The sequence below is a fragment of the Pseudorhizobium banfieldiae genome (genome assembly GCF_000967425.1).
Classification (GTDB): Bacteria; Pseudomonadota; Alphaproteobacteria; order Rhizobiales; family Rhizobiaceae; genus Neorhizobium; species Neorhizobium banfieldiae.
The window spans coordinates 1193809-1250338 of sequence record NZ_FO082820.1 but is presented as its reverse complement, the minus strand read 5'-3'; the positions used below and the strand labels follow the sequence as shown (position 1 = coordinate 1250338).

General features: G+C 62.5%; 57 protein-coding genes, 1 tRNA gene and 2 pseudogenes (1 of these 60 cut by a window edge). 24 read left to right on the top strand and 36 right to left on the bottom strand.

Annotation, left to right across the window (positions count from 1 at the left end; genetic code table 11):
- The 5 genes and pseudogenes from NT26_RS06040 to clpP all read right to left on the bottom strand — a co-directional run.
- Positions 1-560: pseudogene (locus NT26_RS06040) on the bottom strand (esterase-like activity of phytase family protein); it reaches 1620 nt to the left of the window's first position.
- Between the two features lie 157 nt (positions 561-717).
- Positions 718-996, bottom strand: coding sequence for a DNA-binding protein HupB (gene hupB / locus NT26_RS06035; RefSeq protein ID WP_052637900.1), 279 nt, complete (start codon positions 994-996; stop codon positions 718-720).
- A gap of 187 nt (positions 997-1183) precedes the next feature.
- On the bottom strand, positions 1184-3604 hold the full coding sequence (gene lon / locus NT26_RS06030; protein ID WP_052637899.1) for an endopeptidase La: 2421 nt from the start codon (positions 3602-3604) through the stop codon (positions 1184-1186).
- 355 nt (positions 3605-3959) lie between these two features.
- Positions 3960-5237 (bottom strand): ATP-dependent Clp protease ATP-binding subunit ClpX, encoded by a 1278-nt coding sequence (clpX, locus tag NT26_RS06025; protein ID WP_052637898.1) that lies wholly within the window; start codon positions 5235-5237, stop codon positions 3960-3962.
- Between the two features lie 273 nt (positions 5238-5510).
- Positions 5511-6143 carry an ATP-dependent Clp endopeptidase proteolytic subunit ClpP gene (gene clpP, locus NT26_RS06020; RefSeq protein WP_052637897.1) on the bottom strand — a complete coding sequence of 211 codons (633 nt, stop codon included), beginning with the start codon at positions 6141-6143 and terminating at the stop codon, positions 5511-5513.
- Positions 6144-6463: 320 nt separating this feature from the next.
- On the opposite strand from clpP, the gene NT26_RS06015 reads away from it, so the two are divergent.
- The 3 genes from NT26_RS06015 to NT26_RS06005 all read left to right on the top strand — a co-directional run bounded on the left by NT26_RS06015 (position 6464) and on the right by NT26_RS06005 (position 10870).
- Positions 6464-7717: a GGDEF domain-containing protein gene (locus NT26_RS06015; RefSeq protein WP_052637896.1), complete on the top strand. Its 1254-nt coding sequence runs from the start codon at positions 6464-6466 to the stop codon at positions 7715-7717.
- Between the two features lie 101 nt (positions 7718-7818).
- Positions 7819-9576 carry a gamma-glutamyltransferase gene (gene ggt / locus NT26_RS06010; protein WP_052637895.1) on the top strand — a complete coding sequence of 586 codons (1758 nt, stop codon included), beginning with the start codon at positions 7819-7821 and terminating at the stop codon, positions 9574-9576.
- A gap of 46 nt (positions 9577-9622) precedes the next feature.
- Positions 9623-10870: a cytochrome P450 gene (locus NT26_RS06005; protein WP_052637894.1), complete on the top strand. Its 1248-nt coding sequence runs from the start codon at positions 9623-9625 to the stop codon at positions 10868-10870.
- Here the strand turns inward: NT26_RS06005 and NT26_RS06000 are convergent, their stop codons facing one another.
- Together NT26_RS06000 and NT26_RS05995 are read right to left on the bottom strand one after the other, a co-directional pair.
- Positions 10871-11215: a cupin domain-containing protein gene (locus tag NT26_RS06000; RefSeq protein WP_052637893.1), complete on the bottom strand. Its 345-nt coding sequence runs from the start codon at positions 11213-11215 to the stop codon at positions 10871-10873.
- A 5-nt stretch (positions 11216-11220) separates the two neighbouring features.
- Positions 11221-12504 carry an O-acetylhomoserine aminocarboxypropyltransferase gene (locus NT26_RS05995; RefSeq protein WP_052637892.1) on the bottom strand — a complete coding sequence of 428 codons (1284 nt, stop codon included), beginning with the start codon at positions 12502-12504 and terminating at the stop codon, positions 11221-11223.
- A gap of 114 nt (positions 12505-12618) precedes the next feature.
- On the opposite strand from NT26_RS05995, the gene NT26_RS05990 reads away from it, so the two are divergent.
- Positions 12619-13044, top strand: a complete 426-nt coding sequence (locus tag NT26_RS05990; RefSeq protein WP_052637891.1) for a DUF6455 family protein — start codon at positions 12619-12621, stop codon at positions 13042-13044.
- A 4-nt stretch (positions 13045-13048) separates the two neighbouring features.
- On the opposite strand, the gene NT26_RS05985 is transcribed toward NT26_RS05990, so the two are convergent.
- On the bottom strand, positions 13049-13477 hold the full coding sequence (locus tag NT26_RS05985; RefSeq protein ID WP_052637890.1) for a CoA-binding protein: 429 nt from the start codon (positions 13475-13477) through the stop codon (positions 13049-13051).
- Between the two features lie 157 nt (positions 13478-13634).
- Here NT26_RS05985 and NT26_RS05980 point away from each other — a divergent pair, with 157 nt between their 5' ends.
- From NT26_RS05980 to argC, 5 genes are all read left to right on the top strand, one after another.
- Complete coding sequence (locus NT26_RS05980; RefSeq protein WP_052637889.1) at positions 13635-14060, top strand: PaaI family thioesterase; 426 nt, start codon at positions 13635-13637, stop codon at positions 14058-14060.
- 223 nt (positions 14061-14283) lie between these two features.
- Entirely contained in the window at positions 14284-14748 is a 465-nt protein-coding gene (rplM, locus tag NT26_RS05975; protein ID WP_052637888.1) for a 50S ribosomal protein L13, read from the top strand.
- A gap of 2 nt (positions 14749-14750) precedes the next feature.
- Positions 14751-15218: a 30S ribosomal protein S9 gene (gene rpsI, locus NT26_RS05970; RefSeq protein ID WP_052637887.1), complete on the top strand. Its 468-nt coding sequence runs from the start codon at positions 14751-14753 to the stop codon at positions 15216-15218.
- A gap of 109 nt (positions 15219-15327) precedes the next feature.
- The gene (speB, locus tag NT26_RS05965; protein ID WP_052637886.1) at positions 15328-16281 is read left to right on the top strand and encodes an agmatinase; all 954 of its coding nucleotides are present in this window, start codon (positions 15328-15330) and stop codon (positions 16279-16281) included.
- Positions 16282-16345: 64 nt separating this feature from the next.
- Positions 16346-17275, top strand: a complete 930-nt coding sequence (gene argC / locus NT26_RS05960; protein ID WP_052637885.1) for an N-acetyl-gamma-glutamyl-phosphate reductase — start codon at positions 16346-16348, stop codon at positions 17273-17275.
- Between the two features lie 49 nt (positions 17276-17324).
- Here the strand turns inward: argC and NT26_RS05955 are convergent, their stop codons facing one another.
- Entirely contained in the window at positions 17325-18425 is a 1101-nt protein-coding gene (locus NT26_RS05955) for a COX15/CtaA family protein (protein WP_052637884.1), read from the bottom strand.
- Positions 18426-18566: 141 nt separating this feature from the next.
- On the opposite strand from NT26_RS05955, the gene NT26_RS05950 reads away from it, so the two are divergent.
- A complete protein-coding gene (locus NT26_RS05950; RefSeq protein WP_052637883.1) occupies positions 18567-18782 on the top strand; it encodes a DUF2842 domain-containing protein in 216 nt (71 codons plus the stop codon).
- Between the two features lie 200 nt (positions 18783-18982).
- Positions 18983-20107 carry a GNAT family N-acetyltransferase gene (locus NT26_RS05945; protein WP_162197781.1) on the top strand — a complete coding sequence of 375 codons (1125 nt, stop codon included), beginning with the start codon at positions 18983-18985 and terminating at the stop codon, positions 20105-20107.
- 11 nt (positions 20108-20118) lie between these two features.
- On the opposite strand, the gene NT26_RS05940 is transcribed toward NT26_RS05945, so the two are convergent.
- Positions 20119-22290: a GumC family protein gene (locus NT26_RS05940; protein WP_052637881.1), complete on the bottom strand. Its 2172-nt coding sequence runs from the start codon at positions 22288-22290 to the stop codon at positions 20119-20121.
- Positions 22291-22452: 162 nt separating this feature from the next.
- Between NT26_RS05940 and NT26_RS05935 the strand changes: the two genes are divergently transcribed.
- The 11 genes from NT26_RS05935 to phnE (NT26_RS05885) all read left to right on the top strand — a co-directional run bounded on the left by NT26_RS05935 (position 22453) and on the right by phnE (NT26_RS05885) (position 32721).
- Entirely contained in the window at positions 22453-23028 is a 576-nt protein-coding gene (locus tag NT26_RS05935; protein WP_052637880.1) for a polysaccharide biosynthesis/export family protein, read from the top strand.
- Between the two features lie 6 nt (positions 23029-23034).
- Positions 23035-24195 carry a glycosyltransferase family 4 protein gene (locus NT26_RS05930; RefSeq protein ID WP_052637879.1) on the top strand — a complete coding sequence of 387 codons (1161 nt, stop codon included), beginning with the start codon at positions 23035-23037 and terminating at the stop codon, positions 24193-24195.
- A gap of 90 nt (positions 24196-24285) precedes the next feature.
- A complete protein-coding gene (locus tag NT26_RS05925; protein ID WP_052637878.1) occupies positions 24286-25839 on the top strand; it encodes an undecaprenyl-phosphate glucose phosphotransferase in 1554 nt (517 codons plus the stop codon).
- A complete protein-coding gene (locus NT26_RS05920; RefSeq protein WP_052637877.1) occupies positions 25836-27086 on the top strand; it encodes an O-antigen ligase family protein in 1251 nt (416 codons plus the stop codon). Before NT26_RS05925 ends, NT26_RS05920 begins: the two co-directional genes overlap by 4 nt.
- Positions 27087-27117: 31 nt before the next feature.
- Entirely contained in the window at positions 27118-27408 is a 291-nt protein-coding gene (locus NT26_RS05915; RefSeq protein WP_052637876.1) for a helix-turn-helix domain-containing protein, read from the top strand.
- Positions 27409-27503: 95 nt separating this feature from the next.
- Positions 27504-27692 carry a hypothetical protein gene (locus NT26_RS05910; protein ID WP_052637875.1) on the top strand — a complete coding sequence of 63 codons (189 nt, stop codon included), beginning with the start codon at positions 27504-27506 and terminating at the stop codon, positions 27690-27692.
- Positions 27693-27825: 133 nt separating this feature from the next.
- The gene (locus NT26_RS05905) at positions 27826-28167 is read left to right on the top strand and encodes a hypothetical protein (protein ID WP_052637874.1); all 342 of its coding nucleotides are present in this window, start codon (positions 27826-27828) and stop codon (positions 28165-28167) included.
- A gap of 167 nt (positions 28168-28334) precedes the next feature.
- Entirely contained in the window at positions 28335-29183 is an 849-nt protein-coding gene (gene phnC, locus NT26_RS05900; protein ID WP_052637873.1) for a phosphonate ABC transporter ATP-binding protein, read from the top strand.
- An 81-nt stretch (positions 29184-29264) separates the two neighbouring features.
- Complete coding sequence (gene phnD, locus NT26_RS05895; RefSeq protein ID WP_052637872.1) at positions 29265-30173, top strand: phosphonate ABC transporter substrate-binding protein; 909 nt, start codon at positions 29265-29267, stop codon at positions 30171-30173.
- Between the two features lie 77 nt (positions 30174-30250).
- Positions 30251-31210, top strand: a complete 960-nt coding sequence (phnE, locus tag NT26_RS05890; RefSeq protein WP_052637871.1) for a phosphonate ABC transporter, permease protein PhnE — start codon at positions 30251-30253, stop codon at positions 31208-31210.
- Between the two features lie 11 nt (positions 31211-31221).
- Positions 31222-32721 (top strand): phosphonate ABC transporter, permease protein PhnE, encoded by a 1500-nt coding sequence (gene phnE, locus NT26_RS05885; RefSeq protein ID WP_052637870.1) that lies wholly within the window; start codon positions 31222-31224, stop codon positions 32719-32721.
- A gap of 218 nt (positions 32722-32939) precedes the next feature.
- On the opposite strand, the gene phoB is transcribed toward phnE (NT26_RS05885), so the two are convergent.
- The 6 genes from phoB to NT26_RS05855 all read right to left on the bottom strand — a co-directional run bounded on the left by phoB (position 32940) and on the right by NT26_RS05855 (position 39123).
- A complete protein-coding gene (gene phoB, locus NT26_RS05880; RefSeq protein ID WP_052637869.1) occupies positions 32940-33623 on the bottom strand; it encodes a phosphate regulon transcriptional regulator PhoB in 684 nt (227 codons plus the stop codon).
- 17 nt (positions 33624-33640) lie between these two features.
- The gene (phoU, locus tag NT26_RS05875; RefSeq protein ID WP_052637868.1) at positions 33641-34360 is read right to left on the bottom strand and encodes a phosphate signaling complex protein PhoU; all 720 of its coding nucleotides are present in this window, start codon (positions 34358-34360) and stop codon (positions 33641-33643) included.
- 44 nt (positions 34361-34404) lie between these two features.
- Entirely contained in the window at positions 34405-35220 is an 816-nt protein-coding gene (pstB, locus tag NT26_RS05870; RefSeq protein WP_052637867.1) for a phosphate ABC transporter ATP-binding protein PstB, read from the bottom strand.
- Positions 35221-35234: 14 nt separating this feature from the next.
- On the bottom strand, positions 35235-36569 hold the full coding sequence (gene pstA, locus NT26_RS05865; RefSeq protein ID WP_052637866.1) for a phosphate ABC transporter permease PstA: 1335 nt from the start codon (positions 36567-36569) through the stop codon (positions 35235-35237).
- Entirely contained in the window at positions 36566-38026 is a 1461-nt protein-coding gene (gene pstC / locus NT26_RS05860) for a phosphate ABC transporter permease subunit PstC (RefSeq protein WP_052637865.1), read from the bottom strand. Before pstC ends, pstA begins: the two co-directional genes overlap by 4 nt.
- Before the next feature lie 65 nt (positions 38027-38091).
- Positions 38092-39123, bottom strand: coding sequence for a substrate-binding domain-containing protein (locus tag NT26_RS05855; protein ID WP_052637864.1), 1032 nt, complete (start codon positions 39121-39123; stop codon positions 38092-38094).
- Between the two features lie 259 nt (positions 39124-39382).
- Here NT26_RS05855 and NT26_RS05850 point away from each other — a divergent pair, with 259 nt between their 5' ends.
- Positions 39383-39877, top strand: a complete 495-nt coding sequence (locus NT26_RS05850; protein WP_052637863.1) for an ElaB/YgaM/YqjD family protein — start codon at positions 39383-39385, stop codon at positions 39875-39877.
- Between the two features lie 24 nt (positions 39878-39901).
- Here NT26_RS05850 and nadE read toward each other — a convergent pair whose 3' ends face one another.
- The 11 genes from nadE to NT26_RS05795 all read right to left on the bottom strand — a co-directional run bounded on the left by nadE (position 39902) and on the right by NT26_RS05795 (position 47618).
- The gene (nadE, locus tag NT26_RS05845; RefSeq protein WP_244467671.1) at positions 39902-40750 is read right to left on the bottom strand and encodes an ammonia-dependent NAD(+) synthetase; all 849 of its coding nucleotides are present in this window, start codon (positions 40748-40750) and stop codon (positions 39902-39904) included.
- Between the two features lie 108 nt (positions 40751-40858).
- Complete coding sequence (locus tag NT26_RS05840) at positions 40859-41953, bottom strand: YeeE/YedE family protein (protein ID WP_052637862.1); 1095 nt, start codon at positions 41951-41953, stop codon at positions 40859-40861.
- Between the two features lie 228 nt (positions 41954-42181).
- Positions 42182-42255: transfer RNA gene (locus tag NT26_RS05835), tRNA-Pro, on the bottom strand.
- A gap of 93 nt (positions 42256-42348) precedes the next feature.
- Positions 42349-42543, bottom strand: a complete 195-nt coding sequence (locus NT26_RS05830; RefSeq protein ID WP_052637861.1) for a hypothetical protein — start codon at positions 42541-42543, stop codon at positions 42349-42351.
- Between the two features lie 150 nt (positions 42544-42693).
- Positions 42694-43107 carry a BA14K family protein gene (locus NT26_RS05825; RefSeq protein WP_052637860.1) on the bottom strand — a complete coding sequence of 138 codons (414 nt, stop codon included), beginning with the start codon at positions 43105-43107 and terminating at the stop codon, positions 42694-42696.
- A 121-nt stretch (positions 43108-43228) separates the two neighbouring features.
- Complete coding sequence (locus tag NT26_RS05820) at positions 43229-43765, bottom strand: MerR family transcriptional regulator (RefSeq protein WP_052637859.1); 537 nt, start codon at positions 43763-43765, stop codon at positions 43229-43231.
- A 141-nt stretch (positions 43766-43906) separates the two neighbouring features.
- Positions 43907-44245, bottom strand: coding sequence for an integration host factor subunit alpha (locus NT26_RS05815; protein ID WP_052637858.1), 339 nt, complete (start codon positions 44243-44245; stop codon positions 43907-43909).
- Positions 44246-44373: 128 nt separating this feature from the next.
- On the bottom strand, positions 44374-45345 hold the full coding sequence (locus NT26_RS05810) for a beta-ketoacyl-ACP synthase III (protein ID WP_052637857.1): 972 nt from the start codon (positions 45343-45345) through the stop codon (positions 44374-44376).
- An 18-nt stretch (positions 45346-45363) separates the two neighbouring features.
- Complete coding sequence (gene plsX / locus NT26_RS05805; RefSeq protein ID WP_052637856.1) at positions 45364-46410, bottom strand: phosphate acyltransferase PlsX; 1047 nt, start codon at positions 46408-46410, stop codon at positions 45364-45366.
- A 94-nt stretch (positions 46411-46504) separates the two neighbouring features.
- The gene (locus NT26_RS05800) at positions 46505-47074 is read right to left on the bottom strand and encodes a YceD family protein (RefSeq protein WP_052637855.1); all 570 of its coding nucleotides are present in this window, start codon (positions 47072-47074) and stop codon (positions 46505-46507) included.
- Between the two features lie 7 nt (positions 47075-47081).
- Complete coding sequence (locus NT26_RS05795; protein WP_052637854.1) at positions 47082-47618, bottom strand: ubiquinol-cytochrome C chaperone family protein; 537 nt, start codon at positions 47616-47618, stop codon at positions 47082-47084.
- A 262-nt stretch (positions 47619-47880) separates the two neighbouring features.
- On the opposite strand from NT26_RS05795, the gene NT26_RS05790 reads away from it, so the two are divergent.
- Positions 47881-48342, top strand: a complete 462-nt coding sequence (locus NT26_RS05790) for an outer membrane protein assembly factor BamE (RefSeq protein WP_235864212.1) — start codon at positions 47881-47883, stop codon at positions 48340-48342.
- Between the two features lie 79 nt (positions 48343-48421).
- Here the strand turns inward: NT26_RS05790 and NT26_RS05785 are convergent, their stop codons facing one another.
- From NT26_RS05785 to NT26_RS05745, 9 genes and pseudogenes are all read right to left on the bottom strand, one after another.
- A complete protein-coding gene (locus NT26_RS05785) occupies positions 48422-50560 on the bottom strand; it encodes a sodium-translocating pyrophosphatase (protein WP_052637852.1) in 2139 nt (712 codons plus the stop codon).
- A 147-nt stretch (positions 50561-50707) separates the two neighbouring features.
- Positions 50708-51931, bottom strand: coding sequence for an MFS transporter (locus tag NT26_RS05780; protein ID WP_052637851.1), 1224 nt, complete (start codon positions 51929-51931; stop codon positions 50708-50710).
- 22 nt (positions 51932-51953) lie between these two features.
- Positions 51954-52433, bottom strand: coding sequence for a transcription antitermination factor NusB (nusB, locus tag NT26_RS05775; RefSeq protein ID WP_052641908.1), 480 nt, complete (start codon positions 52431-52433; stop codon positions 51954-51956).
- A gap of 4 nt (positions 52434-52437) precedes the next feature.
- Complete coding sequence (gene ribH / locus NT26_RS05770) at positions 52438-52893, bottom strand: 6,7-dimethyl-8-ribityllumazine synthase (protein WP_052637850.1); 456 nt, start codon at positions 52891-52893, stop codon at positions 52438-52440.
- 170 nt (positions 52894-53063) lie between these two features.
- Positions 53064-53413: pseudogene (locus NT26_RS05765) on the bottom strand (DUF2200 domain-containing protein).
- Positions 53414-53604: 191 nt separating this feature from the next.
- A complete protein-coding gene (locus NT26_RS05760) occupies positions 53605-54501 on the bottom strand; it encodes a DMT family transporter (RefSeq protein ID WP_052637849.1) in 897 nt (298 codons plus the stop codon).
- A 67-nt stretch (positions 54502-54568) separates the two neighbouring features.
- Positions 54569-55108 carry a GreA/GreB family elongation factor gene (locus NT26_RS05755; RefSeq protein WP_052637848.1) on the bottom strand — a complete coding sequence of 180 codons (540 nt, stop codon included), beginning with the start codon at positions 55106-55108 and terminating at the stop codon, positions 54569-54571.
- Positions 55109-55257: 149 nt separating this feature from the next.
- Positions 55258-55710 (bottom strand): nucleoside diphosphate kinase regulator, encoded by a 453-nt coding sequence (gene rnk, locus NT26_RS05750; protein WP_052637847.1) that lies wholly within the window; start codon positions 55708-55710, stop codon positions 55258-55260.
- 291 nt (positions 55711-56001) lie between these two features.
- Entirely contained in the window at positions 56002-56469 is a 468-nt protein-coding gene (locus NT26_RS05745) for a group III truncated hemoglobin (RefSeq protein WP_052637846.1), read from the bottom strand.
- Positions 56470-56530: the final 61 nt, after the last annotated feature.

The window sequence follows — 56530 nt, the reverse complement described above, 5'->3', positions numbered from 1 at the left end:
GCAGGCGGGGGTGCCATCGTTCAGCGAGAGGATCAGCAACTCGCCAGCCGGCAGCTGCGGAATTGCTCCGTCGTTCAATTCCTCGTCGCGCTGGTTTTCGATCGCGATTGCGGCGAACGTTCCATCTGGAGAAAGTCGGGCTGGCCGCCAAGATCGCAGACGTTCTCCAGCTTTCTCGAAGCGACATCGACAACGCCAAGGTCGCCAGCTGGCTTCGTCATGTCCTCGGTGCGATCGATGGTGACCAGTACCTTCTCGCCAACCGCCGCCACCGAATTCGGCTCGCTGTCGATCGCGATGGAGCCGCCGGCCTTCGGCGACCTGGGATCGGTGATGTCGATGAACCCGATCGTGCCGCCCGGCGCGTCGGAGTAAATGAGCGTGTTGCCGTCCGGTGTGGCGGTGATGATCTCCGAGGACGTCGTCTTGTCTTCACCCTCGTCGAGATTGCTGGCGACAGGGAAGGTTGCGATGCGATTGAAGAACAGCTCGGCCGCTGCTGGGAACGCAGCGGAGGCGAGCAAGGCCGCTGCAAGCGCGGCGGTCACAGTAGTTTTCATAGGAAAGCCCTCCTGTCCATAATCGAACAGGGCGCTTTTGCGGCACCTGCGTGACACACAGATGACATGCGGAGCACCTTAGAGGTTTCTAAGAGAGCCTCGACAAACGAAAAAGGCCCGGCAAGCCGGGCCTCGAAAATCCATGTGACGCAGCAGCTTACTTGCCGTTGACGGCGTCCTTCAGACCCTTACCGGCCGAGAACTTCGGCACGTTGCGGGCCGGGATGTCCACTTCGGCGCCCGTCGACGGGTTACGGCCCTTCGAGGCTTCGCGACGAGAAACGGAGAAGCTGCCGAAACCGGCCAGACGGATATCGCCGCCGTTCTTCAGTTCGGCCTGAACGGTGTCAAATACAGCGTCAACTGCCGAAGCTGCGTCAGCCTTGGAGAGGCCAGCCTTTTCGGCAACAGCCGTAACGAGCTCAGTCTTGTTCATGTTTCCACCCCTTTCAAATGGTATTGAAACGACTCAAGTTATCCGGCCCGACATTAAATACCCGTCAGGCCTTCGCAAGCCACAAGCCTCGCTATAGCCTGAAAAACAAGGGGCAACGCTTCATTTTCACCAAAAAAGCCGGCTGGGAGCCGGCTTTTTTCAGTAAGCGTGCCAATTTGGCATAAGCCTAGTGGGCAATCGAGGTGCCGGTGTCGTCGACACCCTCTACGGTAGCGATCACCGGCGTCTCGATGGAACCATCCCATTCGATCGGCTCGGGCTTGCGAAGGAGCGCGTGCTCGATCACCTCGCCCATCCTGGAAACCGGGATGATCTCCATGTTGTTCTTCACGTTGTCCGGAATGTCAGCCAGGTCCTTGGCGTTCTCTTCCGGGATCAGAACCTTCTTGATGCCGCCACGAAGAGCTGCGAGCAGCTTCTCCTTGAGCCCGCCGATCGGCAGGACGCGTCCGCGCAGGGTAATCTCACCCGTCATGGCCACGTTCTTGTCGACCGGGATTCCCGTCATGATCGAGACGATCGCCGTCGCCATGGCAACACCGGCAGAAGGACCATCCTTGGGCGTTGCGCCTTCCGGCACGTGCACGTGGATGTCCGACTTGTCGAAGCGCGGCGGCTCGATGCCGAAATCGACAGCGCGGGAGCGGACATAGGATGCCGCGGCCGAGATCGATTCCTTCATCACGTCACGCAGGTTGCCGGTCACCGTCATGCGGCCCTTGCCGGGCATCATGACGCCTTCGATCGTCAGCAACTCGCCGCCGACCTCGGTCCAGGCCAAGCCTGTCACGACACCAACCTGATCCTCCCGTTCGGCTTCACCGTGACGGAAGCGCGGCACACCCAGGAAGTCGTGGATGTTGGCAGCGGTGACGTCGACGGTCTTCGTCTTGCCCTTGATGATCTCGGTCACCGCCTTGCGGGCGAGTTTCATCAGTTCGCGTTCGAAGTTACGTACGCCTGCTTCACGGGTGTACTGCTGGATCACAGCCATTAGCGCATCGTCGCTTACCGAGAACTCGTTCGGCTGCAACGCATGCTCCTTGATCGCCTTCGGCAGTAGGTGACGCTTGGCGATCTCCAGCTTTTCCTCTTCGGTATAGCCGGCGATGCGGATGATCTCCATGCGGTCCATAAGCGGCGCCGGGATGTTCAGCGTGTTCGCAGTCGTGATGAACATCACGTCCGAAAGGTCGTACTCGACTTCCAGATAGTGGTCCATGAACGTCGAGTTCTGCGCCGGATCCAGCACCTCGAGCAGCGCCGACGACGGATCGCCGCGGTAGTCCTGGCCGAGCTTGTCGATCTCGTCGAGCAGGAATAGCGGGTTCGACTTCTTCGCCTTCTTCATCGACTGGATGACCTTGCCGGGCATGGAGCCGATATAGGTGCGGCGGTGACCGCGGATCTCGGCTTCGTCACGGACGCCGCCGAGCGCCATGCGCACGTATTCACGGCCGGTCGCCTTGGCAATCGACTGGGCAAGCGAGGTCTTGCCCACGCCGGGAGGGCCGACGAGGCAGAGGATCGGACCCTTGATCTTCGTGGCCCGGGCCTGCACCGCCAGATATTCGACGATACGCTCCTTGACCTTCTCCAGACCGAAGTGATCCTGCTCAAGGATCTTTTCGGCATTGTTCAGGTCGGTCTTGATCTTCGACTTCTTGCTCCACGGGATCGAGAGCAGCCAGTCGAGATAGTTGCGCACGACGGTGGCTTCCGCCGACATCGGGCTCATCTGGCGAAGCTTCTTCATTTCGGCATCCGCCTTTTCGCGGGCCTCCTTCGAAAGCTTCGTCTTGGCAATGCGCTCTTCCAGCTCGGCCATCTCGTCACGGCCATCCTCGCCGTCGCCGAGTTCCTTCTGGATCGCCTTCATCTGTTCGTTGAGGTAGTATTCGCGCTGGGTCTTCTCCATCTGGCGCTTGACGCGCGAGCGGATGCGCTTTTCCACCTGCAGGACCGAGATCTCGCCTTCCATGAAGCCGAGCGCTTTTTCGAGACGACCCTTGACGCTGACCGTTTCGAGCATCTCCTGCTTCTCGGTGATCTTGATCGACAGGTGCGATGCGACCGTATCGGCGAGCTTCGAGTAGTCCTCGATCTGGCTTGCGGCGCCAACGACTTCCGGCGAAATCTTCTTGTTGAGCTTCACGTAGTTCTCGAATTCGGAAACCACGGAACGCGACAGCGCCTCGACCTCGACGGCATCTTCTTCCGGCTCAGCCAGGATGTTGGCCTTCGCCTCGTAGAATTCGTCGCGGTCGGTATAGCTGTCGATCTTCGCGCGGGCGCGTCCTTCGACGAGCACCTTGACGGTCCCATCGGGGAGCTTCAGCAGTTGCAGGACATTGGCAACCGTGCCGATCTTGTAGATTGCCGAAGGCTCGGGATCATCGTCGCCGGCATTGATCTGCGTGACCAGCATGATCTGCTTGTCCGACCCCATCACTTCTTCCAGCGCGCGAATGGATTTTTCCCGGCCCACGAAGAGCGGTACGATCATATGCGGGAAAACCACGATGTCGCGCAGGGGCAAGACCGGAAAGGTTTCGCCACCGGGAGCCAAAGACGTTGGATTCGTCATTCTTCTTCCTTTCATATCCCGTTGCCGGGATTCGTCCCCAGACCTGTTATCCGGGCCGTCCACTTGAGCCCAAAGTGGAGAGTGAGACTGTTGATTTCAAGCCTCGTTCACCGTTTGCCCCCCTGCTGGCAAGGCACCGGGACAATGGAGACGCGGGTTACGCCGGACGCGGGAAACGCGGGAGCCGTTCACAGGTGTGCAAGCAGGATCGCCGATTCCTAACCCTCATTCATAGCGACTAAACGGAGCCAAGCGAAGCACAATGCGCAGGATCAACAGGCGCTGGCTGCAAAACTGGAGCCCAGAACGACAAAGAGGCCCGCGAGGGGCCTCTTTTGAAACGATCGTTGCCTTCTCAGGCGGACACGTTCGCCTTTTCCTCCTGCCGTTCGGCATAGATGTAGAGAGGACGGGCACTGCCCTTCACGACATCGTCGGAAATCACTACTTCGCGGACGCCTTCCAGCGCCGGCAGTTCAAACATTGTGTCGAGCAGGATCTTCTCCATGATGGAACGAAGTCCGCGGGCGCCGGTCTTGCGGGTGATGGCCTTGCGGGCGATCTCGCGGAGAGCGTCCTCGTGGAAGGTGAGTTCCACGTCTTCCATCTCGAACAGGCGCTGATACTGCTTCACCAGCGCGTTCTTCGGCTCGGACAGGATCTGGATCAGCGCATCCTCGTCCAGGTCCTCGAGCGTTGCCAGAACCGGCAGACGGCCGATGAATTCCGGGATGAGGCCGAACTTGACCAGATCTTCCGGCTCCAGTTCGCGCAGGACTTCGCCGACGCGGCGATCGTCTTCCGCCTTGACCGTTGCGCCGAAGCCGATCGAGGTCTTCTCGCCACGGGCGGAGATGATCTTGTCGAGACCGGCGAAGGCGCCGCCGCAGATGAACAGGATGTTCGTCGTATCCACCTGCAGGAATTCCTGCTGCGGATGCTTGCGGCCACCCTGCGGGGGTACGGATGCAACCGTGCCTTCCATGATCTTCAGAAGCGCCTGCTGGACGCCCTCGCCCGACACGTCGCGGGTGATCGAGGGGTTGTCGGACTTCCGCGAGATCTTGTCGACCTCGTCGATGTAGACGATGCCGCGCTGGGCGCGCTCGACATTGTAGTCGGCAGCCTGAAGGAGCTTCAGGATAATGTTCTCGACATCCTCACCGACATAACCAGCTTCCGTCAGGGTCGTGGCATCCGCCATGGTGAAGGGAACGTCGATGATGCGGGCGAGCGTCTGGGCAAGATAGGTCTTGCCGCAGCCGGTTGGGCCGACCAGCATGATGTTCGACTTCGCAAGCTCGACTTCACCGCCCTTCGAGGCATGGGCCAACCGCTTGTAGTGGTTGTGCACCGCCACCGAGAGGATGCGCTTGGCCTGCTGCTGGCCGATCACGTATTCGTCGAGGACCTTGATGATGTCCTGCGGTGTCGGCACGCCGTCGCGGGACTTCACCATGGAAGACTTGTTCTCTTCCCGGATAATGTCCATGCAGAGCTCGACGCACTCATCGCAGATGAACACCGTCGGACCGGCGATCAGCTTGCGGACTTCGTGCTGGCTCTTGCCGCAGAACGAACAATAGAGAGTATTCTTGGAGTCGCCGCCGTTGCTGCCGCTGACTTTGCTCATATCACTTTCCTTCCAGCACTCCGCCTTCCCGTTGCCGGGTGCGGTCCACTCATTGGCCGGCACCGGAACCACCCGGTATGATGTGCCGGCTTTGCCTGGGGTACTCTACCGTTCCGGAGGCATCTCCTTCTCGGCGGCAACGAACCCCCATCAACGAATGCTATGCAGCAAAGCTCTACACAGCATTAACAAGTACTAATACCGGTTTCCGATGCCCGCGAAACCCCTGCCTTTGTAACATAGGGGTGACAGCGGCGGTAAACCGGCATTACCTCAATCCGCGGAACCGCCTTCGAGTTCCTGCCGCGAGGTAAGGATCTTGTCGATCACGCCCCACTCCTTGGCCTCATCAGCATCCATGAAATGGTCGCGATCGAGCGTCTTTTCGACTTCCTCGTAGGTCCGCCCGGTATGCTTCTCGTAGACCTCGTTGAGGCGTCTCTTCATTTTCAATATGTCACGAGCATGGCGTTCGATGTCCGACGCCTGCCCCTGGAAACCGCCCGAAGGCTGGTGGACCATGATGCGGGAGTTCGGAGTCGCGAAGCGCATGCCTTTCTCGCCGGCTGCAAGCAGCAGCGAGCCCATCGACGCAGCCTGGCCGATGCACAGTGTCGAGACGGCAGGCTTGATGAACTGCATGGTGTCGTAGATCGCCATACCAGCGGTCACGACGCCACCCGGCGAGTTGATATAGAGGGCGATCTCCTTCTTGGGGTTCTCCGCCTCGAGAAAGAGAAGCTGGGCACAAACCAGGGACGCCATGTGATCTTCCACCGGCCCCGTCAGGAAGATGATGCGTTCCTTCAAGAGCCGCGAGTAGATGTCGTACGACCGCTCGCCGCGATTGGTCTGCTCGACGACCATCGGCACCAGAGCCATGGCAGTATCGACGGGATTTCTCATGTCAGTCCTTTGTCACGCTTTTCCGGAGGGGGAAGCCCCAGAATCAGATGGAATAGGTCAACCCCTACATAGAGTGTCAACACCCGGCACTTCAAGACGGCGGCGGCGTTATCCTTAACCATCCGGGCTGTGTGCCTTGTAACCGATCTTGCGGCTCGATGGCGGTCCGACGGCACGCGGCGAGCCCCTACCACAGCTTTGTCCCGGAACGTGGTAAACTGAACCTGAACGCACAATGCGCCCGATCGAGGCTTCGGCAACACGTCCTTAAACAGTGGCGGCTATAGCTGGCAGCACAGAGGCTGAAGAGGGATCTGGAGATGGACATCTTAACCGGTCTGGTCGTTTGGGCAGCGCAAGCAACAACGCTGAGCCTCCTTCTCTTCGTATGGTGGATGCGTGACCGCAGCCAGATGTTCAAGTTGAGCTGGAGCGTCGCCTTTGCGCTGCTCGCCGGCGGACTATTGCTGGTGGGTCTGCGCGGACAGATCGCGACTTTCCTGTCGGTCGAGATCGCCAACACGATGCTGCTCGCGTCGATCGGGCTGCTGATCGGCGGCATGCAACAGTTCGATGGGAAACGAATAGACCCCTATATCGCCATTCCTGCACTGATCTGGGTCGGTGGGATGCTTCTTCCCTTCATCCGGGAGGACTTCAGCGCCAGGGTCATCCTCTACAACGTCGCCGCCAGCATCGGCTTTGCCATGTTCATCGCCATCGTCCTGCACATCCGTAGCGGGCGGACTTGGGCGAGACGGCTGCTGGCCGGCGTTCTCGGCATCCACATCGCCTCCAGCCTTACGAATGCGGCCATGGCCGCACTTTCGGTTGCGACGTCCTTCTCAACCATGCCCTCACCCGCCTTCGTGCTGCTACCCGGGGCCTTCTGCTTCGTCGCCGCCGTGCTGACAGGAGCGCAGATGATGACCGAGCAGTCCGAGGAACGGCTGAAGGCGCTCGCCTCGACGGATCCGCTGACCGGCATCCTCAATCGACGGGGCCTAATCAACGAGTTCCAGGCGCGGTGTACGTCCGTCGTCCCGGACAAGCCTCTGGTCGCTCTCCTGCATTTCGACATCGACAATTTCAAGCAGATCAACGACCGCTACGGCCATCAGGCAGGCGACGGCGTTCTGGTCGCCTTCTCCCGCCTTGCCTCGATTTCACTTTCTCCCCGCGGCGCCTTCGGGCGCATGGGCGGTGAAGAATTCGCCTCGGTTCTGCGGGTCGCCGACATGGTGGAGGCAGCCAGCATTGCCGAGGGGCTTCGGATGACGCTTGCCCTTCAGACACTCTCTGCAGGCGAGCATCGTTTCGGCGTCACGGTCAGCGTGGGCATCGCGCTGAAGCCGGCAGCCGAGGCAGATCTCGACCACCTTCTCAGCGCAGCAGATCGCGCTCTCTACGCTGCAAAAGCGGCGGGCAGGAACTGCACGGCGGTGGAGCAAGGCAACGCGGCAACGATCATTCCCTCGGCGGCAATGCTTACCAGGCATGAGATGGCGCTCGAGATCCACGCGAGCGAACAGGTCGCGACGCTCAGGCGACTGAGTGCGGTGGCGACATCCTGATAGCACGTCACCTCTTGCCGCCATCGGTTCGGGCCCCACATCCTCCCAGGACATGCGGGTAGCCAGCGATCGCCATCGATGGCCAACGGCGGGAGCACGACATGCAGTCACTTCGCCTATCAGGCATCATTCTGAGCCTTTTCCTCACAACCGGTCCACTTTCCGCGCAACAGGCGTCCGACGCCCTTACACCAGAGGCGGCCACGCGAACGGCGACAGCCGAACGGGCGGAGGCAAAGCGGTTCATGGTCGCCGCCGCCAACCCTCTCGCTGCAGAAGCCGGGCGAGACGTACTAGCTGATGGCGGAAACGCAATTGACGCCATGGTCGCCGTGCAGACGGTGCTGGGCCTTGTGGAGCCACAGAGCTCCGGCCTCGGTGGCGGTGCCTTCCTCGTCTACTACGACGCATCATCCGGCAAGATCACCACGTTCGACGGGCGAGAGACGGCCCCGATGGAGGCGACACCGAAGCTCTTCCTGGACGATCAAGGACAGCCGCTGAAATTCATGGATGCCGTGGTCGGTGGACGGTCCGTGGGCACACCGGGCACAGTCAAGCTGATGCACGAGGTTCATTCGCGGCTTGGCACCTCCGAGTGGTCCGGGCTGCTCGACCCGGCCATCAAACTGGCCTCCGAGGGGTTCGAGGTCTCCCCACGCCTGGCCTCGCTCGTCGCAGCCGAAGGCGACAAGCTGAAGACCCATGAGAGCACCACGAGCTACTTCTTCGACGAGGCCGGCGCACCGCTGAAGGTCGGTAGTGTCCTGAAGAACGAGCCCTATGCTGAGACATTGAGGGCGATCGCCGCTGGCGGCGCAGAAGCCTTCTACGAGGGCGCCATTGCCGAAGCAATCGTCAAGACGGTAAGGGAGGCGACGGGCAACCCGGGCGTCCTCTCGCTCTCGGATCTGGCAAACTATCGCATCAAGGAGCGCCAAGCCGTCTGCATCACCTACAGAGCGCTCGACATCTGCGGCATGGGACCGCCCTCCTCGGGCGGCATCGCCGTAGGGCAGATGCTGGGCGTTCTGGAGAACTTCGACCTGCGTGGCCTCGGGCCGCGGAACCCGGAGAGCTGGCGGGTGATCGGCGACGCACAGCGGCTCGCCTTCGCCGATCGCGAGCGCTACCTCGCCGACACCGATTTCGTGCCGGCGCCGATCAAGGGCCTGCTTTCGAAGGAATATCTGGCTGAACGAGCGTCCCTGCTGGACGCCGACAAGGCGCTTGCTCCAGATGCCGTCAAGGCCGGGGAGCCGGAATGGGATCACGCGCTTCTCTTTAGCGATGGGGAAGCGATCGAACTGCCTTCGACCAGCCACTTCGTCATCGTCGATGCGAACGGCAACGTCGTCTCCATGACGACGACGATCGAGAATGGCTTCGGCTCGCGGCTGATGACCAACGGCTTCCTGCTTAACAACGAACTGACCGACTTCTCCTTCAAGACACATAATGCCGGAGTACCGGTCGCCAACCGTGTGGAGCCTGGGAAACGGCCGCGCTCCTCCATGTCGCCGACGATCGTGATGAAGGACGGCAAGCCGCTTCTGGCGATCGGCTCACCCGGTGGCAGCCAGATCATCGGTTATGTTGCCCAGGCCCTGATCGCCTACATCGACTGGCAGATGCCGGTGGAGGAGATCGTCACCATGCCGCATCTCATCAACCGCTTCGGTAGCTACGACCTGGAGGCCGGCACCTGGGCGGAAGAGCTGGCCGAGCCGCTCAAGACACTGGGCTACGAGGTGAAGCTCGGCGACATGACCTCCGGTCTCCACGTGATTGAGCTGACGCCGGGCGGCCTTGCCGGCAGTGCCGACCCGAGGCGCGAGGGCGTGGCACTCGCGGATTAGTCCGAGGCTCTTCCGGAGGTTGAGAGATTGCGGTAGGCCTCTGGCCATGACCGATATACCCTCCTTCCTTCCCATCGATCCCACCACCCGTCGTGTCTCGCTCGATGGGCGGGACCCTGCCTTCTACGGCGACCCGAACCGTGTCTATGCCGCGCTTCACCAGCACTGCCCGACCTTCTATTGGGAGGAGCAGAGGCAGTGGTTCTTTACCGGCTATCACCACGTCAACGCACTGCTCCGCGACCGTCGCTTCGGACGGCAGATACTCCACATCGCCAGCCGCGAGGACCTGGGGCTGCCGGAACCGCAGCCGCATCTGGCAAACTTCGACCTTGTGGAGCGCCACTCGCTGCTCGAGATCGAGCCGCCGGAGCACACGCGGCTCAGGACGCTGGTCAACCGCGCATTCGTGTCCCGCCACATCGAGCGGCTACGGCCAGAGATCGCCGTACTGGCGGAGCAACTGATTGACGGGTTCGAGAAGGACGGAAAGACTGAACTCCTTTCCTCCTTTGCCGACATCATTCCCGTGACGATGATCGCGCGGATGATCGGCATCCCCGACGAGATGGGTCCGCAGCTCCTGAAATGGAGCCACGACTATGTCGGCATGTACATGTTCAAGCGGACCCGCGAGGACGAGCTTGCCGCCGACCGCTCGGCGCGGGAGTTTGCCGACTACGTGAAGACGCTGATTGCAGAGCGCCGGAACGCCCCGCGCGACGATCTGCTGAGCCACATGATCCATACGGAGCACAAGGGGCAATATCTGAGCGAGGACGAGCTGGTCTCCACGACGATCGTGCTCCTCAATGCCGGCCACGAGGCAACCGTCCACCAGATCGGAAATTCCGTGCGCGTCATCCTGGAGAGCGGCCTTCCACCTGCGGAGATGTTTCGTGATGAGGTGGCGACGGAGCGGACGGTCGAGGAAACGCTGCGCATCTGCGCTCCCGTCCACATCTTCCGGCGCTGGGCTCTGGAGGACGTCGAGGTCGACGGCGTTGTCCTTAAGCGCGGGGACAAGGTGAGCCTCATTCTCGCCGCCGCCAATCTCGATCCGAACAAGTTCGCCGAGCCGCTGGTCTTCAACCCGGAGCGGCAGGAGGCTCCCAACCTCTCCTTCGGCGCCGGCATCCATTTCTGCATCGGTGCGCCGCTCGCCCGGCTGGAACTCAAGACAGTGCTGCCTATCCTCTTCCGCCGCCTTCCCGGCCTCAGGATGGCCAAGACCCCGCGCGTGAAGGATGTCTATCACTTCCACGGCCTGGAGCGGCTGGATCTGGCCTGGTGATCAGAGCCTGATCACGTAGTCCTTGCGAGTCGTTTCAACGACTTCCCAGGTTCCCTTGAAGCCGGGTCTGAGAACGAGGCGATCGCCCGCGCGGAGGTGGAAGGCTTCGCCTCCTTCCTCCGTAACGATAGAATACCCGTCGAGGATGTGGAAATACTCCCACTCCTCGTAGGTGATCCGCCACTTGCCCGGCGTCGATTCCCAGACGCCGGCATAGAGGCCGCCCTCCGCCTCCTCGAAATTCCAGGTCCGGAAACTCGGATCACCCGAGATCAGCCGGTCAGGCGCCGGAGCGCCCTCCTCCGGCTCGATCGAGGAAAGGTCGAAGCGGAGCGCGGCGGACATGTCGCTCAGATCTTCGCGAGCGACTGCTCGAGGTCGGCGATGATGTCCGACTGATCCTCGATGCCGATCGACAGGCGCACCACGTCCGGCCCGGCGCCTGCGGCGACTTGCTGTTCTTCCGAAAGCTGGCGGTGCGTGGTCGAGGCCGGGTGGATGACGAGCGAGCGGGTGTCTCCGATGTTGGCGAGATGCGAGAACATCTGCAGGCCCTCCACGAAGGCCTTGCCCGCGTCGTAGCCCCCCTTCAGCCCGAAGGTGAACACCGCACCGGCACCCTTTGGTGAATAGCGGCGCTGCAGGGTGTTGTTGGGATCGTCCTCCAGACCGGCATAGTTCACCCACGCGACCTTGTCGTGTCCCTTCAGCCATTTGGCGACCGCCAAAGCATTGTCGCAATGGCGCTGCATGCGCAGCGGAAGCGTTTCTATACCGGTCAGGATCATGAAGGCGTTGAAGGGCGAAATGGCCGCGCCGAGGTCGCGAAGGCCCAGCACCCGGCAGGCGATCGCGAAGGCGATATTGCCAAAGGTCTGGTGCAGCACGACGCCGGCATATTCCGGCCGCGGTTCCGAGAGCATCGGATACTTGCCGGACGCGGACCAATCGAAGGTGCCGCCATCGACGATGATGCCGCCCATTGAATTGCCGTGGCCGCCAAGGAATTTGGTGAGCGAGTGGATGACGAGATCCGCGCCGTGCTCCAGCGGACGAAGGAGATAGGGGCTTGCCATCGTGTTGTCGACGATCAGCGGCAAGCCGTGGCGGTGCGCGACATCCGCGATGGCCGCAATATCGACGAAGGTACCGCCCGGATTGGCGAGGCTTTCGATGAAGACGCCCTTGGTGCGCTCGTCGACCAGGCTCGCAAAGCTCTCCGGATCAGCAGGATCGGCCCAGCGCACCTCCCATCCGAAGTTCTTGAATGCATGGCCGAACTGGTTGATCGAGCCGCCATAGAGCTTGCGGGCAGCGATGAAGTTGTCGCCCGGCTTCATGATCGTGTGGAAGACGAGCATCTGCGCTGCGTGTCCGGACGCCACTGCAAGTGCCGCCGTGCCGCCTTCCAGTGCCGCAACGCGCTCCTCCAGGACCGCCTGCGTCGGATTCATGATGCGGGTGTAGATATTGCCGAACTGCTGCAGGCCGAAGAGAGCCGCCGCATGATCCGCATCATTAAAGACGAAGGAGGTCGTCTGGTAGATGGGCGTCGCCCTGGCCCCGGTGGTCGGGTCGGGTTGGGCGCCCGCGTGAACGGCCAGCGTTGCGAAGCCCGGATTTTGCGTGGTCATGTCGTCCTCCTCCTGCGGAATTCATCGGGCCACAACAAAGCGTTTTGGTTGATCCCGATCAAGGAAATTCCATCCCTTGGCGCTAGCCTTGAAAAAAGAAGAGAGGAGTCCGTCATGCAAACGGTAGCACATTCATCCGGGACGATTGCCTCGCGCCTGCTGAACTGGTGCGCAAAGGCTTGGGAGGCCACGGTCGAGGGAGACGTCATCGGCAGCCTGGATGACCAGGCCCTGCGAGAAATCGCCCGCGATTGCTGCGTGACGCCCGACCAGTTGCTGCAACTGGCAAAGGCGGGACCACACGCGGCCGATGAGATGATCGCACTGATGACGGCTCTCAACATCGACCCGGACGAGGCAGCCCATGCGCATGCCTTCCAGTTCCGCGACATGCAGATCACCTGTTCGGCCTGCACGTCGAAGGAGCGCTGCCGAAGGGACCTGGCTCGTCACGCTGCCGATCAGGAATATGTCCACTATTGCGGCAACGCCGAACACCTGAACGGCATGCGCGCGGAGCCGGATCTGCTGATCGCCTGAGGCGTCACCCCATCAGCCGCGGATACTCGATCGCCGGGCAGCGGTCCATGACGACCTTCAGACCGGCGGCCTCGGCCTTGGCTGCGGCGTCGACGTCCCGCACGCTCAACTGCCCCCAGATCACTTTGGGCTTCTGCGGCAGGGCGAGCGCCTCATCCACCACCCCGTCCAGGTATTCGGCGGCGCGGAAGACATCCACCATGTCGACCGGTTCCGGAATGTCGGCAAGCTTGCCATAAACCTTCTGCCCGTGGATCTCCTTGCCTGCCTGCCCGGGGTTGACGGGAAACACGCGGTAGCCCTTCGACAGCAGGAACCGCATAACGCTGTTGCTCGGCCGGTCGGGGTTGGGTGACGCGCCGAGCAGCGCGACCGTCTTCGTCGTCTTGAGGATATCGGTGATGTAGGCCGGATCATAATTGTCGTGGTTCATCGGTTCCTCCAGGGCTCGTTCATCTCGATCTAGATTTAGGGTCGATATCGCCCGATACATCCCCTCCACGGAAATCGCCTATGTTCGAAACGAGAAACTGGCCAGTTCGGCAATCGCTGCTAGAAGTGCTTTGAACCACGAACAGGCGGGGTAACGCATGCAGCCGGTCATGACATTGGACGAGATTCACGATTTTCTGGACCGGGAGTTTCCACAGATTCACATGGATGGCCGCGTGCTCGAGATCACGGACGTCCGTCCCGCGGGCCTGACCATGCGCTTCGATCCGGCGGACCGTCATCTGCGACCGGGCGCGACAATTTCCGGGCCCGCCATGTTCATGCTGGCGGATGTTGCCGCCTACGCGGCAATCCTTGCACATGTGGGTCCTGTGGCCCTCGCGGTCACCACCAGCCTCAACATCAACTTCCTGCGAAAGCCGAAGCTGGCCCCGCTCTTTTGCGACTGCCGCGTGCTCAAGCTCGGCAAGCGGCTGGCGGTCATCGATACCGTAGTGACACAAGGAAAAGCGGAAGAGCCGGTCTGCCAGGCGACCGCCACCTACTCAATCCCGCCTCCGTAGTTTGCGGTATTACAACACCACATTGGTAGGTTATTGATTTTACTTCGTGATTTTTCAGGCTCGTCAAACCAGCGTTCTTGACCACGGACAGCATCTCCCGGTATAAGCGCCGCAGATTGCTGACCTTCGCGGGCCGGCATTCTTTTTGGCGCCTCGCCGCCGAATTCAAGCAACAAGAAACGTCCCCGCTTTCGAGCATGGGGATCCAGTAGAAAGATACACAATGTCTACTTTCGTTCAGAAGCCTGCAGAGGTGGAGAAGAAGTGGGTGATCATCGACGCCGAAGGGCTCGTCGTCGGTCGCCTCGCCACCATCGTCGCCAACCGCCTGCGCGGCAAGCACAAGGCTACCTACACCCCCCATGTTGACGACGGCGACAACGTCATCATCATCAATGCCGAGAAGGTCGTCCTGACCGGCAAGAAGTACACCGACAAGAAGTACTACTGGCACACCGGCTATCCCGGCGGCATCAAGGAGCGCACTGCACGCGCCATCATCGAAGGCCGCTTCCCGGAGCGCGTCGTCGAGAAGGCGGTGGAGCGCATGATCCCGCGCGGCCCGCTCGGCCGTCGCCAGATGAAGAACCTGCGCGTCTATGCCGGCTCCAACCATCCCCACGAAGCACAGCAGCCGGTCGCTCTCGACGTGGCATCGCTGAACAAGAAGAACGTAAGGAGCGCCTGATAATGGCCGATCTCTCCTCTCTGAAGGATCTCGCTCCGGCGGCCGAAAGCCAGGCTCCGGTTCACGTCCGCAAGGTCGACGCGCAAGGCCGCTCCTATGCGACCGGCAAGCGCAAGAACGCGGTCGCCCGCGTATGGGTCAAGGCCGGCTCCGGCAAGATCGTCATCAACGGCAAGGACTACTCCGCATACTTCGCACGTCCGGTCCTGCAGATGATCCTGCAGCAGCCGCTCGTTGCTGCTGCCCGCACGGGCCAGTTCGACATCATCGCAACGGTTGCCGGCGGTGGGCTTTCCGGCCAGGCCGGCGCCGTTCGTCACGGTGTCTCCAAGGCGCTGACCTACTTCGAGCCGGGCCTGCGCTCGGTTCTCAAGAAGGGTGGCTTCCTGACCCGCGACAGCCGTGTCGTCGAGCGTAAGAAGTACGGCAAGGCCAAGGCCCGTCGTTCGTTCCAGTTCTCCAAGCGTTAATCGCTGCGGACTTCGGAATGCAGACAAGGCGGGGCTTCGGCTCCGCCTTTTCTTTTTGGCATCTGTCGCCAAGACTCCGCTCCAACTCGCTCAATCAGGTTCGCGCGTCATGCCCGGAAAGACCATCGACCACGCCTTCACCGCAACGGGCCTGACGTCCGCCGCGACCGACCCGACCTATGCCGGCGCTCTCTCCTTCATGCGCCGAAGGTTCAGCAAGAACGTCAGCGGCGCAGATGTGGTCGTCTGGGGCATCCCCTTCGACGCTGCCACATCCAACCGACCCGGCGCCCGCTTCGGACCGCAGGCGATCCGGCGCGCCTCCGCGATCTTCGACAACGACCCGCAATATCCTTTCGACCGCGACCTCTTCGCAGAGATGGCGGTGGTGGATTATGGGGATTGCCTGCTCGACTACGGCAACCACCACGAAACACCCGCGACGATCGAGCGCGAGGCCTCGGCGCTGATTGCCAAAGGTGCCTTCCTGCTCACCCTCGGCGGCGACCACTACATCACCTGGCCGCTCCTGAAGGCGCATGTCGCGCGGCATGGGCCGCTGGCGCTCGTCCAGTTCGACGCCCATCAGGACACCTGGTTCGACGACAACCGCCGTATAGACCACGGCTCCTTCGTTGCCCGAGCCGCCCGGGAAGGCCTGATCGATACCAGCCGCTCGATCCAGATTGGCATACGCACCCATGCGCCGGAAGATTGCGGCATCCGCATCCTCTACGGTCATGAGGTGGAAGAAATGACGGCAGGCGAGATCGCCGAGACCATCCTAGGGCATACGCAGGACGCACCGGCCTACCTCACCTTTGATATCGATTGCTTCGATCCGGCCTTCGCTCCCGGCACCGGAACACCGGTCGCAGGCGGGCCGTCAAGCGCGAAAGTCCTGTCGGTGCTGCGCAGGTTGCAGGGGCTCGATATCCGCGGAGCCGACGTCGTGGAAGTCGCGCCTGCCTACGACCACGCCGATGTTACCGCCATTGCTGGCGCAACGGTCGCCATGTATATGCTCGGGCTTCGGGCCGAGCGGCTTGCCGAAGGGCGTTGAAACAGCCGGCGGAAGCGCGCACAGTATTTGGCCCCAGGGCTATTGAACAGACAGGACTGACAAGATGGCGAAGATCTTCATCGACGGCGAACACGGCACGACAGGCCTGCAGATCCGCACGCGCCTGGCTGCCCGCCGCGACGTGGAGCTTCTATCGATTCCGGAAGTTGAGCGGCGCAATGCGGCGATGCGCGAGGACCTGCTGAACAGCGCCGACATCGCTATCCTCTGCCTGCCCGATGATGCTTCGCGCGAAGCGATCGGCATGCTCTCCGGCAACAATCATGTGCGGGTGATCGACACCTCGACCGCCTATCGGGTTGATCCGGCTTGGGCCTATGGTTTCGCCGAAATGGACAAGGCCCAGGCGGCGAAGATCCGCGATGCACGCTTCGTCGCCAATCCGGGCTGCTACCCAACCGGCGCTATCGGGTTGATCCGGCCGCTGCGGGCCTCCGGCATCATCCCCGACGGCTACCCGGTCACTGTCAATGCGGTTTCCGGTTATACCGGCGGCGGCAAGCAGATGATCGCCCAGATGGAGGATGCAAGCCGCGAGGATGCCATTACCGCCAACCACTTCCTCTACGGCCTCAACCTGAAGCACAAGCATGTGCCGGAAATGACCGTGCACGGCATGCTCGACCGGGCACCTGTGTTCTCGCCATCCGTCGGACGTTTCCCGCAGGGAATGATCGTCCAGGTCCCCCTCTTCCTGGAGGATCTCAAGAACGGCTTCACGCGGGAGAGCATCCACAAGGCTCTGGTCGCCCACTATTCCGGCCAGGACGTTGTCGAGGTGGTAGGACTGGAGGAGATGAAGTCGATCTCCCGCATCGACGCCGAGGAGCTGGCGGGCAAGGACACGATGAAGCTTTTCGTCTTCGGCAGCACGGGCGGCGACCACGTTAACCTCGTCGCCGTGCTCGACAATCTCGGCAAGGGCGCCTCGGGTGCGGCGGTCCAGAACATGGACATCATGCTCTCCGCGTGACGCCTGCGGAACGGAATTGAAAAAGGCCGCTTCCGCGGCCTTTTCAGCTTCAGTTACGCACTTCCACCCTCACCTCGCGCGGATACTCGCCAAGGAAGCCCCGCCAGTGGGCGACTGCAAAGCCAAGCACGATGAAGGCCATGCCCTGGTGCAGCAGCGCCGTATGGAGGTGGACCTGCGTCAGCAGGGTCATGATGCCGACACCCGCCTGGAGCAGGATCAGGCCGAGCAGCACCACGGAGCGACGCGCGTGGGTCGTACGAGGCGCATCCGCCAGCATCGTCACCATGTGCCAGACAGCGACCAGAAGCAGCGTGTAGGCGCCCACACGATGGACGAACTGCACGGTCTTGGGATTTTCGAACAGATTGATCCACCAGGGCTCCTGGATGAACAGCCCGCCCGGGACCAGGGCGCCATCCATCAGCGGCCAGGTATTGTAGGTGAGTCCGGCATCCAGTCCGGCCACCAGGGCACCGAGATAGATCTGGATGATGCAGAGCATGGCAACCGCTATCGCTCCGGCCTTGCCGCGGCCAGCGGGCGCGCGGTCGTCGCTGTGCGGCGCCAGTCCTCTCATGATCCAGACGCAGCCCGCGAAGATCAGGCAGGCGATAGTGAGATGGACCGCCAGACGGTACTGCGAAACGCTGGTGAGCTTGCTCAGTCCCGACGAGACCATCCACCAGCCAATGAAGCCCTGGAAGCCGCCAAGCGCCAGAAGCCCCACCAGCGGTCGGCGAATACGAGGCTCGATCCGCCCCGTCAGCCAGAAGAAGGCAAGCGGCAGGGCGAAGATCAGGCCGATGCCGCGCGCAAGGAACCGGTGCGCCCATTCCCACCAGAATATCGTCTTGAACTCGTCGAGCGACATCCCCTTGTTGATTTCCTGGTATTGCGGAATGCGCTTATAGAGTTCGAATTCCTCCTGCCACTCCTCGACGGATAGCGGCGGGACCACCCCATGGATCGGCTTCCATTCGGTAATCGAGAGGCCGGAACCGGTCAGCCGCGTCGCGCCGCCGACGATGACGAGACAGAGCAGCGTGAAGATCACGACGCCGAGCCAGATGCGCACCATCTTGCGGTCGCGGTCGCGCTTCTGCGTGCGTCCATGGATTTCCACTGCTGTTACGTCGGCCGCTGACATCATCGCTCCAGGGAATGGCAAGGCAGTCGAAATGCCTCGATCAAAGCCGTTGATTTGCCCCATGCACCCATGCAAAACAAGCCCCGGCGCTTTGCGGCATGCCGTCGCGGGCGTGCCATGCGCCGACCTCAGGAGAAGATCATGCCGCCAAGGCTGCGGAGTTTCATCGGAACGATCCTGATCATCTTCCTGGTGATCATCTATGCTCTCGTTGCGACAACGATCGCCACCCTGACGCTCGCCAACTACCCCTGGTGGGTCCACCTGCTCTACTTCCTGTTTTCCGGCCTGTTGTGGATCCTGCCGGCGATGCTCATCATCAAGTGGATGGCAGGCCCGGTCAGGAAGAGCGACTGACGACGCGTTCGGCGGAAGTTAACCACACCCAGCAAAGTTCCTTGGCCCTGGAAGCCTCGTAAACTCCGCTGCAAGTCAGGCAGACTATCATCGCATCCATCAAATCGGGTGGCGAGATGTTGCGTCAGAACCTCCAGGCCCAGGGCCATGTTCAGAAGGCGTCGGCCGCCGGACCGCCTGCGCCATTCGACGTGTGTTCAATGACGTTCGATATCCTCGATGCCCCGGAAGTGGTGGAAGCGGAATGGCGGGAACTTGCACGGCTACCGCATAATTCGCTTCACCAGGGTTTCGACTGGTGTTGTGCGTGGTGGCAGGCGGAGCAGCGGACGCCGCTGATTGTTCGTGGTCGCGCCGAAGGGCGAACCGTCATGCTGCTACCGCTCGAGCTGAGAACCGAATACGGACTGCGTACCGCGCGGTTTCCGGGCGAGAGGTTCAACAATGTCAACAGCAGCCTGACCAGCGCAGATTTCCTGCCGCTCGATCCCAAGGCTTCGCGCCGGTTGGTCGAGGCTCTGCACAAGGCTCTGGCGCCGCAGACCGATCTCCTCGTTCTCGATACCATGCCCCTTTCACTTGCGGGGACACAAAGTCCGTTTCACGCCCGGATGACATCCGAACATCCAGACCGTTCCTTCCAGCTCCCCCTCAAGGCAAGCATGGACGAAACGATCGCGCAGTTGAACGCGAAAACCCGACGCAAGCGGTACAGGCAACAGTGCCGGCGGCTCGAGGCCCTCGGCGGTTTCCAGCACTACTGCCCGGACGAGGTGAGCGAACAGCACGCGCTGCTCGATATTTTCTTCAATCAGAAATCGGATCGGCTGGCGGCCGCCGGCCTGCCTGACGTCTTTCGCCCGCCGCAGATCCGTCGCTTCTTCCATGGCCTGATCGACAGATCCGTCGGAGCCCGCGACTATGCCCTAAAACTGCACGCACTGCGGCTGGCAGACGAGGAGCGTAGCATCGTCGCCATCAGCGGGTTATCCCGCAAGGGAGACCACATCCTTTGCCAGTTCGGATCGATCGACGACAAGCTCTGCCCGGACGCAAGCCCGGGCGAGCTTCTCTTCTGGCTTCTGATCGAGCAGGCCTGCCGGGAAGGTGCGACAGTGTTCGACTTCGGCCTGGGAGACCAGCCCTACAAGCGCAGTTGGTGCACGCAGGAGACGATCCTGTACGACGTTCTCCTGCCGCTGTCATGGAAGGGTCGCCTGATGCGGCCAACCCTTGCAGCCATCGGCGGCCTGAAGAGGGCGATCAAGAGGAATGCCGGCCTCTACTCGTGGGCGCAACGCCTGCGCTCCCGGCTAGCTGGCTAAGGCCGCTTACTTCACGCCGCGCGGCGCCCGCTTGGAACGGTAGCATCGGACGCCATAACCAGGAGATTGTCGAAACCGGCGTTCCGGTAGCCGTCCAGCGTTGCGGAAAAGCTTTCACTGTGGGCATCGGCGATGGAGAAGATGATCTCGGCGTCGCGCCCACGGCTGAGGCGCGAGACCCCCTCGACATCGGCTGCCCCGCATTCGACCAGCACATGGTCATAGGCATCGGCAAGCGCGTCGATGATCATCGACAGGCGGTCGATGCCGCGCATGGCAGCCACGGCATCGGCATTGCCCTGTGGCACAATATGTGCGTCAGAAAGGCGGTCGCCATGAATGGCCTCGCCGAACGCTGCTTCTCCGCACAACAGGTCAGTGACCCCGGGCAATGTTCCGGCACCCATCAACCGGCTCGGGCAAGCCGAGCCCGTCATGTCGATCAGCACCACGGTCTTGCCGCGATCGGAAATGTCCCGTGCCAGCATCACCGTGGCGGTGGACCCTTTGTCGCCTTGCGGTGACACGGCAAGTGCCACCGAGACGTCGTAGCGGGTCAGGTAGTTCGCCACCGTCTCGATATTGAAGACTTCGTCCGAGTCCTCAGCATTTGGCCCAGGCACGGCTGGATCGGCTTCGCTCGGCTCTTCTGCCGGCGCAGGCTGCTCGTTCTGCAACCTCGCATGGATCTGGTCGAACTCCGCGGCGGCATCCGCCTGCATCCGATGGACGAGATGTTCATCGGCCTCGTCCCGCACCTCTGGTTCGATGCCGGGCGCTGCCTGCGAGGGCCTCAGCGCCCTGCCCGAGAACAGTTCGCCGAGCATGACGGCGATGGCGCCCATCACGAACGTCGCGAGTGATACGACGATCACGATCGGCACGACCTTGGGGAAGTAGGGCTCCTGGGGTTCTATGGCCGTGGAAACGATCCGTGCATCGGCGGGCGCCGCGCCGGGTTCCTGCCGCGATGCGGCCTCGCGGTAGCGGGCAAGGTAGGTCTCCAGCAATTGCCGCTGGGCCGCCGCCTCGCGTTCCAACGCACGAAGCCCCACCTCATCCTCGCCGGTGCGGGCGGAGTCGGCCTTGATCGTGTTCAACTGCTGGATGAGCTGCGTCTCACGCAGGCGGGAGACCTCTGCCTCGTTATCCAGGCTGGCAAGAATCTTCTGCGTCTCCGCCTCGATCTGTCGGCGGATTCCCTGAAGCTGCGCCCGCAGCCCCTTGAGACGGGGGTGGTTTTCCAGCAGCACGGTCGACTGATCGGATATCTGTGCCTGGAGGTTCGCTTCGGTCTCCTTCAATCGCTGGATCACCTGGGAACCTACGACATCCGTCAACGTGTCCGAGGCACGACCGGCATCCAGCGCCGCCCGAACGTTCTGCGCCCGTGCCTCGGCATTGGCCCGCTCTCCCCGTACCCGCGCGAGCTCGTTCGAAATGTCGTTGAGTTGCTGGGCCGCGAAACTGCCGCTCTGGGCAGTCTGGAAGAGGCCGGCTTCGGATCGGTAGTCGGCGACCTTGCGCTCGGCTTCGCGCACCTTCTCCGTCAGCGCCGTGATTTCCGGCTCGAGCCATTTGGCTGTGTCGGACTGCGTGTCCAGCTTGGCACCGCTTTCGAGCGCCAGGTAGACTTGCGCCATCTTGTTGGGAATGGCTGCGGCCAGCTTCGGATCATGCGATGAGAACTCGATCGCGATGATGCGCGAGTTCTCGATCGGATAGACCTTCAGCTTCTCCCGGAACTCGCGGACGACGCGTTCCTCGGGAGCGACCGATAAGGGATCCTGCGCCAGCCCGAGCAGGACGAAAGGACCGGGGAACAGCGAGTGTCCATCCGGATCGAATTCGGCGATCTCGTGCAGGCGCAGATCCCGCGCAACCTGCTTGATCAGGTCGCTCGACTGCAGGACCTCCGCCTGGCTCGTGATGTTGAGTGTATCGAGGACCGGGTCATTGCCGGACGCGGGCGTCTGGCCGGCGCTGAGGTTCGGGGATCGGGATTCGATCAGGATCCGCGCCTCGCCGCGGAAGCTCGGCGCCATTATCGTCGTTGCGACGAATGCGAGTCCTGCCGCCAGTGCCGTGGCGGCAAGCAACCGGCCCCTGCGCTGCCACACGGCAGAGAAGAGCCGTCCCAGGTCGATATCTGCATCCTGATCGTTGCCCATCACGCCCGACATATCGAAGCTCCAACCTCATCAACGGGCGCAATGGTAAACCACCATGGTAACGCGAGGGTTAATGGACGACGAGACAAGGGCAACCACATCTGCCTTTACCGGGCGTTAACCATGTTCGACCGATAAAAGGGCATCCATCTGCGCAGCCGGAGCATGCCGCGAATGTCATTCGCCAGTCGAAAAAGCCTCACGACAGTCGCCCTGGTCTCGATTGCCACGGCGCTTGCGGCCTGCTCTACTTCCCAGCCTGCGCCGAAGTCGTTCGACCAGGCAGCGGTGCAGCCCTACCGCCTCGACAGTGGCGACCGGCTGCGGATCACGGTCTTCGAGCAGTCCGGCCTCTCCAACACCTACACGGTCGACCAGGCCGGCTACATTGCCTTCCCACTGATCGGCCAGGTCGCGGCGCGCGGCGAGACGCTTCCGGCCCTTGAGGGAGCCATTGCGACTCGCCTGAAGCAGGGCTACCTGCGCGACCCGGACGTAACGATCGAAGTGGATCGCTATCGCCCCGTATTCGTGATGGGCGAGGTCGGCCGTCCCGGCCAGTATTCCTACGTGCCGGGCATGACGGCACAGAATGCCATCGCCATTGCCGGCGGCTTCACCCCGCGCGGAAACCAGCGGGACGTGGACGTGACGCGCAAGATAAACGGACGCATATTTACCGGTCGAACCGAGGTGTCGAGCCCGGTGCTCGCCGGTGACACAATCCACGTCCGCGAGCGGCTCTTCTGAGCCGGCATGGAACAATCGCGATCATTGCGGATCCTGCACTGCTTCCGGTCTCCGGTCGGCGGCATCTTCCGCCATGTTCGCGATCTCGTGGAGGAGCACCACGCTGCGGGGCATGCAGTGGGTATTCTCTGCGACAGCTCGACGGGCGGCGCCCATGAGGAGCGCATGTTCGATGCGGTCAAGCCGCATCTCGCGCTTGGCCTGACCCGCATCCCCATGCGCCGGGCGATATCGCCCTCCGACATTCCGGCGCTCTATCGCGCCTACCGGCACATCCGGAGCCTGCAGCCCGACATCCTGCACGGCCACGGAGCCAAGGGCGGCGCAATGGCCCGTCTGATCGGCTCCGCCCTGAAGCTCAACCAGCTCCCGGTGACACGGCTCTACTCGCCGCATGGAGGTAGCCTCCATTTCGATCCCGGCCAGCTTTCCGGAAAAATCGTCACCCGGTTGGAGCGACTGCAGGAGCACTTCACCGACGCCCTTGTCTTCGTCTGCGACTACGAGCGAAGGACGTATCAGGACAAGATCGGCGCGCCGCGCGTGCCGTTCCGGGTAATCCTCAACGGCGTCAGGGACTGCGAATTCGAGCCCGTTGCGCCGGAGACCGATGCAGCCGACTTCCTCTACATCGGCATGCTCCGCGACCTGAAGGGGCCGGATGTCTTCATCGACGCCTTCGCACGCACGGAACGCCTCATCGGACGCCCCTTGTCAGGCTTGGTCGTCGGGGATGGTCCTGATCATGATCGCTACATGACCCTGATCGCCGAACGCGGGCTTTCGCGGCGGCTGCGGATGCTGCCTGCCATGCCCGCTCGCGAGGCCTTCGCCATGGCTCATCTCGTCGTCGTTCCCTCGCGCGCCGAAGCCATGCCCTATGTCGTCATCGAGGCGCTGGCGGCCGGCAAGCCGGTGATCGCGTCGCGAGTGGGTGGCATACCGGAAATCCTCGGTAGCGGCAGCGAGGCGCTAGCAGTGCCCGGTGACCCCGCCGATCTGTCACGTATCATGGCCGACGCCATGTCCAACGGAGCTTGGCGAGATCGGGTGATGCCGAGACCCGAGGCCTTTCGCTCCGCCTTCTCGACATCCGCGATGGCGAGCCAGATGCTGCGCCTCTACCGGGAACTCGCAGCCCCACCGAGCTCCACCACCACATCCTAAAGCGTTTCTTAGCAACTTTCTGCTAGTCCGGACGATGACGGAACCAGGGGCCGCGCGCGCATGCGCATGCGCTGCAGGAGAACCAGTGCCATGAACGAACTGGGCGGAAAGGAGCGTTTCGACGCCGCATCCCTGCGCCGCAGGATCGCCGAACCCGAAACGGATGCCACTTCTGCAACCGACGAAAGCGACCAGCCGTCGGTGCTCAATCCGCTCGCCCGGCAGATTGCCCGCCAGTACCGCGACGAGAATTACTCTCCAACCCTTCTGATCGGCCAGATCCGACTTCTCGAATTTGCATCTCTCTTGGCCATCAACCTGCTGGCGGCGGCTATGCTCCTGTTCGCCGCTGCTCCACTGGGGCGGATCGCGGTCCTGTCACTCGGCTCCGCATTGACGGTGCTGCTGCTCCAGTTGGCCGACACTTACCATATCCCGATGCTGCGAAGCGCACGGCGCAGTCGCGGTCGGGTGGCTGCGGCCGCCGCCCTCGGCATCCTCGCCTCCGCGGGAGGCCTCTATCTGGTCGAAGGACAGAGGCTCGCGGCCGGCGAGTACCTCCTCTGGCTTGCCGCCGGAACCCTGTTTCTTCTGGTCGAACGCCAACTCATCGCGTTCGGCATCCAGCACTGGGCACGCAACGGCATCATGGAACGGCGGGCCGTCATCGTCGGAGGCGGCGAGCCCGCCAAGCAGCTGGTACGGGCGCTCGAGCAGCAATCCGACAACGACATCCGTATCTGCGGCGTCTTCGACGATCGCGGATCAATACGCTCACCGGCCGTCATCGCCGGCTATCCCAAGCTCGGCACCTTTGCAGAGCTGGTGGAGTTCGCCCGGCTCGCCCATGTCGACATGTTGATCATCGCGCTACCCGCCACTGCCGAGGCGCGCATCCTGCAGCTCCTGCGCAAGCTCTGGGTCCTGCCCGTCGACATCCGGCTGGCGGCACATGCCAATCAGCTACGTTTCAGGCCCCGATCCTATTCCCATGTGGGTGTGGTGCCGATGTTCGACATACTCGACAAGCCGATCCGGGACTGGGACTCCGTGGCCAAGCGGGCATTCGACATCGTCTTTGCCCTGCTTGCGCTTGCGCTCGCCTGGCCCATCATGCTCGGCGCAGCAATCGCCGTGAAGGCGACGTCGAAGGGACCTATCCTCTTCGTGCAGAAGCGCCATGGCTTCAACAACGAGGTCATCGACGTGCTCAAGTTCCGTTCGATGTACACGGAACAGGCGGACCCGACGGCCAAGCGGGCGGTCACCAAGGACGACCCGCGGGTGACGCCCGTTGGGCGCTTCCTGCGAAAGTCCTCGATCGACGAACTGCCGCAGTTGTACAACGTCCTGCGCGGCGACCTGTCGCTGGTCGGGCCGCGGCCCCATTCGGTCTACGCACAGACCGGGGAGCGCCGCTATGTGGATGTCGTCGAGAGCTACTTCGCCCGCCACAGGGTGAAGCCGGGCGTCACGGGCTGGGCGCAGATAAATGGCCTGCGCGGCGAACTCGACAGCGACGAGAAGATCCGGATGCGGACCTCCTATGATCTGCACTACATCGAGAACTGGTCGCTGCTGTTCGACCTGAAGATCCTCTTCCTGACGCCCATCCGGCTCCTGAAGGCGGAGAATGCCTATTGAGCGCGGTACCGGCCGATAGCCGCGTCGCGGCACCGGGGCGGGCAATTGCAGCCCTTGCAGGATCGGCGGCCATCGCCGTCGGTGTCTTCCTCTCCGGCTTCGTGATGTCGGAGCCGGCACCTTACGAACTGCTCATGGTCGGGCAGATCGTCGTCTGGTTCCTGCTTGGGCTGACCATATCCAGAACCGTCGCAATCCCGCTCGCCCTGTTCCTCGTCTTCAACGTCGGCGGAATGCTGTCGCTACTTGTCATGCCGGAAATGGCCGGTGGCCCGATCTACATCGCCGTTTCCACATTTCTCGCGCTCACCACTGTCCTCTATGCCGCGGTAATCGAGCAACGTCCGCAACGGCTCCAGATCATCTTCAAGGCCTGGGTAGCAGCTGCCCTTATCACCGGCACGCTCGGGATTCTGGGCTACTTCCATGCCTTTCCCGGCGCCGGCATTTTTACCCGTTATGAACGTGCCATGGGCGCCTTCGAAGACCCGAACGTCTTTGGCCCCTACCTCGTCGCCCCGATCCTCTACCTCCTGCACCGTCTCCTGACCGGCAGACTGGTGCAGGCACCCCTCCTCATCGCCGGACTGCTGGTGCTGGTCATGGGCGTCTTCCTCTCCTTCTCCCGTGCAGCCTGGGGATTACTGCTCTTTTCCAGCCCCATGCTCGTCTTCCTCATGCTGCTCAAGGAACGCACGGGAGCATTCCGGCTGAAGATCCTCGCGCTCAGCATCGCCGCGATCGTCCTGCTGGCGGTCGCCGTCATCATCGCCCTGCAGTTCGACCGGGTTTCCGACCTTTTCAGCAACCGCGCCCGTCTCGTGCAGGAATATGACGGCGCCCGCCTCGGCCGCTTCGAGCGCCACAAGATCGGCTTCCTCCTCGCAATGGAGCGGCCGTTGGGCCTGGGACCGATGGAGCTTGGTCGGATGTTCGGAGAGGACGAGCATAATATCTGGCTCAAGTCGCTGACGACCCACGGGTGGCTCGGCTTCGTTTCCTATGCGACGCTCATCTGCTGGACGCTTGCGGCTGGTTTCCGGTATCTCCTGCGTGACCGTCCCTGGCAGCCCTACCTGATGATCGGCTGGGTTATGATCCTGGGACATACCCTAATCGGCAATGTCATCGACACCGATCACTGGCGACACTTCTATCTGCTTCTCGGCATCGTCTGGGGCTGCATTGCTCTCGAGCAACGCCATCTGCGACGCTTCCCCTCGACCAACCATTTGCGGGACGCTTGACTTGCCCGGCGGCCGCACCAGATTTCCAGCCATGCTGACAGGAACACAAATTCGCGCCGGTCGCGCCATCGCCGGCCTCTCGATAGAAGACCTGGCCGCCGCAACCGGGCTTTCCGTGGAGGCGCTCAACGAGGCAGAGACATCGACGGCGGTCGATCCGGCGGTCGTCGAACGACTTCGACTCACTCTTGAGGCCAAGGGTGTCGTCTTTCTTGCGGCCGGCGAGGACAATCCCGGCGCCGGACCGGGGGTCCGGTTGCGCCAGCGCGCGACAGATGAGGGCATCCGTCCCCAGAACCTGAGTTCCGCCAACGACGGCTAGCGCTACTCCACGCCCACGTCTTTTTCTTCATCTTCTTCCGGAACTTCCTGCCCGACCCCGCGTTACAGGCGAAATGTCGCGTTCTGGGGGTTGAGATGAGTGAGCGGATCGACTTGGAGCAGTTCGAACAGAAGGGTCTCCGCAAGGTGTGGAGTGTGAGCGAATTTGCAAAACGCTACCGTCTTGACCGGACAGAGGAAGCACGTCTGCTGAAGCTCCTCGGTCCCTTCGCTTCCGAGCAGGAACTGCTCATGAACGCTTCGCGGACGCCCCGGTTTCGCTGAAAACGGGATGGGACCCATCCCTTCGCCTGCCATAGCCATTCCTCACAATTACCCTTGCAGATGCACGGAACCTATCGTTCACAATCGCGTTGGGGGCGTCATCAACGGCGGCCCCTCGCCAGCGGAGAAACAAATGCTTAAGACCCTTGCCAATATGGGCGTTGCCCTCGCTCTGACATTCGGTGGCGTCACTACCGCCGCGCAGATTGCCTCTGCGCAGGATCTGGAATTGCGGATCGGACCCGACGGTGTACGGCCCGTCATCCGGGACCGAGATCTGGATCGGGATCGCGATCGCGACCGGCGCTTCGACGAATGCAGCCCGCGCCTCGCCCTCTCCATCGCTCGCGATGCCGGCTTGCGCCGTGCCGAAGTGACGAGGATCACCCGACGGACGCTCACCGTCCAGGGCATGACGCGTCGCGGTCCCGAGCGGATGGTCTTCGCCAACGAGCGCGGCTGCCCGGAGCTCTGAGAGAGCCACATACCTCGACTCGATCTATCTACAACGCCAGAGGCCGCGGACGTCCCACCGGGACCGCCGCGGCCTCTTTAGTCTTTTTCACAAAACCTACATCAACGTGACATGAGCACTTCATGAAGCGCGGCTAGTGACCCCTCAGCTAGAACAGGGGGCACAGGATGCGACTGACGAACCTCACTCGGATATTTGGCACCCGCACGGCCGTTGATGCCGTCACCCTGGACATTCCGCAGGGCCAGATGGTCGGGATCATCGGCCGCTCGGGTGCAGGAAAGTCCACCCTGCTGCGGATGATGAACAGGCTCACCGACGCTTCATCCGGTACAATCCACTTCGGCGAGCTGGAAGTCTCCGCCCTCCGGGGAACCGAGCTTCGCCGCTGGCAGCGCGACTGCGCGATGATCTTCCAGCAGTTCAATCTCGTGCCGCGGCTCGACGTCCTGACCAATGTCCTGCTCGGACGGCTCAACCACCGCTCCACGGCCATGAGCGTGCTCAACCTCTTCACCCGCGAAGAGCGCATCATGGCGATCGCCGCCCTGGAACGGCTTGGGGTCGAACAGACTGCGCTGCAGCGGGCCGGCACACTGTCCGGCGGCCAGCAGCAACGCGTCGCGATCGCCCGCGCGCTGATGCAAGCCCCACGGCTGGTCCTCGCCGACGAACCCATCGCCTCGCTCGACCCGCTCAACGCGAAGATCGTCATGGACGCGCTGCGCGACATCAACGAGCGCGAGGGCATCACCGTCATCACCAACCTCCACACGCTCGATACGGCCCGGGCCTATTGCGAGCGCATCATCGGAATGGCCGGCGGACGCGTGGTCTTTGACGGCGCTCCGCACGAACTGACGGCGGATGCTGTCCAGGAAATCTACGGTTCTGATCGGCACGGTGCCGGCATCGATGAGACGATGACGTCCACCAGCATCAACATTCCTGCGGCCGCCGCAGCCGCCGCCCGACCATCCGAAGGCATCGGTGCCCTGGCTGCCGCCAGCGCCTGACCCGCCCCGATCGTAACGCCCGCGTCAAGGGCACTTCATGCAACGACGCTCCGGGGGACCGGACAAGACAGGAGAAATTCCATGCTGAAGAAAATTCTGCTCGCCACCGCGGCCATCGCCGCTCTTAGCGGCCATGCCATGGCCGAGGACCTGAAGGAATTCCGTATCGGCATCATCGGCGGTGAGAACGAGGCCGACCGCCTGCGCAACTTCCAGTGCATGGTGGACAAGCTGCCTGCCGCCATCGGTGTGGAAAAGGTATCGCTGTTCCCCGCCGCAGACTATGACGGCACGATCCAGGGTCTTCTCGGCGGCACGCTCGACTACGCAGAACTCGGGGCCTCGGGCTACGCGAAGATCTACCTGGAGAACCCGGAAGCCGTCGAGCCGATCCTCACGACAGTGCAGACCGACGGCTCGATGGGCTACCACTCGATCATGGTCGCACGGAAGGATTCCGGCATGACCAAGGTTGAGGACATCCAGGGGAAGAAGCTTGGTTTTGCGGATCCGGACTCCACCTCCGGGTTCCTGATCCCCACCGTTACCCTGCCCGAAGCCCTCGGCGGAAAGCCGGTAAAGGAAGTGGTTGCCGAGACCGGTTTCGGCGGCGGCCACGAAAATCTCGTCCTCGAAGTGCTGAAGGGCACTTTCGATGCCGGGACAACCTTCGGCTCGGGCGTCGGCGACTTCAAGGATGGCTATACGTCCGGCAACCTTCGCAAGATGGTCGACAAGGGCATCCTCAACATGGACGACCTCGTCGAACTGTGGAAGTCGCCGCTGATCCCGAACGGCCCGGTCGTCGTCCGCAGCTCAATGAACGATGACATGAAGGCGAAGTTCAAGGACTTCATGATGGCTCTGCCGAAGAGCGATCCTGCCTGCTTCTCCGCCATCCAGGGCGGCGATTTCACGGGCTTCGCGGAAGTCAGCGTCGACTTCTACAAGCCGATCATCGATGCCCGCAGGGCGACCATCGGCGGCTGATCCGCAGACCATACCGAGGCCGCTGAACTTTGAGTTCGGCGGCCTTCCCCTACCTCCACAATAGTCAGGAAAGCGTGATGCCGACTTCCGTCATGAGGCCGACACTCAGCGACAGCGGCGTTCTCGTGGAGCGCCACTGGCAGCAGCTCGCAGGCCAGCGCCGTTTCTATACCGTCGCCTCCGGCATACTGCTGCTCCTCGCCGTATCCGGCTCGCTATGGTTCGCCAACGAAACCAACGCCGGCAAGTTCTTCGATCGCCTGCCACATCTCTTCGACTTCATCGGCGACCTCATCCCGAGGGACGGCTGGGAGATCTGGCGCGCCCTGTTCGACCTGCCCTCTCCTTATGAAGACGGAAGCCTGAAGTACAACTATCCCGAGGGCCGGCTCTACCTGACGGAGAGCATCTACCTGCCGGAATACGTTCATCAGATGCTCGTGACACTGAACATCGCGATTGCAGCCACAGGCATCGGCTTGATCTTCGGCTTCATGCTGTCCTTCCTTGCGGCAAAGAACATGACGCCAAACCCGTGGATACGAGGGCCAATTCGTCGGCTGATGGAACTGCTTCGAGCTTTCCCGGAAGTCGTCATTGCGGGCTTCTTTCTGGCAATTTTCTCGCTCGGGCCAGTTCCGGCACTTATCGCTGTCTCCATCCACACGATCGGCGCCCTCGGAAAAATGTTCTTCGAGGTGATCGAGAACGCCGACATGAAGCCGGACGAGGGTCTGAAGGCCGTTGGCGCCAACTGGCTGGAGCGGTCCTGGTTTGGGATGGTGCCGCAGGTCATGCCGAACTTCATGAGCTATTTCCTGCTGCGCCTGGAGATCAACGTGCGGGCCTCCACCATCATCGGTGCGGTCGGTGGCGGCGGCATCGGTGAGCTGCTGCGCCTTTCCATCGGCCAGGGGCATGAAGCCAAGACCCTGGCGATCGTCCTGCTCCTTCTCCTGACCATCATCGCCGTAGACCAGTTTTCCGCATGGCTGCGTCGCAGGCTGGTCGGCGACCAGGCATTCCAGACAATCTGAGAGAGGCTGCCATGACCGTTCTCAACACAGCCGAAATGGACGCGTTGGCGGCGCGCCATCCCGAGCTCCTGCACCGCTCTATCTGGCAGCGCTTCCGCATCCCGATCATCGCATCGGCGGCCATTCTCTACTTCATCTTCGCCTTGTGGTTCTTCGCTGTCGGCAAGGTGGTCGGCGGCGCGAACTGGGGCCTTGCAGGAAACTTCCTCGCCGACTGGGTCTCCTACGAAATCCGGCCCGACATCGACATCGCCTCCGACGGATCCATGCAGATCAACTATCCGCGCTTCGATCCGATTGGCCCGAACCCCAATCCGGACTGGCTCGAGGCGAAACGCGAGACGGTGACGCGCAGGGTCGAGACACCGGCCGCTGCTTCCTCCCAATCGGGCCAGGCCACATCGAGCTTCAGCTTCATGGCGCCCGCACCGGCCCAGCAGCCGGCCGCACCGGCGGCGCCTACTGTCGAGACACGAACCGAGGAGATCGTGACCGAGGCCGTCGTCCGCATGGGCTCCTCCCACACCATTGATGTCCAGCCGGACCGTGTCGTCCTCACGCGCGGCGCCGAAACGGTGACGCTGCTGCTCGATCGGGACGCAGAGGAAGTCCACGTCCAGGGGCCGCTTCCGGAATGGGTGGAACAGCGATCGATTGGCGGTCGGGTGACGGCATTTTTCGGCTTCTCCGGCTGGGTCGACGTCAGCGACGACCGCGTTCGCATCCGCAAGCGCTTCCTCGGCTGGGAGAACTTCCTCTTCGATACGGATTCCGCCTTCTTCGGCAAGTCGTCGGGCGAGGTTGTCTCGCTGATCTTTACCGGCGAGCGGATCGACCCGGCTCGGTCGAACGTGTCGCTCGCCTGGAGCGACATCCTCTACAACCCGTCCTGGCAGCATCTCGACGTCTGGACGAAGCTCCTGCAGACCATCGTCATGGCCTTCATCGGCACGTTGTTCGCCATGATCGTCGCCTTCCCCCTCTCCTTCATCGCCGCCCGCAACATCTTCCGCAACCGGCCGGGGAACCAGCTGACGAAGCGCCTGTTCGACTTCCTCCGTTCGGTTGACATGCTGATCTGGGCGCTGTTCTTCACACGTGCCTTCGGCCCGGGGCCGCTCGCCGGCATCTCTGCCATCTTCTTCACCGACACTGGAACGCTCGGCAAGCTCTATGCCGAGGCGCTGGAGAACATTGACGACAAACAGCGCGAAGGCGTCCGCTCGGTCGGCGCACCGCCGGTCACCGTCCAGCGCTACGGCGTCCTGCCGCAGGTCATGCCGGTCTTTGCCTCCCAGGCGCTCTACTTCTGGGAATCCAATACCCGATCCGCGACGATCATCGGTGCGGTGGGAGCCGGCGGCATCGGCCTCAAGCTGTGGGAGGCGATGCGCACCAATTCCGACTGGGAGAACGTCGCCTACATGGTGCTGCTCATCCTCATCGTCATCTTCCTCTTCGACGGCATATCGAACGCATTGCGGTCCCGGCTGATCGGCAGGGAAAGGTGACGGAGGCCTTTGCGAGCGAGCGATCCGAGCCTCCGTCCGGCTTCGGTCCATGAAATTAGAGAGTCGCGCCGGGAATGGCCGCAGCTCTTTTCTTGCCCTCCTGTCCCCGGCCATCACCCCCCAACTCGACACGCCGGCGCCATCCAGAAACGAGAAGAGCAGCCGCGCTGGGGGGCCGCTGCTCTTCGTTCTTGGAATGGCTCCGGGATGCCGGGCGTCTAGCCTTCCAGGGAATAGCCGGCGCCACGGACCGTGCGGATCACGTCGGGCATGTTGGAGAAGTTCAGGGCCTTGCGCAGACGGCCGACATGGACGTCCACCGTACGCTCGTCGACATAGATGTCATGGCCCCAGACGCCATCGAGCAGCTGCGCCCGAGAGTAGACGCGCCCCGGCGCCGACATCAGGAATTCCAGCAAGCGGAATTCGGTCGGCCCCAACCGCACTTCCCGGCTCTTGCGGTGAACGCGGTGGGTTTCCCGGTCGAGCTCGATGTCGCCGCAACGGAGCACGGTCGACAATACCTCGGGCTTGGCGCGCCGGAGCATGGCCCTGACGCGAGCCATCAGTTCGGGCGTCGAGAACGGTTTGACCACATAGTCGTCGGCGCCGGTCGACAGGCCGCGAACCCGCTCGCTCTCCTCACCGCGCGCCGTCAGCATGATGATCGGCAGGCGCTCGGTCTCGCGGCGCTGGCGCAGGCGACGGCAAAGCTCGATCCCGGATACGCCGGGCAGCATCCAGTCAAGAATGAGGAGGTCCGGAACGCGCTCCTGGAGGCGCAGCTCCGCCTCGTCCCCCTTGACGATGGTTTCAACCTCGTAGCCTTCGGCCTCGAGGTTGTAGCGGAGAAGGACGCTGAGGGCCTCCTCGTCCTCTACGACGGTGATCTTTGGCTGCATGGAAAGGCTCCGCGATCCTAGTCGTCGCTCAGGACGGCGCTCAGCGTGTTGGAGCGATCGTCCTTCGGACGCTCACCCTCCGGCTGCGATCCGGTCGCCATGTAGTAGATCGTCTCGGCGATGTTCGTTGCATGGTCGCCGATGCGCTCGATGTTCTTGGCGCAGAAGAGCAGATGGGTGCAGCTCGTGATGTTGCGCGGATCCTCCATCATGTAGGTGAGGAGCTCGCGGAACAGCGAGGTGTACATGGCGTCGATTTCCTCGTCGCGCTCGCGGATGGCTTCCGCCTTCTCTGCCGAGCGCGTGACATAGACGTCGAGCACTTCCTTGAGCTGGACCAGCGCCAGTTCCGACAGATGCTCTATCCCGCGCGCCAGGTTGCGCGGGATGCCCGTCTCCTGAACCGCAATCACCCGCTTTGCGGTGTTCTTGCCGAGGTCCCCTACCCGCTCCAGGTCGGCTGCGATGCGAAGCGAGCCGATTACCTCGCGGAGGTCGGCTGCCATGGGCTGGCGCTTGGCGATCGTCACGATGGCCTTCTCGCCGATCTCGCGTTCCGCGTGATCCAGGATCACATCGTCGGAAATCACCTTCTGAGCAAGTGCGGTGTCGGAATTTACCAAGGCGCGAACCGCATCGCCGCACATCTGCTCGGCAAGGCCACCCATCTCGGAAATCCGGCGGGCCAGGTATTTCAACTCCTCGTCGAATGCCGACGTGATGTGGGATGATGGCATGATCCAGTTCCTCAGTGTCTTGGTCGCGAGCGGTCCACCGCGGATCAGCCGAAGCGACCCATGATGTAGTCCTGCGTGCGCTGGTCGTTCGGATTGGTGAACATCTTGTCCGTGTCATCCTCTTCGACGAGATGGCCAAGATGGAACATTGCGGTGCGCTGCGACACGCGTGCCGCCTGCTGCATTGAATGGGTGACGATGACGATCGAATAGTTCGCCCGCAGTTCGTGGATCAGTTCCTCCACCCTTGCGGTGGCGATCGGGTCGAGTGCCGAACAGGGCTCGTCCATGAGGATGACTTCCGGCGACACGGCAACCGCACGGGCGATGCACAGGCGCTGCTGCTGCCCGCCCGAAAGACCCGTCCCGGCCTCGTGAAGGCGATCCTTCACCTCGTTCCAGAGGCCTGCCTTCTGCAGGCTGCTTTCGACGATCTGATCGAGATCGGCCTTCGAACGGGCAAGACCATGGATGCGGGGGCCGTAGGCAACGTTCTCGAAGATGGACTTCGGAAACGGGTTGGGCTTCTGGAAGACCATGCCGACGCGCGCACGCAATTCCACGACATCAATGTCCGGGTCCTGAATGTCCTGGCCGTCCAGCGTGATCTTGCCGGTTACACGGGCATTCGCAATCGTGTCGTTCATGCGGTTCAGGCAGCGCAGGAAGGTCGACTTGCCGCAGCCGGAGGGTCCGATCAGGGCGGTGACGGTGTTCTTGCGCACGCCGAGGTTGACGTCGAACAGCGCTCGCTTGTCGCCGTAGTAGACGGAGACGTCCTGGCCAATCATCTTGTAGTCGATCTCGTTCATCTTCTTTACCAAGGCTTCTTCAGTGGCGGCTTCCGACAGGATGTTCATCGCTCTGTTCTCCATTACCACCGGCGCTCGAAGCGGCGACGCAGTATGACTGCGACAAGGTTCATGACGAGCAGGAATACCAGCAAGACGATGATCGCACCGGATGCGCGCTCCACAAAAGCAGGGTCGCCGCGCTGCGTCCAGTTGTAGACCTGGACGGGCAGAGCCGAAGAGGGATCAAAAAAGCCCTCTGGAGGTGCCGCGGGATATTCCCGCACGAAGGCGACCATGCCGATCAGAAGCAGCGGAGCCGTCTCACCGAGCGCCTGGGCAAGGCCAATGATCGTGCCGGTGAGAATACCGGGCATGGCCAGCGGCAGGACGTGGTGGAAGACAGACTGCATCTTTGATGCGCCGACGCCCAGAGCTGCATCGCGTATCGACGGAGGGACTGCCTTCAGGGCAGCCCGGGTGGCGATGATGATGGTCGGCAGCGTCATCAGCGTTAGCACCAGCCCGCCGACGATCGGCGCCGATTGCGGCAACCCGACGAAGTTGATGAAGGCGGCAAGCCCCAGAATACCAAAGACGATCGAGGGTACGGCCGCAAGATTGGCAATGTTTACCTCGATCAGATCGGTGAAGCGGTTCTTCGGCGCAAATTCCTCAAGATAGATCGAAGCCGCCACGCCGATCGGCAGTGATAGGACGAGGACGATCAGCATCATGTAGGCCGAACCCAAAATCGCCACCCCGAGGCCGGCCGCCTCGGGCCGCGTGTCCGACGCGTCTGGTGCCGTGAAGAAGTCCCAGTTGAAGCGGGTCGTCAGGATTCCTGCCTGCTTCAACTCGTCGGCAAGGCGCAATTGTTCCGGGGATGTGTTGCGGTCAAGCTTCGCACTCGCCATCGTCACCCGGCCCTTGTAGTAGCCGTCGATGCGTCCGGATGCGAGCATGTCGAACTCGACCGTCTTGCCGATCCGGGAAGGATCCGCAAGCACATAGCGCCGCAGGATCGCAGGCGCCTCCTTCGAGATCAGCTCGGCGGCCGCATCCGCCTCCATCGTGCTGTCAAAGCCCTTGTCAACCATCGCCTTTGCGAGAGAAGCCTTGATCAGCGGCGCATAGCCGAAGGTGGTGACCTTGGCGATCTCGGCAGGGTCGCGATTGCCCTGCTTGTCGAGTATGCCCGGGTCGAGGTAGATCTCCATCGTGATGTAGGTCTGCCGGAAGGACGACAATCCGTTTGTCAGGATGGAGGTCAGTAGTCCGACGAGCGCCAGAACCCCGAGGATGACGGCAAGCAGGCCAAGGCGCCGGAAGCGGTTTTCGGCTGCCTTGCGGCGGCGCGTCCTGGCGCTGACTGCGGATTTGACCTGGCCGGTCGTCGCGGCGATAGCGTCGGTCATTCGTACTGCTCCCGATATTTGCGCACGACATAGAGGGCCAGCACGTTGAGCCCGAGTGTGATCACGAAAAGGGTAAGGCCGAGCGCGAAGGCGACCAGGGTTTCCGGGCTCGCAAACTCGGTGTCGCCGGTCAGCTGGCTGACGATCTTGACGGTAACGGTCGTCATCGCCTCGAAGGGATTGAGATCGAGCCTCGCCGCGGCACCGGCGCCGAGCACGACGATCATCGTCTCGCCGATCGCCCGGCTGGCGGCCAGGAGAATGGCGCCGACGATGCCCGGAAGTGCGGCGGGAAGAATCACCTGCTTGATGGTCTCCGACTGGGTCGCACCCAGGGCGTAGGAACCGTCGCGCATCGCCTGGGGTACGGCATTGATGATGTCGTCAGAAAGCGAGCTCACGAACGGGATGATCATGACGCCCATGACCAGGCCGGCAGTCAGGACGGACGACGAGGAGTTTCCGAGGCCCAGGGGTTGGGCGATCCAGTCGCGAAGGAACGGTCCAACCGTAATAAGCGCAAAGAGGCCGTAAACAATGGTCGGGATGCCGGCAAGGATCTCGATCGCCGGCTTGGCGAAGCTTCGCAGCTTCGATCCCGCGTAATCGGCAAGGTAGATCGCTATCATCAGCCCGATCGGCACGGCGACGAGGAGCGCCACCAGCGAGATATAGAGCGTCCCCCAGAGCAGCGGCAGGATGCCGAGTTCTGACCCTCCCCGGAATTGCGGGTTCCAGACGGTGGAGAAGAAGAACTCCGATGCCGGATACATCTTGAAGAAGTTGATGGTCTCGAACACCAGTGAAAAGACGATGCCTGCCGTCGTCAGGATGGCGATCATCGAAGAGCCGATCAGCAGGGTGAGAACGAAGTTCTCGCTGACATTGCGCGCTCGCATCTTCGGCCGGATGCGCAACATCGACCAGGCTCCCAGCCCAAGAGCCAGCCCGAGCACCACAAGGGCCATGGCGATACTGCCGTACCCGGCGCTCTGCCGATAGCTCACGGCCGCCTCGAACACCTCCCGTGGAGCATCGCTGCCAATTGCGACACCGACCTCTGCGAGCCGTGCGCGGATATTGGAAAAGTCGACCTCGCCGTTGACGAGCGCTTCCTCGTTCAGCGCATTGCGTTCGAGAACCGCATCGAGACCACCGGCGATCTGCCGCACATCCGCCATGACCAGGCTGCGCGCACCACCCTGTGGGATCACGCTATCGGGGATCATGCCGTCGACGCGGCTTTCGATCACGATCGGCTGGACGAAAAGCCAGGCAGCCAGAACAACAAGGGCGGGCACGGCAACGAAGAGAGCAACCGTCTGGCCGTAGTAGCCGGGAAGCGAATGTAGCCGGACACCACTTGCCGTTGATGTGGCCAGCGCACGGCGCCTGCCGAGGACATAGCCGATTGCCGCCAGCACGAGGACGACAAGGATAATGCTACCAACGTTCATCTAGCCGAGATCCTCGATCGAAGGAGCACTGGCGGCGCATTCATTGCGCCGCCAGAAGGCGCTGATCAGTTCAGCGGACCCATCGGGGTGCGGTTCTTAACCGCTTCTTGGGTCTTGGCAAGCTCCGGATCGGAGACGAGACCGTACTGTGCCAGCGGACCGTTCGGGCCGGCCATGTCGTCCGACACGAAGAACTCGACATATTCCTGAAGGCCGGGAATGACATCGAGGTGGGCATTCTTCACATAGAAGAACAGCGGACGCGATACCGGATACTCGCCGGAAGCGATGGTCTCGACCGACGGCTCGATACCGCTCATGGTCGCGACGCGAAGCTTATCGGTGTTGTTCTGGTAGAAGGACAGGCCGAACACGCCGATACCGTTCTTGTTGGCATCGATGCGCGACAGGGTCTCGGTGTAGTCGCCGTCGATATCGACGGAGACACCGTCGGTGCGGAGCTGCATGCAAGCCTTGGCCGCATCTTCAGCACCGGCAGCCTTGTGGGCTTCCTCGGCACCGTTTTCCTTGCAGCCGTCGACGATAACCTTCTCATCGAAGACTTCGCGGGTACCGTGCTTGGTGCCCGGGATGAAGGCGAGGATCGGCTGTGCCGGCAGGTCGGCGCGAATCTCGTTCCAGTTCTTGTAGGGATTGTCGACCAGCTGGCCGTCCTTCAGGACCTTGGCAGCAAGGGCATTGTGCCAGTCGGCCGGGGTAAAGGCATATTCCGCCCCGTTGATGTCGGAAGCAAAGACGATACCGTCGTAGCCGATGCGGACTTCCTGGATTTCGGTCACGCCGTTCTGGGCGCACAGGTCGATGTCCGACTGCTTGATGCGCGAAGAGGAGTTCGCGATGTCGATGGTGTTCTCGCCAACGCCTTCGCAGAGCTTCTTGCGGCCGGCGCCGGAGCCACCGGATTCGACGACGGGGGTCGGATGGTCGAAGTTTTCGCCGAAGGCTTCGGCAACGATCGAGGCATAGGGCAGGACGGTCGAGGAGCCGGCGATCTGGATCTGATCGCGTGCAGCAGCAGCGCCCGTGGTAGCCAGCATGAGTGCGACGACCGCGCAGCTTCCAAGGTACTTCTTCATGGAAATTCTCCCTAAGAATTCGGATTGACGCTTCGGCGTCGGCTTCCCTCTATAGGTGCCCCATTACAGTTTTGTGACAGTTATATAGCAGTTCGGTCCGGGACTCTGCACCTGCTCCTCCGCGCCCCCGGGCCAAGCGCCGAAGGCAACCTGCATGGGTCTAGGGCCCACCGCCGCAGCGGAAGGCTCCTCTGTCGCGGACCGTGGAACTTCGGGAGGGCTTGGGAATTTTCTTCACGGAAAAACGGAAGGAACAGACATGGCACAGGACGACGAGTCTCCCGCAGTACGCTCGGTCAAGAAGGAGCGCGCCCGGCAGCGTATGAGCGAAGGAAAGAGCGAGCTTGACGAAGGGCTGGAGGATACCTTCCCCGCCTCCGATCCGGTCGCAGTCACCGAAACGACAGTTGCCGGCCGTGGCGGGATTGCAAGGAAGGCACCAGGTAACAGGCTGTCGGCGCGTTCCGATGCTTTGAACGACCAGTTCCCGCTCGTGGAAGAAGCCTTGCAGGCCACGCGCGAAAAGGCGGATGAAGAGGACACGCAGGTTTATCCTGGGGAACTCCATGCACTGAAGGCGGAAGTTGCACGGCTGCGGGAAACGGTGACGACACTGGCTTCCGGCACGACGCGCGTCGCCAAGGCGCGCGCACAGGATGCTCTGGATGACGTCGAGCTTCGCATCCGGGAGCGCCCGTGGAAGGCAGTCGGCATTGCCGCCATCCTCGGATTCTTCTTCGGCCTGCGGAGGTAGTCCGGCGCTAACTGCTGCCGGCGGTCACGGGACCACCGGCAGTTCCCGCTTGTGGGCAGAGACCTGGTGGCTGGTGAGGATCTTCCCCAGCGATTCGTCCGAGATCGACTTGCCCTCAAGAAAGTCGTCGATCTCCTCATAGGTGACGCCATAGACCGCCTCGTCCGGCTTCAATGGCGCATCTGATTCGAGATCGGCGGTCGGTACCTTCTCGACGAGATCGTCGGGAGCGCCGAGATGCCGCGCGACAGCGCGAACGCGCCGCTTGTTGAGGCCCGCGAGCGGGAGGATGTCGGCGGCGCCATCACCGAACTTCGTGTAGAACCCCATGAGTGCCTCGGCAGCATGATCCGTGCCGATGACGATGCCGCGTGAGGCGCCGGCGAGCGCGTATTGCGCGATCATTCGCTGGCGGGCCTTGATATTGCCGAGATGGAAGTGAAAGCGCTCCCCTTCCAGCAGATCTGCTGCGTCGCGCATGACCTCCTCCATCATCGCGTCGGTCGCCGGCCGGATGTCGATCGATCCCACGCGGTCGGGGCCAATGACCTCCAGACACTTCCGGGCATCCGCTTCATCCGCCTGGTTCCCGTAAGGGAGGCGGACAGCAATAAACTCGGCTTCCGATCCACCCTTTCGCAGCCGCTCGACCGCCCGTTGAGCAAGCAAGCCCGCAGCAAGGGAATCGACGCCTCCGCTGATCCCCAATACGAGCGTGCGGAGCGCATTTTGCTTCAGATAATCCGCGAGAAAGGCAATGCGGCGTTCAGCTTCGGCCGCAGCGTCGAAATCCCTGGAGACCCCCAGTGTCTTTGCAATCTGAGCCTGCCGCTCAAGAAGGTCCTGATGCCCGATCTCCTGTCGCCTCTCCACGCTGGTCTCCTTTCATCATCCGTCTCGTGACGCGTGCCGCCATGGCGCACTCCATGACAGGAAACAACAGGCGGCGGGAGAGATATGTTCCCGTAGGCCAGAGAGGCGTCAGGAGGACGGCCGCAGTTCCATGCTGGAGACCGATCCTTCGGGCTCTTCCCAGAAACGAACGAAGGCCCAGTCGGTGACCATGGCGCCGAGCCACATCCCGATCAGCGTCGTCCATGCGGTGACGGCCAGTATCGACCCGCCGGTGACGCCGGCACCAACCGCGCAGCCCCCGGCCAGCATCGCGCCGAACCCCATGAGAACCGCACCGATGATGTAGCGTGGCATTGTGTGGCCGCTGTCGAAACCCTGAATCTTCAGTTCTCCCGTCAGGAAGGCTGCCGTGAACGAGCCGAGGAACACGCCGGGCATGATGCCGATCCCGAAGTCGAGGGCCTTGTCATAAGGTGCGACGGTCAGCATCAGGAGCTCGGCCGAGGGTCCGGAGAAGGTGAGCGATTCGACGGAGACGATGTCAAACGATGCCTGGGAAACTGCATAGGTGAAGATCCAGCCAGCCGGGATGGCGAGCCCGGCGCCGACCGCAGCGATCAGGACGCGCCGGCTCACCTTGCTGTAGAGAGCCACGGCCAGGCCCGCACCGAGCCAGGCGAGCCCAATCACGAGGCCGAGTCTATTGCCGCCCCCGAGCAGGGAAAGGATTTCGCGATTGGAGCCGCCCTCGACCAACCACCACCCCGAGATTTCCGCCCGCAGCGGCGCCAGCAGCCCGTTATAGGCCGATTGTGCCGCCACGGCGAAGACCAGCCCCGCCAGCAGCGCGCGCAGGTTGCCGGTCGCCGACAGCACCAGAAGCCGCGTGGCGCAACCACGCGCGCAGATCATGCCGATCCCGAACAGGATGCCGCCGATCGCCGCTCCCGACATGCTGCCCGTCGCGGCGATCATCCGCGATTGGGAGACATCCAGCCATCCGGCCATGATCGCCACCTGGACGCCGGCAAGAGCCACCGAGAAGGCGAATAGCCAGACGGCAAGCTTGTTACCCGGCTCGCGGCGACGAAACTCGGTGACGGCCGAGCGCAGGCAGAAACGGCTTTGCTGCGCGAAAGCGCCGAACAGGAAGCCCACCGAGATTCCTCCCAGGAGCAAAAGATCCGACGTGCCTATCCGGTCTATCAGCGTCTCTATCACTATCCAGTTCTCCAATTTCGCGGCCCAAGGGAATCGACCGGTCAGGGAAGGATAGGGTTATTTGAATGTATTTGCTTAATCTGGATCAAACCCCGCCGGCTTTTTCTACGCTCTGGGGTGATGGGACGGTCTTCCGCGGCTGTGAACCTCAGAATCAAAAACGCCAGCTCGCAGTCGGAGCTGGCGTTCAGAGATAGGGATTGCCTTGCGGACTACCTGTCGAAAATCTCGGAATGGCGGGATTCGAACCCACGACCCCTTGACCCCCAGTCAAGTGCGCTACCTGGCTGCGCTACATTCCGTCACGCTCTTTCGAGCAGGATTTCCCTAGTCATTCGGCAGGACGGGCGCAAGCGAAAAATCGCAGCCTGCTCATCGCTCAGTAGACGCCGATGTCAAGCAAGGAGCTGTTGAGCCGTGTCGAGCTCGCGGCCGATCGAATAGTCGCGGCCGTAGGACTCGCGGAAATTGCGGTCGCGTTCGTGGACGAGATCTCTCTTGGCCAGTACGTGATAGAAGCCGTCCGCATAGGTCCCCGTGGCCTGCTGGTTATCGTACGACAGCACTTCCCTAAGAATCTTCCAGATCATGTCTTCCCTCCGTCTCAGTCGCCACAACGGCGCATCGACCCCACCAGTTCCCAGCCTAGGAAGACTTTGTTTACGAAGATTTACATCGGCGGCGGGGCAGGATGCCCGGCCGCCGATTTTCAGGCCTTTCTTGGCCATTTTACCGCGTCGTCAATAGGGCGAGCGGCACTGCCGGCGCGGGCCGTTGTAGGGCTGGAAGGTGTTGTCATAGGCCCTGTAGGAGCGGTAACGCGCGTGGCACCACTGCACATGCGCATTGCCACCGCGGTAGTAGCGCGGCTGCTGGGCCGCCAGTGCGCCGCCGATAATGGCCCCTGCCGCAAGGCCACCTATGATTGCGCCGGCATTGCCGCGACGGTGACGGTAGTGCCTGTGGCCGTAGTAGCGAGGACCATAGTACCGATCTCCCCGCCAGTGTCTGTACCGGTGACCGCGATGCCTGACCTGCTGAACGTCCTTGGCTACCTCAACCTTGACGGTGGGGGCCGAGGGAAATGCCTGCGCAGGCGTGATGCCGGACACGGCCGTGACCAGCGAAACGAAAATGACTGCGAGCTTTTTCATGTTTCCTCACCTCTTTTCTTGTCCCTTCCAGAGGAAATGGTCCGGCAAAGTGCCTGAACCAGAGGTGAACGAACATATTTTCGTGCTTCGGAAGCGAAGACGCGCCGGAGGACTGGGACCTTCAGCGCACCTGGTCGAGCAGGCGCTTGCACTCCAGCAGGTCGAAAAGCGCCTCCTGCAACAGCGCCCGGTCTTCCTTGGCGATGCTAGCCTTGCCGATCGCAACCTCGGGCATGTCGCCCTCACCGGCCGCTCCGAAGCCGAAGAAGCGGCCGCTCGGCTTGGCCTTTGGTCGGCCGACAAGCTGATCCTCCTCCGAATTGCTGACTTTGGGCTCGACATGCTTGTCGTTGCTGGCGGCCACGATCGCATCCATTGCCGCAAGATCACCGGAGGCGATGGCGGAAACGAACTTGTTGCCATTGGTCCTCAGGAGCTTCTGGACGCCCTTGATGGTATAGCCGTGATCATAGAGCAGATGGCGGATACCCTTCAGCAGGTCGACATCTTCCGGCCGGTAATAGCGACGCCCGCCTCCTCTCTTCATCGGCTTGATCTGCGGGAAGCGCGTCTCCCAGAACCTCAGCACATGCTGTGGCAGGTCGAGATCCTCGGCAACCTCGCTGATGGTGCGGAAAGCGTCCGGGCTTTTGTCCACGTCAATCTCCCACAAGCGAGCATGATGCCCGCGCAGAACCCGCGACGTGTCATCGAATGACCAAGTCACGAATCGTCGACATTTCAGCCCTCTATAGGGCGGAATTCAAGCAGGCGTGGAGGATTTGAACAGCTGAATTGCTCAGGCGGCCGGCACTGGCGGCTTCTGCTTCAGCTTTCGCATGTTATGGGCGCGCAGGATACGCTGCTTGAGGACATTGGAGGCCTTGAAGGTCATCACCCGGCGCGGAGAGATCGGAACTTCCTCGCCCGTCTTCGGATTGCGGCCGATCCGCTCGTTCTTCGACCGGATCTGGAAGGTAGCGAAGGAGGAGAGCTTCACCGTCTCGCCGCGGACGATGGCATTGCAGATCTCGTCGATGATGGTTTCCACCAGTTCGGCGGACTCGGTTCGCGAAAGACCCACCTTGCGGAAAACCGATTCCGCCAGATCCGCCCGTGTCACTGTTTTTCCGGCCATGATCCCCGCCCAGTCCACTGTCGTCTGAAAGCCGTGCGAGAGTATTTTGCTTAGGCCGCAGGGTCAAGCACTACTGTAAAATCAGCAGCTTCGGCAAATGTCCTGAAAGGAGACAGGGCCGTTGGAGGCTACCAGCGAACGAGAACGGCGCCCCAGGTGAAGCCGCCGCCCATGGCTTCCAGCATGACCAGATCGCCCTGCTTGATGCGGCCGTCATCGAGCGCGACGGAGAGCGCCAGCGGTATGGACGCGGCCGACGTGTTGCCATGCAGATCGACAGTCACCACGACCTTCTCGGAGGGAATTCCGAGCTTCTTCGCGGAGCCGTCGATGATGCGCCGGTTTGCCTGATGCGGCACAAGCCAGTCCAGGTCTTCGGCAGTGGTCCCCGTCGCCTCGAAGGCCGCCTCGATGACGTCGGTGATCATGCCGACCGCATGCTTGAAGACCTCGCGGCCCTCCATGCGAAGATGCCCGACCGTGCCCGTCGTCGAAGGGCCGCCATCCACGTAGAGCTTCTCCTTGTGGGTGCCGTCGGATCGCAGGTGGGACGTCAGCACCCCCCGGTCGGCTATTGTGCCCTCGCCTTCCGCCGCCTCGAGAACCAGCGCGCCGGCGCCGTCACCGAAGAGAACGCAGGTGGTGCGGTCCTTCCAGTCAAGAATTCGGGAGAAGGTTTCGGCACCGATCACGAGCACGCGCTTCGCCATGCCGCCCCGGATGTACATGTCTGCCGTCGCCATGGCGTAGACGAAGCCTGAACAGACGGCCTGCATGTCGAAGGCGAAGCCGTGCGTCATGCCCAGGCGGTTCTGGATATTCACGGCCGTCGCCGGGAACGTGTTGTCGGGCGTCGACGTGGCGACGATGATCAGGTCGATATCGGCTGGTGCCAGGGCGGCCTTGTCGAGAGCAGCACGCGCAGCCGCCTCGCCCAGCGACGCCGTCGTCTCCCCTTCTCCTGCGATGTAGCGCTGGCGAATACCCGTCCGCTGGACGATCCATTCATCGGATGTCTCGACGACACCTTCCAGTTCACGATTTGCCACCGCGCGCTTGGGCAGTGCGGCACCATAGCCGCGAACCACTGAACGGATCATGCTGTTGTCATCCTGTCGTCAGGCAGCCTCGGGACCAGCCGGCGGCTGGTGGCGGGCGTGATAAATTCTCAAATCCTCGGCGATCTTCTCGGTCAGCCGGTTGCGGGCCATGTCGTAGCCGACGTCGATGGCCGCCGCGAACCCTTCGGGGTCGGTGCTGCCATGGCTCTTGATGACGATGCCGTTGAGGCCCAGGAACACGCCGCCATTGACCTTGCGAGGATCCATCTTCTCACGCAGCAGGTCGAATGCGCCCTTCGCCAACAGGTATCCCATCTTGGCGAGGAACGTCCGGGACATCGCGTCGCGAAGCAGCTGCGATATCTGACGGGCCGTTCCTTCGGCTGTCTTCAGGGCGATGTTGCCGGTAAAGCCCTCTGTCACGACGACATCCACCGTTCCCTTACCGATATCGTCTCCCTCGACGAAACCGTGATAGGCGATGGTGGGAAGGTTCGCCTCGCGGATCAGCCGGCCCGCTTCCTTGACTTCCTCGAGACCCTTGACTTCCTCGACGCCGACATTGAGGAGGCCGACAGTCGGTCGATCCGTTTCAAAAAGCGCGCGCGCCATCGCGCCGCCCATCAGCGCGAAATCCATCAACTGCTGGGCATCCGCGCCGATCGTCGCGCCGATATCGAGGACGATGCTCTCACCCTTCAGGGTCGGCCAGATGCCGGCGATCGCCGGGCGCTCGACATGCGCCATGGTCCGGAGACAGAACTTTGCCATCGCCATCAGCGCACCGGTATTGCCGGCGGAGACGGCAACGTCCGCCTCGTCACGCTTTACCGCCTCAATGGCCCGCCACATGGTCGAGACATAGCGGCCGCGGCGCAGGGCCTGGCTCGGCTTCTCGTCCATGCCGACCGCGAGTTCGCACTCGTGGAAGACCGAGCGTTCGCGCAGCTTGGGGTATTTCTGGAGATGGGGCTCGCAATCCTCCTTGAGCCCGAAGAGGACGAACGTGACGTCGGGATGCCGCTCCAATGCCTTGGCTGCACCGGCGATGACGACTTCGGGGCCGAAATCGCCTCCCATAACATCAAGAGATATTCTGATCACTCTTCGCTGATCCCTTTGCTCGCCATCCGGCGAAAATCGAGGCCAAAATAATTGTTCTGGCGGTGCTTACAACCCAATCGAGGCGATTTCCATCCTAGTCCTGCTTTTTCCAGTCCTTGAGGACGGCGAAGGGGGATGGCTTGCGTTCATCCGTCGACGCGTCGCTTTCGATATGCGCGCTGAACTCGACACTGGCCTTGCGGGGATAGGGATCGATGGCCAATGCTACCACTTCGGCAACAACTTCACCGGCATCGATCGTGTCGCCGGTGAAGGTCTCGGGCAGGTCGGGCCCCTCGGGGTCAAGCACCATCTCGGTCGTGTCGCTGAGCACGAGGCGGGCAAGCTTCGACCCTTCCGGCACGAAAACCTGCTCGAAGGCCTCGTCGATCTGCGAAACCACCGGCTCAAGCGTAACGACGCAGGCTTGCTCGATCGCCGCCTCGACGCGCCCCTTGATGCGGACGCCATCCTTCTTCCAGCGCGCGATCTGCAAATCCGCCTTCAGCGACTTCACATCCCGCACGTTCCAGAGCTTTGCCAGTCCCGCAAGTTCGCGAGGCGCCGCCTCGACGTGAACGGACACCGCATTGGCGGATATGTGGCCGACCCGTACGGGATAGGAGAAGGGAGGCCTTTCGCCTCGACCGTGTTCTTGCGTCATGACGTCCTCACTTGCCCGGCGGCGACAGCACTGCCCCACCGCGGGCGATCTCTTCTTCCGAAACGGCGACAAGCGCCTTCTCTGCAGCGATCATCCAGCCCGCCAGACCATCCATCGGCGGATGCTCGGCAGACTGCGGATGGATGTTTCTCGCCAGTGCCGCGGCCAGTGCATCTCGATCGGTGGCGTCCAGGGCTGCAGCGTAGCTTTCCAGCCGCCCGTAGAACATGCCGGCGAGCTTCTTCATCCTCTTCGGAACGCCCGGGTCGCCAATGCCCAGTTCCCGGATCGAATGATCGAGGTCCTGAAAGAAGGCGTCGATGATCTCCTGTGCCAGTTCCTGCCCGCTCACCGCAGAACTGGCAGTGCGGCGGAAAAACAGGATCATCGCGATCGACAGCATCTCGAATCGGCCCATGACCGTGTCCGGCACGCCGAGGTCCGTGTAGAAGAAGGGATCGCGTGCAGTCGATGTCAAGGAGGCGTACTGGCGATCGACGATCGGCTGGTTTTGTTTTTTCTTGCGGAACAGGCCGAAGATCATGAGAACTCTCGTGTTTGGTCTCCATCTGTTGCATGGAAACGAAAGCTGGTTTACCGAAGCATGCACGAATTGCAACGCCGTTACGCATGTCGTCCGCAGCGGTCACTTCCGCATCAGGCCGGAACCTGGTCTCGAGCCATGTCCCCGGAATAGCCACAATGATATGGCCAGCAGACGACGGCGAAGGCCGCAAGGCGAAGTTCGGGGAAGTCTCTCAAGGCGGGTGTTAAGGTCTGAAATGAAGTTGTTGAGCAGAACCGCAATGGCGGCCATCATCGCATCGACCGCAGTCACCGGCTGCACGTCCATGGATATCGGCCAGACGATGTACAATGGCTATGTCATCGACCAGGAGTCGCTGGCACTCATTCCGGTCGGATCGAGCCGCGAGCAGGTTCTGCTGACAATGGGCACGCCTTCCACCACCGCCACCTTCGACAGCGAAGTCTTCTACTACATCTCGCAGAAGCGGGAGCGGCCGGTGGCATTCATGAAGCCGCGCCTCGTGGAGCAGACCGTGCTCGCCATCTACTTCGACAAGGACGGCGTCGTCGCCAACAAGGCGAACTACACGCTGCAGGACGGCAAGGTGTTCGACACGATCTCACGCACGACGCCGACAGGCGGCCGCGACCTGACATTCCTGCAGCAGCTGCTTTCCGGCGCCGGCGGGGCCGGGAACGCGAACGCGGCGCGAAGCCTCTTCCAGAACCTCGGCCGGTGACCACCGCGCCATAGAATCAAAGAAACGAAAGGGCCCGCGGAGCGATCCGCGGGCCCTTTCGTCGTTCAAGGTCGGCCCATCAGCCGGCGAGGACCGCCAGAAGCAGCAGCGCCACGATGTTGGTGATCTTGATCGCCGGGTTCACGGCAGGACCCGCGGTGTCCTTGTAGGGGTCGCCGACGGTGTCACCCGTAACGGAGGCCTTGTGCGCTTCCGAGCCCTTCATATGGCGCGTACCGTCCTTGTCGACATAGCCGTCCTCGAAGCTCTTCTTCGCATTGTCCCAGGCGCCGCCGCCGGAGGTCATGGAGATCGCCACGAAGAGGCCGTTGACGATGACGCCCAGCAGCGAGGCACCGAGTGCGGCGAACGCCGAGGCCTTCGAGCCGGAGATCAGCAGCACGCCAAAATAGACGACGATCGGCGCCAGAACCGGCAGCAGCGACGGGATGATCATCTCCCGGATCGCCGCCTTCGTGAGGATATCCACCGCCCGGCCGTAATCCGGCTTCACCGTTCCCTGCATGATGCCTGCATTATCGCGGAACTGCTTGCGCACTTCCTCGACGATGGAGCCGGCAGCCCGGCCAACCGCGGTCATGGCGATACCGCCGAACAGGTAGGGGATGAGACCCCCGAAGATCAGCCCAGCCACCACATAGGGGTTGGACAGGCTGAACGAAATGTCGCCCATATCTGCGAAATACGGGTAGCGATCGCCATTGGCCGCGAAGTAGGCAAGGTCGTTCGAATAGGCGGCAAAGAGCACCAGCGCACCGAGGCCGGCCGAGCCGATTGCGTAACCCTTGGTGACGGCCTTGGTGGTGTTGCCGACTGCATCAAGCGCATCCGTCGACTTGCGCACGTCGGACGGCAGGCCGGACATTTCCGCGATACCACCGGCATTGTCCGTGACGGGGCCGAAGGCGTCGAGTGCGACAATCATGCCGGCGAGGCCGAGCATGGCGGTGACCGCGATGCCGGTACCGAACAGGCCACCGAGCTGGTAGGTCGAGATGATGCCGGCGACGATAACGATTGCCGGCAGTGCCGTCGATTCCAGGGAGACGGCGAGGCCCTGGATGACGTTGGTGCCGTGGCCGGTGACCGAGGCCTGGGCGATGGAATTGACCGGCCGCTTGTTGGTACCGGTGTAGTATTCGGTGATGACCACGATCAGGGCCGTGACGACCAAGCCAAGGATGCCGCAGAGGAAGAGATTGGTGCCGGTGATATCCATGCCGGCGACCGTGCCGATCGAGCCCCAGCCGATCGTGAACGAAGTCGCTGCTCCCAGTCCGATGATCGACAGCAGACCGGTGACGATCAAGCCCTTGTAGAGGGCGCCCATGATCGACCCGTTCGTGCCGAGCTTGACGAAGAATGTGCCGATGATCGACGTGACGATGCAGGCGGCGCAGATGGCGAGCGGATAGACCATCGCGCTTCCGAGCACCGGCGCACCGGCGAAGAAGATCGCGGCGAGCACCATGGTGGCGACGACGGAGACGGCATAGGTCTCGAAGAGGTCGGCGGCCATGCCGGCGCAGTCGCCGACATTGTCGCCGACGTTGTCGGCGATCGTTGCCGGGTTGCGCGGATCGTCCTCGGGAATGCCGGCTTCCACCTTGCCAACCAAGTCGCCGCCGACATCTGCACCCTTGGTGAAGATGCCGCCGCCGAGACGGGCGAAGATCGAGATGAGCGAGGCACCAAAGCCGAGCGCCACCAGCGCGTCGATGACTTCGCGCGAGCCGCTTTCATGGCCGAGCGCCGAGACCAGTATCCAGTAGTAGATGGATACGCCGAGAAGCGCGAGACCGGCCACCAGCATTCCGGTGATGGCCCCGGATTTGAAGGCGATGTCGAGGCCTGCCGACAGGCTCTGCGAAGCAGCCTGGGCGGTGCGGACATTGGCGCGGACGGAGACGTGCATGCCGATGAAGCCGGCCGCCCCGGAGAGCACTGCGCCGATGACGAAGCCGATGGCGGCCGTTCCGGAGAGGAGCAGCCATGTAAGCACGGTGACGACCGCGCCGACGATGGCGATGGTCATGTATTGCCGAGTGAGATAGGCCTGCGCCCCTTCCCGGATATAGCCTGCTATTTCCTGCATGCGGGCATTGCCCTGATCAGCGGCCAGCACGCTCTGCGTTGCCCAGACGGCATACGCGACGGACAGCAGGCCGCACAGGATCACACCGAAAATTACGGTCATTCGCTTCTTCCTCTCCCTTTTGCCGACGAGTCCCCTCGCAGCATGAACCGGCAACCACCTCCCCTCCCAAGGAAACCAAGGGTTGCCATGCGGGAGGGAGATTGCGGCGGAGATGAGGTTGCGTCAAGCCCTAGAAAAGCAAGAGGCTTACGCCGCTTTTGTCGCGGCAGTCCGGCGCATCAGGAGGAAGATGAGCACGAGGCAGAGGATGGTGACGGGCCAGATGACGAGGTTCATCGCCTCCCAGCCCCAGGCGGTGAAGACCTTGCCCGACGAGAAGGAGGAGAGCGCCACGGTGCCGAAGAGGATGATGTCGTGGAAGCCCTGGACCTTGTCTGCCTCATGCGGACGGTAGCTGGAGGCGACGATGGCAGTGGAGCCGATGAAGCCGAAATTCCAGCCGATGCCGAGCAGCACCAGGGCGCCCCAGAAGTTCCAGAGCTCGATGCCCATATGGGCAACGACGGCGCAGGCCATGAGGATGACGAGGCCGGCTGCGACCACCTTCTCGGTTCCGAAGCGGGTGATCAGCATGCCGGTGAAGAAGCTCGGCGCGAACATGGCGAGCACGTGCCACTGGATGCCGAGCGTCGCGAGCTCGGTGGAGAAGCCGCAGCCGATCACCATGGCAAGCGGCGCGCCGGTCATCATGAAGGTCATCAGCGCATAGGAGCCGATGCCGCAGACCATGCCGGTGATGAAGCGTTGCGTCAGCACGATCTCCCGGAGCGGGCGCACCGGCGCATCCTCCGCGGTCCTCACCCCCGCCTCCGGCAACCTCAGCGCCGCAAGGATCAGAATGGCGACGAGGCTGAGCGGGATGAGCGCCACGAAGGCGCCGGCAAAGCCGACGGGCTCGAAGAGGTCCTTGAACCAGATCGCCAGCTGCGGCCCGAGAATGGCGGAGACGATGCCGGCGGCGAGGATCCAGGAGATCGCCTTCGGCTTGTAGAAGCTCGGTGAGACATCGGCGGCGGCGAAACGGATCTTCTGGGTGAAGCCGCCTGAGATGCCGATCATCATCAGGCCGATGGCGAAGAGCCAGAAATCGCTGCGGAAGAGAGCGACGGCCGCGACCCCTGCCCCGACGGCGCCCATCAGCGCCCCCAGCATGAAGCCCGCCTGTCGCCCAAGGAACCGCGACGCAATCGCGACGGCGACGGCGCCCAAGGCCACACCGACATTGAAGCCGGTCAATGGAGCTGTGGCCAGCGACTTGTCCTCGCCCAGCATCTGATAGGTGGCAAGACCGCCGAGGGCGAAGGTGAGCGGCGGCGCGGCGCCGAGCAGCGCCTGAACTGTCGACAGCAGGAAGACGTTGCGTTTGGCGGCCTTGAGCTGTCCCTGAAGTCCCTCCACGCTGCCGTCCATCTCCGCCGTCTTTCCTGTTGTGCTATTTTGCCGCCTGGCCGCGAACCTGCTTGGCGATCCGGTCAAGTACCGCGTTGACGATCTTCGGCTCCTCGCCCTCGAAGAAGGCCTGGGCGATCTCGACGTATTCGGTGACGATCACCGGGATCGGCACATCCTTGCGCTCGAGGATCTCAAAAGTACCGGCGCGCAGGATGGCGCGGAGCGTGGAATCCAGCCGCGACAGCGGCCAGTCGTTCTGCAGGGCCGAGCGCACAACCGGGTCGATCTTCACCTGATCGCGCACGACGCCGGAGACGATCGAGCGGAACCAGGAGGCGTCCGCCTTCAGGTAGGTGTCGCCGTCGAGTTCCTGGCCGAGGCGATGGGCCTCGTATTCGGCGACCACCTCCAGCACGCCGGCGCCGCCGACGTCCATCTGGTAGAGCGCCTGCACGGCGGCGAGGCGCGCGGCACCCCGCTGGTTCGCGGGCTTCACCGCCGGTTTTTCGTCGTTCGTCATCGGATCAACCATTCAGCTTTTCGCGCAGCGCGATCATCGCTAGCGCCGCACGTGCGGCAAAGCCGCCCTTGTCCTTGTCGGAGCGACGCACCCGCGCCCAGGCCTGCTCCTCGTTCTCGACCGTCATTATGCCGTTGCCGATCGCCAGCGATTCCGAGACGGCAAGATCCATCAGGGCGCGGGAGGATTCGTTGGCCACGATATCGAAATGGTATGTCTCGCCGCGAATAACCATGCCGAGCGCGACGAAGCCGTCGTAATGGGTGCCGTCGTTCTCAGCCGCGTCGAGCGCCATGGCGATCGCCGGCGGGATTTCGAGCGCACCGGGAACGGTGACCACATCCCAGGTGGCGCCGGCATCCTTCAGCGCCGAGGTCGCCCCGTCGAGCAGCGCGTCGGACATATCGTCATAGAAACGGGCCTCGACGATCAGGAGATGGGGCTTGGACGTGTCGGACATCAGGCAACCTTGGCGGAAAGGGCGTGCAAATCGGAATGGCGCGGGTCAAACCACGGCGGTGGCAGGAAGGCAAGCACTTTTCCCGCATGGCTGCTCCCCGGATGCCGCAGCGCCTGGGCCAGGATGAAGACCGGCACTTCTTCGCGCCGGCATCCGCGAAGCTTTGAGCGCTATCCCCGCAGGATCTTCTCCATCGCCTTGCCCTTGGCGAGCTCATCGACCAGCTTGTCGAGATAGCGTATCTCGCGCATGGTCGGCTCTTCGATATCCTCGACGCGGACGCCGCAGACGACGCCCTTGATCAAGCTGCGCGACGGGTTCATCGCGGCGCCCTGGCGAAGAAATTCTCGAAAGAGGTACTTGCCTCCAGTTCCGCTTTCAGGCTGTCGCGGTCATGGCCGGTCAGCCAGCAGATGATCTCGTCGACCTCGGCTCCAGTCCGCCCCTTCTTCTCCGCCTTGGCCACGTAAAGCGGATAGACGCTCGCGACGCTGACGCCATAGACCCTGTGTCCGCTCATGCTGCCCTCCAGGAAGAGTGGTCTTTCAACGCATACACGCCTGAAGTCGCGAAATTAGTCGAAACGGACGTCCATGTCCTCGGGTCAAGCCGAGGATGACGACGGGCGGGCGGTAAAGGACGTTCCTCGCCCCTCACTCTGAGACCACAGGGAAAGCCGGCCCTCCAGGAATGCTGCCTGAAAGCAGCCCTTTATCCGGCCATCGCAGCCCGGCGCTCGGCCATGACGGCGCGGTAGTTCGAGAATAATATGATGCCGCCGCCGAGGAAGACCCAGAGGTCGATGGCTTCGGCATAGGCGTAGTAGCCGACGACGGCGGCCATGGGCACACGCAGGAAATCGATCGGCATGACGACGGAGGCGTCGAGGCGCTTCAGGGCCTGGGCCTGGCAGTAGTGGGCGGCGAGCGCACCGATGCCGGCAACCAGCATCCACGGGATGTCGGTGAAGCTGACGGGACGCCAATCGGTGAGCGAGACGAGGAAGCCGAGCGGCAGCTGGATCAGGATCATCCAGACGACGATGGCGCCGGGCGAGACCTCGCGCGTCAGTTGCTTCACGAGGATAAGCGACAGGCCATAACCGGCGGCGGCGATCAGCACCAGCCCGGCTGCGGGATCCACCATGCCGAGGCCGGGGCGGACGATGACGAGGACGCCGATGAAGCCGCCGATGGTGGCGAGGATGCGCGGCGTCGTCAGCCTTTCCTTCAGGAACAGGAAGGCGAAGAAGGCGACCCAGATCGGCATGGTGAATTCGAGCGCGAAGACCGAGGCGAGCGGCAGCAGCACGATGCCGATCGTCCAGAGATACTGGGCGAAGAAGTGCACCACATTGCGCAGGACATGCAGCCGGACCATCTTCAGCCCGCGCAATTCCGGCAGCAGCGCCCGCCCGAGCGCGAGGATGACGAAGAGGCCGACGAGGGCGCGGAAGAAGAGCACCTGCTGGATGGAAAGGGTTGCCGCCAGTTCGCGGGAGCCAACCGACATGCCGATGAAGGAGGCCATGCTGAGCCCCATCCAGGCGAGCCCCTGCGCGAAGTCGGTGGAGCGCGTGCCTTGCGCCGGGGTGAGGTTCGTAGACATGCTGTTCCTTCTTACTCTGATGGAAACGCGGGCCTTCCTGGCCCGCGTCATGCCAGGCTGGCGCGGCTCAAGCGGCCGACGGGCCCGGGTCGTCAAAACCGTCCGACATCACTGGGACGGGGCGGCGCACGTCCTTCATGCCGCCGGACACCACGCGAAGCAACGGCTTGTGCTGCGTGGAGGCGGGCTCGCTCTTTGCAGCCATGCGCTCTCGCCGTGCCGCTTCGGGCTGGTATTCCACCTTCTCGAGTACGATCCGTTCCGCGCGTCCGTCGGTATTGTCCACAACCGCCTCCTGGCCCTCGGAAAGACCTAGCAGCGCCAGGCCTCTCGGCGTGGTGATCGGCAGGAACATGCCGACCGGCGCCTCGACCTGTCCGGTCGAGAGAACCCGAGTATCGGTCGCACCGCCATCGACTCGGAAGGTGACGCGGCTGTTGACGCTCGCCACCCCTTCCGGCAGGTCCTGGCGGAAAACAACGATCGCAGCACCGAGCTTGCGGCGGATATGCGGGACGAGCAGGTCCGTCCTGACCCGCGGGTTGTCGGAGATGGCTTCCAGTATGGTGAAATCCTTCGTGGTGAGGATGATGTTGTCCTTGGACATATCGCAGTTCTCCTTTGCTCCGGGGGGAGCGCGCACATTTGATCATGAACGGGAGATCCCCTGCCCGCGCGAAACGCGGTGCAGGGGCAACTATCCTGCGATGAGGCAGCCTCCGTAGAGCGAGAGGCGGCAAGGCGGCAGAACGCGGATCATGACGCCGGCCGCAGCTCCGCTGGGGCGGCAGAGGCGGCCTGGCTTTCCGCCGGCGCCTGCACAGTCTCTACGGTGAGGCGGTGGACGCGGCCGTCTCGCGCCGTCCAGTCGATCGACTGGCCCGCCGATAGCCCGATCAGGGCCGCACCGATAGGGGTGAGGATGGAAATCTTGCCGGCTGCGATATCCGCTTCGCCCGGAAAGACGAGCGTGACGGTGCGGTCCTCGCCAAGATCGCTGGTGAAGCGCAAGGTCGAGCCCATGCGCACGACATCTGCGCCGATCTTCCCGTCCTGCACGACGCGTGCGCGGTCCAGTTCGGCCAGAAGCTCTTCGGAGACGTCGGGATTGCGATCGGCATGCGCCTCGGCGAGACGCGACAGCCGCTCGTGATCCGACTGGGTGACATTGATGGCCGGCTTGCGGCGTGTGTTCTTGTTGGGAGCCATTGCTGGATCCTCGCTGACTTGTACGCAGGCGAGATTGCGCTGCGGTGACTGTTGATGTGGAAAATTGACTGTCGCCCCCAAGGGCAGGCTTCGCCGGATTTCGCGGAAAAGCCGCCTATGCGCCCCACGGCCGGGGCGCGACGCGACCGAGCCGGGGGTCAGGTGCCTGCGATGAGGCACACCCGCTTGAAACGGTTATCGAGGCGCTCGGTCAACATGGCTCGAACATGGGCCCTTCGGGCATGGAAGTCAAGCAAAGGCCGCCTTGCGCGGGCGGCCGCCGAGGATCGATCAGCTTCGGCGCAGGGCCGGATCGTCGAGTGCGGGATTGTAGAAAAGCGACAGCGTCAGGCTCCTGGCGATGCGCTCGGCGGTCGCCATGAACCAGGCCTTGGCTTCCTCGCTCGGGGCGATGTCATCGAGGGTGTCAGCAAACAACGACAGCCATTGCGGAAAGAGGTCCGGCGTCATGTTGGCGACGCCAAGATGGGCCTGGACCGGCTTGCCGCCATAGGCGCCGCTGCGGAAGGCGACGGAAGACCAGAAGGCCTTCATCTTCTCCATGTGCTGCGGCCAGCGGCCTGCAAGCCGCGCATCAAAGACCGGGCCAAGTTCGGGGTGGGCCAGCACGCGGCCGTAGAAGGTATTGACGAGCTTCGAGATGAACGCCTCGTCGACGCCGATCGCCTTCATCTCGGCGGCGGCACGCTCGCGGATGGCGGCGGAATGGGCCGCTCTGGCATTGAGATCGGGATGCATGATAACGGGTCCTGTCTGTTGCGCCCTAGATAAGGGATCGCAGCGGGTTTGCGAAGAGCGG

Coding starts and splice junctions, on each gene's coding strand:
- NT26_RS05945 (WP_162197781.1), top strand. CDS start 18,983: ATGACGTTCGATATCCTCGATGCCCCGGAAGTGGTGGAAGCGGAATGG.
- NT26_RS05915 (WP_052637876.1), top strand. CDS start 27,118: ATGCTGACAGGAACACAAATTCGCGCCGGTCGCGCCATCGCCGGCCTC.
- clpP (WP_052637897.1), bottom strand. CDS start 6,143: ATGAGAAATCCCGTCGATACTGCCATGGCTCTGGTGCCGATGGTCGTC.
- NT26_RS05815 (WP_052637858.1), bottom strand. CDS start 44,245: ATGGCCGGAAAAACAGTGACACGGGCGGATCTGGCGGAATCGGTTTTC.
- rpsI (WP_052637887.1), top strand. CDS start 14,751: ATGGCCGATCTCTCCTCTCTGAAGGATCTCGCTCCGGCGGCCGAAAGC.
- speB (WP_052637886.1), top strand. CDS start 15,328: ATGCCCGGAAAGACCATCGACCACGCCTTCACCGCAACGGGCCTGACG.
- NT26_RS05925 (WP_052637878.1), top strand. CDS start 24,286: ATGAACGAACTGGGCGGAAAGGAGCGTTTCGACGCCGCATCCCTGCGC.
- rnk (WP_052637847.1), bottom strand. CDS start 55,710: ATGGCTCCCAACAAGAACACACGCCGCAAGCCGGCCATCAATGTCACC.
- NT26_RS05780 (WP_052637851.1), bottom strand. CDS start 51,931: ATGGACGGCAGCGTGGAGGGACTTCAGGGACAGCTCAAGGCCGCCAAA.
- phnC (WP_052637873.1), top strand. CDS start 28,335: ATGCGACTGACGAACCTCACTCGGATATTTGGCACCCGCACGGCCGTT.
- ribH (WP_052637850.1), bottom strand. CDS start 52,893: ATGTCCGACACGTCCAAGCCCCATCTCCTGATCGTCGAGGCCCGTTTC.
- NT26_RS06005 (WP_052637894.1), top strand. CDS start 9,623: ATGACCGATATACCCTCCTTCCTTCCCATCGATCCCACCACCCGTCGT.
- clpX (WP_052637898.1), bottom strand. CDS start 5,237: ATGAGCAAAGTCAGCGGCAGCAACGGCGGCGACTCCAAGAATACTCTC.
- NT26_RS05785 (WP_052637852.1), bottom strand. CDS start 50,560: ATGACCGTAATTTTCGGTGTGATCCTGTGCGGCCTGCTGTCCGTCGCG.
- NT26_RS05830 (WP_052637861.1), bottom strand. CDS start 42,543: ATGATCTGGAAGATTCTTAGGGAAGTGCTGTCGTACGATAACCAGCAG.
- NT26_RS05985 (WP_052637890.1), bottom strand. CDS start 13,477: ATGAACCACGACAATTATGATCCGGCCTACATCACCGATATCCTCAAG.
- rplM (WP_052637888.1), top strand. CDS start 14,284: ATGTCTACTTTCGTTCAGAAGCCTGCAGAGGTGGAGAAGAAGTGGGTG.
- nusB (WP_052641908.1), bottom strand. CDS start 52,433: ATGACGAACGACGAAAAACCGGCGGTGAAGCCCGCGAACCAGCGGGGT.
- NT26_RS05795 (WP_052637854.1), bottom strand. CDS start 47,618: ATGATCTTCGGCCTGTTCCGCAAGAAAAAACAAAACCAGCCGATCGTC.
- NT26_RS05905 (WP_052637874.1), top strand. CDS start 27,826: ATGCTTAAGACCCTTGCCAATATGGGCGTTGCCCTCGCTCTGACATTC.
- NT26_RS05935 (WP_052637880.1), top strand. CDS start 22,453: ATGTCATTCGCCAGTCGAAAAAGCCTCACGACAGTCGCCCTGGTCTCG.
- NT26_RS05955 (WP_052637884.1), bottom strand. CDS start 18,425: ATGTCAGCGGCCGACGTAACAGCAGTGGAAATCCATGGACGCACGCAG.
- phoB (WP_052637869.1), bottom strand. CDS start 33,623: ATGCAGCCAAAGATCACCGTCGTAGAGGACGAGGAGGCCCTCAGCGTC.
- NT26_RS05790 (WP_235864212.1), top strand. CDS start 47,881: ATGGCGGCCATCATCGCATCGACCGCAGTCACCGGCTGCACGTCCATG.
- NT26_RS05855 (WP_052637864.1), bottom strand. CDS start 39,123: ATGAAGAAGTACCTTGGAAGCTGCGCGGTCGTCGCACTCATGCTGGCT.
- NT26_RS05810 (WP_052637857.1), bottom strand. CDS start 45,345: ATGATCCGTTCAGTGGTTCGCGGCTATGGTGCCGCACTGCCCAAGCGC.
- NT26_RS05995 (WP_052637892.1), bottom strand. CDS start 12,504: ATGACCACGCAAAATCCGGGCTTCGCAACGCTGGCCGTTCACGCGGGC.
- argC (WP_052637885.1), top strand. CDS start 16,346: ATGGCGAAGATCTTCATCGACGGCGAACACGGCACGACAGGCCTGCAG.
- NT26_RS05990 (WP_052637891.1), top strand. CDS start 12,619: ATGCAAACGGTAGCACATTCATCCGGGACGATTGCCTCGCGCCTGCTG.
- NT26_RS05980 (WP_052637889.1), top strand. CDS start 13,635: ATGCAGCCGGTCATGACATTGGACGAGATTCACGATTTTCTGGACCGG.
- hupB (WP_052637900.1), bottom strand. CDS start 996: ATGAACAAGACTGAGCTCGTTACGGCTGTTGCCGAAAAGGCTGGCCTC.
- NT26_RS06015 (WP_052637896.1), top strand. CDS start 6,464: ATGGACATCTTAACCGGTCTGGTCGTTTGGGCAGCGCAAGCAACAACG.
- phoU (WP_052637868.1), bottom strand. CDS start 34,360: ATGCCATCATCCCACATCACGTCGGCATTCGACGAGGAGTTGAAATAC.
- lon (WP_052637899.1), bottom strand. CDS start 3,604: ATGACGAATCCAACGTCTTTGGCTCCCGGTGGCGAAACCTTTCCGGTC.
- pstC (WP_052637865.1), bottom strand. CDS start 38,026: ATGAACGTTGGTAGCATTATCCTTGTCGTCCTCGTGCTGGCGGCAATC.
- pstA (WP_052637866.1), bottom strand. CDS start 36,569: ATGACCGACGCTATCGCCGCGACGACCGGCCAGGTCAAATCCGCAGTC.
- phnE (WP_052637870.1), top strand. CDS start 31,222: ATGACCGTTCTCAACACAGCCGAAATGGACGCGTTGGCGGCGCGCCAT.
- ggt (WP_052637895.1), top strand. CDS start 7,819: ATGCAGTCACTTCGCCTATCAGGCATCATTCTGAGCCTTTTCCTCACA.
- NT26_RS05850 (WP_052637863.1), top strand. CDS start 39,383: ATGGCACAGGACGACGAGTCTCCCGCAGTACGCTCGGTCAAGAAGGAG.
- pstB (WP_052637867.1), bottom strand. CDS start 35,220: ATGAACATCCTGTCGGAAGCCGCCACTGAAGAAGCCTTGGTAAAGAAG.
- NT26_RS05940 (WP_052637881.1), bottom strand. CDS start 22,290: ATGTCGGGCGTGATGGGCAACGATCAGGATGCAGATATCGACCTGGGA.
- NT26_RS05745 (WP_052637846.1), bottom strand. CDS start 56,469: ATGCATCCCGATCTCAATGCCAGAGCGGCCCATTCCGCCGCCATCCGC.
- NT26_RS05825 (WP_052637860.1), bottom strand. CDS start 43,107: ATGAAAAAGCTCGCAGTCATTTTCGTTTCGCTGGTCACGGCCGTGTCC.
- NT26_RS06000 (WP_052637893.1), bottom strand. CDS start 11,215: ATGTCCGCCGCGCTCCGCTTCGACCTTTCCTCGATCGAGCCGGAGGAG.
- NT26_RS05755 (WP_052637848.1), bottom strand. CDS start 55,108: ATGTCCAAGGACAACATCATCCTCACCACGAAGGATTTCACCATACTG.
- NT26_RS05950 (WP_052637883.1), top strand. CDS start 18,567: ATGCCGCCAAGGCTGCGGAGTTTCATCGGAACGATCCTGATCATCTTC.
- NT26_RS05930 (WP_052637879.1), top strand. CDS start 23,035: ATGGAACAATCGCGATCATTGCGGATCCTGCACTGCTTCCGGTCTCCG.
- phnD (WP_052637872.1), top strand. CDS start 29,265: ATGCTGAAGAAAATTCTGCTCGCCACCGCGGCCATCGCCGCTCTTAGC.
- NT26_RS05910 (WP_052637875.1), top strand. CDS start 27,504: ATGAGTGAGCGGATCGACTTGGAGCAGTTCGAACAGAAGGGTCTCCGC.
- NT26_RS05800 (WP_052637855.1), bottom strand. CDS start 47,074: ATGACGCAAGAACACGGTCGAGGCGAAAGGCCTCCCTTCTCCTATCCC.
- phnE (WP_052637871.1), top strand. CDS start 30,251: ATGCCGACTTCCGTCATGAGGCCGACACTCAGCGACAGCGGCGTTCTC.
- NT26_RS05760 (WP_052637849.1), bottom strand. CDS start 54,501: ATGTCTACGAACCTCACCCCGGCGCAAGGCACGCGCTCCACCGACTTC.